Source organism: Aeromonas sp. FDAARGOS 1418 (assembly GCF_019048585.1).
Taxonomy (GTDB): domain Bacteria; phylum Pseudomonadota; class Gammaproteobacteria; order Enterobacterales; family Aeromonadaceae; genus Aeromonas; species Aeromonas caviae.
In genome coordinates, this window is the sequence record NZ_CP077387.1 from 2,651,925 (window position 1) to 2,709,595 (window position 57,671).

The 57,671-nt window shown below is 61.9% G+C and carries 52 protein-coding genes (1 of these 52 only partly in view); 30 read left to right on the forward strand and 22 right to left on the reverse strand.

Annotated elements, in window-relative coordinates; genetic code table 11:
- A protein-coding gene (locus tag I6L48_RS12420) for a hypothetical protein (RefSeq protein ID WP_216987290.1) crosses the window boundary here: on the reverse strand, positions 1-74 show its beginning. 172 nt of this gene lie to the left of the window's left edge; the window shows 74 of its 246 coding nt (coding positions 1-74); it begins with the start codon at positions 72-74; the stop codon falls past the left edge of the window.
- A 116-nt stretch (positions 75-190) separates the two neighbouring features.
- Between I6L48_RS12420 and I6L48_RS12425 the strand changes: the two genes are divergently transcribed.
- On the forward strand, positions 191-1,510 hold the full coding sequence (locus tag I6L48_RS12425) for an MFS transporter (RefSeq protein WP_216987291.1): 1,320 nt from the start codon (positions 191-193) through the stop codon (positions 1,508-1,510).
- Positions 1,511-1,578: 68 nt separating this feature from the next.
- On the opposite strand, the gene ahpF is transcribed toward I6L48_RS12425, so the two are convergent.
- The 3 genes from ahpF to I6L48_RS12440 all read right to left on the reverse strand — a co-directional run bounded on the left by ahpF (position 1,579) and on the right by I6L48_RS12440 (position 4,950).
- Complete coding sequence (gene ahpF / locus I6L48_RS12430) at positions 1,579-3,165, reverse strand: alkyl hydroperoxide reductase subunit F (protein WP_216987292.1); 1,587 nt, start codon at positions 3,163-3,165, stop codon at positions 1,579-1,581.
- Between the two features lie 142 nt (positions 3,166-3,307).
- Positions 3,308-3,874, reverse strand: coding sequence for an alkyl hydroperoxide reductase subunit C (gene ahpC, locus I6L48_RS12435; protein WP_010675074.1), 567 nt, complete (start codon positions 3,872-3,874; stop codon positions 3,308-3,310).
- A gap of 629 nt (positions 3,875-4,503) precedes the next feature.
- A complete protein-coding gene (locus I6L48_RS12440) occupies positions 4,504-4,950 on the reverse strand; it encodes a CBS domain-containing protein (RefSeq protein ID WP_010675073.1) in 447 nt (148 codons plus the stop codon).
- A 211-nt stretch (positions 4,951-5,161) separates the two neighbouring features.
- Here I6L48_RS12440 and queA point away from each other — a divergent pair, with 211 nt between their 5' ends.
- The 7 genes from queA (at position 5,162) to nlpI (ending at position 12,191) form a co-directional block, all read left to right on the forward strand.
- Positions 5,162-6,229: a tRNA preQ1(34) S-adenosylmethionine ribosyltransferase-isomerase QueA gene (gene queA, locus I6L48_RS12445; protein WP_216987293.1), complete on the forward strand. Its 1,068-nt coding sequence runs from the start codon at positions 5,162-5,164 to the stop codon at positions 6,227-6,229.
- Between the two features lie 118 nt (positions 6,230-6,347).
- The gene (gene tgt / locus I6L48_RS12450; protein ID WP_010675071.1) at positions 6,348-7,484 is read left to right on the forward strand and encodes a tRNA guanosine(34) transglycosylase Tgt; all 1,137 of its coding nucleotides are present in this window, start codon (positions 6,348-6,350) and stop codon (positions 7,482-7,484) included.
- Between the two features lie 50 nt (positions 7,485-7,534).
- Positions 7,535-7,870, forward strand: a complete 336-nt coding sequence (gene yajC / locus I6L48_RS12455; RefSeq protein ID WP_010675070.1) for a preprotein translocase subunit YajC — start codon at positions 7,535-7,537, stop codon at positions 7,868-7,870.
- An 18-nt stretch (positions 7,871-7,888) separates the two neighbouring features.
- The gene (gene secD, locus I6L48_RS12460; RefSeq protein ID WP_041213022.1) at positions 7,889-9,742 is read left to right on the forward strand and encodes a protein translocase subunit SecD; all 1,854 of its coding nucleotides are present in this window, start codon (positions 7,889-7,891) and stop codon (positions 9,740-9,742) included.
- A gap of 9 nt (positions 9,743-9,751) precedes the next feature.
- Entirely contained in the window at positions 9,752-10,699 is a 948-nt protein-coding gene (secF, locus tag I6L48_RS12465; RefSeq protein WP_010675068.1) for a protein translocase subunit SecF, read from the forward strand.
- 100 nt (positions 10,700-10,799) lie between these two features.
- A complete protein-coding gene (locus I6L48_RS12470) occupies positions 10,800-11,168 on the forward strand; it encodes a rhodanese-like domain-containing protein (protein WP_039038735.1) in 369 nt (122 codons plus the stop codon).
- A 90-nt stretch (positions 11,169-11,258) separates the two neighbouring features.
- On the forward strand, positions 11,259-12,191 hold the full coding sequence (nlpI, locus tag I6L48_RS12475) for a lipoprotein NlpI (RefSeq protein WP_280520777.1): 933 nt from the start codon (positions 11,259-11,261) through the stop codon (positions 12,189-12,191).
- A gap of 75 nt (positions 12,192-12,266) precedes the next feature.
- Here nlpI and I6L48_RS12480 read toward each other — a convergent pair whose 3' ends face one another.
- Positions 12,267-13,139 carry a U32 family peptidase gene (locus tag I6L48_RS12480; RefSeq protein WP_113070122.1) on the reverse strand — a complete coding sequence of 291 codons (873 nt, stop codon included), beginning with the start codon at positions 13,137-13,139 and terminating at the stop codon, positions 12,267-12,269.
- Positions 13,140-13,151: 12 nt separating this feature from the next.
- Positions 13,152-14,147: a peptidase U32 family protein gene (locus I6L48_RS12485; RefSeq protein WP_113070123.1), complete on the reverse strand. Its 996-nt coding sequence runs from the start codon at positions 14,145-14,147 to the stop codon at positions 13,152-13,154.
- A 189-nt stretch (positions 14,148-14,336) separates the two neighbouring features.
- Between I6L48_RS12485 and I6L48_RS12490 the strand changes: the two genes are divergently transcribed.
- From I6L48_RS12490 to I6L48_RS12590, 21 genes are all read left to right on the forward strand, one after another.
- Positions 14,337-14,849: an SCP2 domain-containing protein gene (locus I6L48_RS12490; protein WP_042016672.1), complete on the forward strand. Its 513-nt coding sequence runs from the start codon at positions 14,337-14,339 to the stop codon at positions 14,847-14,849.
- 178 nt (positions 14,850-15,027) lie between these two features.
- Positions 15,028-15,753 (forward strand): tRNA (cytosine(32)/uridine(32)-2'-O)-methyltransferase TrmJ, encoded by a 726-nt coding sequence (gene trmJ / locus I6L48_RS12495; RefSeq protein ID WP_042880722.1) that lies wholly within the window; start codon positions 15,028-15,030, stop codon positions 15,751-15,753.
- Between the two features lie 94 nt (positions 15,754-15,847).
- On the forward strand, positions 15,848-16,351 hold the full coding sequence (iscR, locus tag I6L48_RS12500; protein WP_025327241.1) for a Fe-S cluster assembly transcriptional regulator IscR: 504 nt from the start codon (positions 15,848-15,850) through the stop codon (positions 16,349-16,351).
- A gap of 52 nt (positions 16,352-16,403) precedes the next feature.
- Entirely contained in the window at positions 16,404-17,618 is a 1,215-nt protein-coding gene (locus I6L48_RS12505; RefSeq protein ID WP_069785161.1) for an IscS subfamily cysteine desulfurase, read from the forward strand.
- 54 nt (positions 17,619-17,672) lie between these two features.
- The gene (gene iscU, locus I6L48_RS12510; protein ID WP_010675059.1) at positions 17,673-18,056 is read left to right on the forward strand and encodes a Fe-S cluster assembly scaffold IscU; all 384 of its coding nucleotides are present in this window, start codon (positions 17,673-17,675) and stop codon (positions 18,054-18,056) included.
- Between the two features lie 15 nt (positions 18,057-18,071).
- On the forward strand, positions 18,072-18,395 hold the full coding sequence (gene iscA, locus I6L48_RS12515; RefSeq protein WP_010675058.1) for an iron-sulfur cluster assembly protein IscA: 324 nt from the start codon (positions 18,072-18,074) through the stop codon (positions 18,393-18,395).
- Between the two features lie 190 nt (positions 18,396-18,585).
- Positions 18,586-19,104, forward strand: a complete 519-nt coding sequence (gene hscB, locus I6L48_RS12520; protein WP_010675057.1) for a co-chaperone HscB — start codon at positions 18,586-18,588, stop codon at positions 19,102-19,104.
- Positions 19,105-19,132: 28 nt separating this feature from the next.
- Positions 19,133-20,980 (forward strand): Fe-S protein assembly chaperone HscA, encoded by a 1,848-nt coding sequence (gene hscA, locus I6L48_RS12525; RefSeq protein ID WP_113070124.1) that lies wholly within the window; start codon positions 19,133-19,135, stop codon positions 20,978-20,980.
- 1 nt (position 20,981) lies between these two features.
- Positions 20,982-21,320, forward strand: coding sequence for an ISC system 2Fe-2S type ferredoxin (gene fdx / locus I6L48_RS12530; protein ID WP_005299781.1), 339 nt, complete (start codon positions 20,982-20,984; stop codon positions 21,318-21,320).
- Between the two features lie 157 nt (positions 21,321-21,477).
- Positions 21,478-22,779, forward strand: a complete 1,302-nt coding sequence (gene pepB, locus I6L48_RS12535) for an aminopeptidase PepB (protein WP_113070125.1) — start codon at positions 21,478-21,480, stop codon at positions 22,777-22,779.
- Positions 22,776-24,059: an aminopeptidase PepB gene (gene pepB / locus I6L48_RS12540; RefSeq protein WP_041213015.1), complete on the forward strand. Its 1,284-nt coding sequence runs from the start codon at positions 22,776-22,778 to the stop codon at positions 24,057-24,059. Before pepB (I6L48_RS12535) ends, pepB (I6L48_RS12540) begins: the two co-directional genes overlap by 4 nt.
- A gap of 277 nt (positions 24,060-24,336) precedes the next feature.
- Positions 24,337-24,765 (forward strand): nucleoside-diphosphate kinase, encoded by a 429-nt coding sequence (gene ndk, locus I6L48_RS12545; protein ID WP_039038725.1) that lies wholly within the window; start codon positions 24,337-24,339, stop codon positions 24,763-24,765.
- A 167-nt stretch (positions 24,766-24,932) separates the two neighbouring features.
- Entirely contained in the window at positions 24,933-26,036 is a 1,104-nt protein-coding gene (locus I6L48_RS12550; protein ID WP_010675052.1) for a bifunctional tRNA (adenosine(37)-C2)-methyltransferase TrmG/ribosomal RNA large subunit methyltransferase RlmN, read from the forward strand.
- Positions 26,037-26,047: 11 nt separating this feature from the next.
- Positions 26,048-26,839 carry a PilW family type IVa pilus biogenesis/stability lipoprotein TapF gene (gene tapF, locus I6L48_RS12555; protein ID WP_080768047.1) on the forward strand — a complete coding sequence of 264 codons (792 nt, stop codon included), beginning with the start codon at positions 26,048-26,050 and terminating at the stop codon, positions 26,837-26,839.
- Positions 26,829-27,749 (forward strand): RodZ domain-containing protein, encoded by a 921-nt coding sequence (locus tag I6L48_RS12560; RefSeq protein WP_113070126.1) that lies wholly within the window; start codon positions 26,829-26,831, stop codon positions 27,747-27,749. The genes tapF and I6L48_RS12560 overlap by 11 nt, the downstream gene beginning before the upstream one ends.
- Positions 27,750-27,759: 10 nt before the next feature.
- Positions 27,760-28,890: a flavodoxin-dependent (E)-4-hydroxy-3-methylbut-2-enyl-diphosphate synthase gene (gene ispG / locus I6L48_RS12565; RefSeq protein WP_010675049.1), complete on the forward strand. Its 1,131-nt coding sequence runs from the start codon at positions 27,760-27,762 to the stop codon at positions 28,888-28,890.
- 138 nt (positions 28,891-29,028) lie between these two features.
- Positions 29,029-30,306, forward strand: coding sequence for a histidine--tRNA ligase (gene hisS, locus I6L48_RS12570; RefSeq protein WP_039038721.1), 1,278 nt, complete (start codon positions 29,029-29,031; stop codon positions 30,304-30,306).
- A gap of 3 nt (positions 30,307-30,309) precedes the next feature.
- Complete coding sequence (locus tag I6L48_RS12575; RefSeq protein WP_010675047.1) at positions 30,310-30,960, forward strand: tetratricopeptide repeat protein; 651 nt, start codon at positions 30,310-30,312, stop codon at positions 30,958-30,960.
- A complete protein-coding gene (gene bamB / locus I6L48_RS12580) occupies positions 30,953-32,137 on the forward strand; it encodes an outer membrane protein assembly factor BamB (RefSeq protein WP_039038719.1) in 1,185 nt (394 codons plus the stop codon). Before I6L48_RS12575 ends, bamB begins: the two co-directional genes overlap by 8 nt.
- Positions 32,138-32,211: 74 nt before the next feature.
- A complete protein-coding gene (gene der, locus I6L48_RS12585; protein ID WP_103242995.1) occupies positions 32,212-33,708 on the forward strand; it encodes a ribosome biogenesis GTPase Der in 1,497 nt (498 codons plus the stop codon).
- A 123-nt stretch (positions 33,709-33,831) separates the two neighbouring features.
- Positions 33,832-34,062, forward strand: coding sequence for a zinc ribbon domain-containing protein (locus I6L48_RS12590; RefSeq protein ID WP_039038718.1), 231 nt, complete (start codon positions 33,832-33,834; stop codon positions 34,060-34,062).
- Positions 34,063-34,384: 322 nt separating this feature from the next.
- Here the strand turns inward: I6L48_RS12590 and mltF are convergent, their stop codons facing one another.
- Complete coding sequence (gene mltF, locus I6L48_RS12595; RefSeq protein WP_113070127.1) at positions 34,385-35,878, reverse strand: membrane-bound lytic murein transglycosylase MltF; 1,494 nt, start codon at positions 35,876-35,878, stop codon at positions 34,385-34,387.
- Positions 35,879-36,027: 149 nt separating this feature from the next.
- Here mltF and purL point away from each other — a divergent pair, with 149 nt between their 5' ends.
- Positions 36,028-39,921: a phosphoribosylformylglycinamidine synthase gene (gene purL / locus I6L48_RS12600; RefSeq protein ID WP_113070128.1), complete on the forward strand. Its 3,894-nt coding sequence runs from the start codon at positions 36,028-36,030 to the stop codon at positions 39,919-39,921.
- 268 nt (positions 39,922-40,189) lie between these two features.
- On the opposite strand, the gene nuoN is transcribed toward purL, so the two are convergent.
- From nuoN to I6L48_RS12675, 15 genes are all read right to left on the reverse strand, one after another.
- Positions 40,190-41,653 (reverse strand): NADH-quinone oxidoreductase subunit NuoN, encoded by a 1,464-nt coding sequence (gene nuoN, locus I6L48_RS12605; RefSeq protein ID WP_180898926.1) that lies wholly within the window; start codon positions 41,651-41,653, stop codon positions 40,190-40,192.
- 43 nt (positions 41,654-41,696) lie between these two features.
- Positions 41,697-43,214 carry an NADH-quinone oxidoreductase subunit M gene (gene nuoM, locus I6L48_RS12610; protein WP_010675038.1) on the reverse strand — a complete coding sequence of 506 codons (1,518 nt, stop codon included), beginning with the start codon at positions 43,212-43,214 and terminating at the stop codon, positions 41,697-41,699.
- Positions 43,215-43,283: 69 nt separating this feature from the next.
- On the reverse strand, positions 43,284-45,131 hold the full coding sequence (gene nuoL, locus I6L48_RS12615; RefSeq protein WP_113070130.1) for an NADH-quinone oxidoreductase subunit L: 1,848 nt from the start codon (positions 45,129-45,131) through the stop codon (positions 43,284-43,286).
- Positions 45,128-45,436: an NADH-quinone oxidoreductase subunit NuoK gene (nuoK, locus tag I6L48_RS12620; RefSeq protein ID WP_010675036.1), complete on the reverse strand. Its 309-nt coding sequence runs from the start codon at positions 45,434-45,436 to the stop codon at positions 45,128-45,130. The genes nuoL and nuoK overlap by 4 nt, the downstream gene beginning before the upstream one ends.
- Before the next feature lie 79 nt (positions 45,437-45,515).
- On the reverse strand, positions 45,516-46,055 hold the full coding sequence (gene nuoJ, locus I6L48_RS12625) for an NADH-quinone oxidoreductase subunit J (RefSeq protein ID WP_010675035.1): 540 nt from the start codon (positions 46,053-46,055) through the stop codon (positions 45,516-45,518).
- 9 nt (positions 46,056-46,064) lie between these two features.
- Entirely contained in the window at positions 46,065-46,607 is a 543-nt protein-coding gene (nuoI, locus tag I6L48_RS12630; protein ID WP_010675034.1) for an NADH-quinone oxidoreductase subunit NuoI, read from the reverse strand.
- A 90-nt stretch (positions 46,608-46,697) separates the two neighbouring features.
- Complete coding sequence (gene nuoH / locus I6L48_RS12635; RefSeq protein ID WP_113070131.1) at positions 46,698-47,663, reverse strand: NADH-quinone oxidoreductase subunit NuoH; 966 nt, start codon at positions 47,661-47,663, stop codon at positions 46,698-46,700.
- The gene (nuoG, locus tag I6L48_RS12640; RefSeq protein ID WP_216987294.1) at positions 47,660-50,389 is read right to left on the reverse strand and encodes an NADH-quinone oxidoreductase subunit NuoG; all 2,730 of its coding nucleotides are present in this window, start codon (positions 50,387-50,389) and stop codon (positions 47,660-47,662) included. Before nuoG ends, nuoH begins: the two co-directional genes overlap by 4 nt.
- 57 nt (positions 50,390-50,446) lie before the next feature.
- Positions 50,447-51,832: an NADH-quinone oxidoreductase subunit NuoF gene (nuoF, locus tag I6L48_RS12645; RefSeq protein ID WP_113977587.1), complete on the reverse strand. Its 1,386-nt coding sequence runs from the start codon at positions 51,830-51,832 to the stop codon at positions 50,447-50,449.
- Entirely contained in the window at positions 51,829-52,368 is a 540-nt protein-coding gene (gene nuoE / locus I6L48_RS12650) for an NADH-quinone oxidoreductase subunit NuoE (RefSeq protein WP_010675030.1), read from the reverse strand. Before nuoE ends, nuoF begins: the two co-directional genes overlap by 4 nt.
- A 72-nt stretch (positions 52,369-52,440) precedes the next feature.
- Entirely contained in the window at positions 52,441-54,210 is a 1,770-nt protein-coding gene (gene nuoC, locus I6L48_RS12655) for an NADH-quinone oxidoreductase subunit C/D (RefSeq protein WP_197713285.1), read from the reverse strand.
- A 38-nt stretch (positions 54,211-54,248) separates the two neighbouring features.
- Positions 54,249-54,923 (reverse strand): NADH-quinone oxidoreductase subunit B family protein, encoded by a 675-nt coding sequence (locus I6L48_RS12660; protein ID WP_010675028.1) that lies wholly within the window; start codon positions 54,921-54,923, stop codon positions 54,249-54,251.
- 29 nt (positions 54,924-54,952) lie between these two features.
- A complete protein-coding gene (locus I6L48_RS12665; RefSeq protein WP_109113057.1) occupies positions 54,953-55,357 on the reverse strand; it encodes an NADH-quinone oxidoreductase subunit A in 405 nt (134 codons plus the stop codon).
- Positions 55,358-55,613: 256 nt separating this feature from the next.
- Positions 55,614-56,489 (reverse strand): flagellar motor protein MotB, encoded by an 876-nt coding sequence (locus tag I6L48_RS12670; RefSeq protein ID WP_010675026.1) that lies wholly within the window; start codon positions 56,487-56,489, stop codon positions 55,614-55,616.
- Complete coding sequence (locus I6L48_RS12675) at positions 56,467-57,225, reverse strand: flagellar motor protein (RefSeq protein WP_039038709.1); 759 nt, start codon at positions 57,223-57,225, stop codon at positions 56,467-56,469. Before I6L48_RS12675 ends, I6L48_RS12670 begins: the two co-directional genes overlap by 23 nt.
- Between the last annotated feature and the right edge of the window lie 446 nt (positions 57,226-57,671).

Genomic DNA, 57,671 nt, shown 5'->3' on the forward strand with positions numbered 1-57,671 from the left:
ATGTCCATGGGGCAGTGGAAGGCGAGGGCGCTGCCGCAAAAGAGCAGGGCGGCCAACAACAGTATGAGTCTCATCTTTCGGATCTCCATGTGGGGTTCCCGTCAAGCATACCCCCGCAGGGGGAGGGCATTCGGGTTGAAGGGGGCGGGAGGCAGGGGCTACCATGACCCTTTTGTTGCGAGGAGGCTCCATGGCACTGACAAGGTTGCTGTCCCCCCTGACCAGTCTGGTGATCTTCATTCTGGGTCACGGTCTGTTCAATACCCTGCTGACGGTGCGTCTCTCCGCCGAGCAGGTGTCCGCCCAGGCCATCGGTCTGGTGTCGGCTGCCTATTTCGGCGGCCTGGTGCTGGGGACTTTCATCAATGCCCGACTCATCATCCGGGTGGGTCATATCCGGGCCTATGCGGCTTACGCCTCCCTGCTCTGTTTTCTGTTTCTGCTGCACGGCATGGTGGTGGAGCCTGTCACCTGGGCGGCGCTGCGGCTGATCGGGGGGTTTGCCACCGGCGGCCTGTTCGTGGTGCTGGAGTCCTGGATGCTGGTCTCAAGCACCCCGGCGAACCGGGGGCGGTTGATGTCCCTCTACATGATCCTGCTGTACGGCTCACTCGCCCTGGGCCAGCTGCTGCTCAAGCAGGTGGACCCCATGGTGCTGACGCCGTTCGCCCTGTGCGCCATGGCGGCGACCCTCTCCGTGGTGCCTCTGGCTCTCTCCCGGGTGGCGACGCCGGCCATGGTGGCACCCCAGCCGGTGGGAGTGCTGGAGCTGGTGCGCCTCACTCCGGCGGGGATGGGTAGCAGCTTTACCTCCGGCCTCATCCTCGGGGCCATCTATGGGCTGTTGCCGCTCTATTTCACCGACAGCGGCGCCTCCCTCTCCCAGGTGGCGGACATGATGGCGCTGGTGATCCTGGGGGGGATGTGTCTGCAATATCCCATCGGGCGTGCATCTGATCGTTACGACAGACGGTTGGTGATCCTGCTGCTCTGCGCCCTGCTGACCCTGATCGCGTTGTTGATGGTGCTGCTGCCGGAGCCCTGGCGCGAGCCAGTCGAGGGGACTCTTGTCTTCCTGCTGGGGGGCATGGCGTTCTCCATCTATCCCTTGAGTCTCAGCCATGCCTGCGATGAACTGCGCCCGGATCAGGTGCTGGGGGCAAACCAGGGGCTGCTGCTTGCCTACAGCCTGGGAGCCATGACGGGTCCGCTGCTGGCCCCCTTTACCATGGCGACGTTCGGACCACAGGGGCTGTTCGTCTACTTTGCCCTGTGCGGTCTGCTGCTGTCGGCCTATCTCGGCTGGCGCAGGCGTAAGCGAGCCCCCATTCCGCTGACGGAGCATCAGGTCTTCATGCCGGTGCCCCCCAACACCCCCATGACGGCGGAGCTGGAGCCAAGAACGGATCTGGAAGGGGAGGCAGTGCCGGCGAGCTATGCCGTGCCTGATGCAGAAGAGAGCGCGGTGAGTGAAGAGGGGCAGGAGAGGGACGCGCCGCAGGGGCGCTGAAGGCTGCCGACCCAACGACAGGGATAAAAAAACCGACTCCAGGGAGTCGGTTTTTTGTTGGGCGGTTATCAGGCGGTCACGGCATCGGCCTGGGTAGCTTGTGCTTCCGGCGCCGGGTTGCGAATGAGGTAATCAAACGCACCCAGAGCGGCGGTGGCACCTGCCCCCATGGAGATGATGATCTGCTTGAACGGCACCGTGGTGGCATCCCCTGCGGCATAGACGCCGGGCAGGGAGGTGGCACCCTTGGTGTCGATCTCGATTTCGCCAAAGCGGGTCAGGGCAATCTCGCTTCCTTTGAGGAACTCGGTGTTCGGCACCAGGCCTATCTGGACGAAGATGCCGGCCACCGCCAGATGCTTGATCTCGCCGGTAGTGCGATCTTCGTAGTCCATGCCCACCACCTTGCTGCCGTCGCCGATGACTTCGGTGGTGCGGGCGCTCATGATGATGTCGATATTGCCCATGGAACGGGCCTTCTTCTGCAGCACGTCGTCGGCGCGCAGGGTATCGGCGAATTCCACCACGGTGACGTGTTCGACGATGCCGGCCAGATCGATGGCCGCCTCGATGCCGGAGTTGCCGCCACCGATCACCGCCACGCGCTTGCCCTTGAAGAAGGGGCCGTCACAGTGGGGGCAGTAGGCCACACCCTTGGTACGGTACTCCAGCTCGCCCGGCACGTTCAGGTCGCGCCAGCGGGCACCGGTTGCCAGGATCACGGCGCGGCTCTTCAAGGTGGCACCGGAGGCGAGATCCACGTTGACGTAACCATCCTTGCTGATGGCGGCGGCGCGCTGCTCGGTGATCACTTCCACGCCGTACTGCTTGACGTGCTGCTCCAGGCTGGCGGCCAGCTTGGGGCCCTCGGTGTAGGGCACGGAGATGAAGTTCTCGATGCCGACGGTGTCCATCACCTGACCACCGAAACGTTCGGCGACAATGGCGGTGCGAATGCCTTTGCGGGCGGCATAGATGGCCGCGGCGGCACCGGCCGGGCCACCGCCCACCACCAGCACGTCATAAGGCGCTTTTTCGCTCAGCTCTTGCGCCTTGCGCTCGGCAGCGCCGGTGTCGAGTTTGGCAACGATCTCTTCCAGCGAGATGCGGCCCTGGCTGAACGGCTGACCGTTCAGGTAGACGTTCGGGACCGCCATGATTTGACGCTCGTTCACCTCGTCCTGGAACAGGGCACCGTCGATCATGGTGTGGCTGATGCCGGGGTTCAGGGTGGCCATCAGGTTGAGGGCCTGCACCACGTCCGGGCAGTTGTGGCAGGAGAGGGAGATATAGGTCTCGAAGTGGAACTCGCCCTTGAGGTTCCTGACTTGCTCCAGCACGGTCGGATCGGCCTTGGAGGGGTGACCGCCGCTTTGCAGCAGGGCGAGCACCAGGGAGGTGAATTCATGACCCATGGGGATGCCGGCAAAGTGCACGCGCGGGGCTTGGCCTTGGGGCGCGATGCTCATGGAAGGCTTGCGGGCATTGCTGCCATCGGTCAGGGAAATCTTGGGGGACATCTCGCTAATCTCTTGGCCCAAGGCCAGGAGTTCGGCGGATTTGTCGCTGTCATTGCCGGACACGCTGATCTCGATGGGATTGACGATGTACTGCAAGTAACCGTTGAGCTGCTGTTTGAGGTTGGTATCTAACATGGTCGAATTCCTTCTTGCTGAATGCGGGTCGGCACGATGACCGGATACAGAAAACAGAGGTCCACACAGCAGACCGGCGCATTTTCTGAGGGCCGTAAACAAGACCGGCCCTTGAACGGGCCGGTCTTCAGAGCGGGGAGGCTTAGATTTTGCCTACCAGATCCAGGGACGGGGCCAGGGTGGCATCGCCTTCTTTCCACTTGGCCGGGCACACTTCACCCGGGTGGGAAGCAACGTACTGGGCAGCCTTGACCTTGCGCAGCAGTTCCAGTGCGTCACGGCCGATGCCGCCAGCGTTGATTTCAACGATCTGGATGACGCCTTGCGGGTCGATGACGAAGGTTCCGCGGTCAGCCAGGCCAGCTTCTTCGATCATCACGCCGAAGTTGCGGGTGATGGTGCCGGTGGGGTCGCCGATCATCGGGTACTGGATCTTCTGGATGGTGTCAGAAGTGTCGTGCCAGGCCTTGTGGGTGAAGTGGGTGTCGGTGGAGACGGCGTAGATCTCGACGCCCAGCTTCTGGAATTCGGCGTAGTTGTCGGCCAGGTCGCCCAGCTCGGTCGGGCAGACGAAGGTGAAATCAGCCGGGTAGAAGAACACCACGGACCACTTGCCTTTCAGGTCAGCGTCAGACACCTGAACGAATTTGCCATTGTGGTAGGCGGTGGCGTTGAACGGCTTGATTTCAGTGTTGATGTAGGTAGACATGTATTTGCTCCTTGGTGATGTACATATGCCTGTCTGGTGTTGAAGAGTCGTGCCAGACGAGGCGCTTAACTTTCGATGGAGTCATCATAGTGACTTTTTCTAATCGGTCAAAGCCACAATTTTGAATCACATAAATCTATTTATTAGATAGACTATCACAACTGTACCTAACATGAATATCTCAGGCCTTCGGAGATAACTCATTGTCGAAGTTCAATTTCTGTCCTGCATGTCACATTTTCAAGGGCTGGGCCGGATTTGTTTTCATTGCGTGAGCAGAGAAGGGGGCAGACGAGGCGGCGCAGTAGAAAAAAGAGGGATAAAAAAATCCCGGCGCCGTCGCACAGACAGGGCCGGGTCATCAAACAAGGAATGGCGATAAATATGCTTTACAGCAAAGACTAACTACGGGGTGTGCAAACTTGCAGACATATGAAGAGAAGATGGCGGGTGCACAATCCTCATCTCCTCTTCGGCAACCATTGCATGGTGGGCATCATAGTGTGATGAATGTCACAACGCAAGTTTTGTGGTGTAATTTTACAGTCAAATTGAAAGTGTTTCACTTAAATAGCCGTTAAATTAGGCTGAAAACGCTTTTATTGTAATTTTATTACAGAATTTTAAGATCAAAAGTCGGTTGGGGGCTCCTGTTCCTCCATCAGCTCCAGCAGATTGATGGCCACGGCGATGAAGTCCGACTCGGTGACGATGCCAACCAGCTTGCGCCCCTTGAGTACCGGCAGACAGCCATATTTGTGGCGCTGCAGATACAGGGCCGCCTCCTTGATGCCGGCGTGGGGATCCACGCTTGCCACCTGACGGGTCATGATCTCGTCGAGCTGGACGCTGTCGGTGAACTCTGCCTCCCGCTCCGGATTGATCAGCAGCAGCTTGGATTCACGGGTGGCCAGGATGTCCGAGAGGGTGACCAGACCAAGCAGATGCTGGTGTTCATCGACGATGGGAACGTGACGGATCCGCTCCTGTTGCATCAGCTCCATCGCCTGCTTGACGCTGTTTTCCGGACCCAGGGTAAAGGGGTGTTCAGTCATGATCTCGGAGAGGGTCATCATGGTGGGCCTCCTTGTGTGTCTGCTTCCACCCTAGCCCAGCCCCCGTCGCCAGAACATGATCGGGGTCAATACAAAACCTTAAAGGTTTTTTAACGGGCCCAGCCTCACAAAATGGCCCGCTATCCCTTGTCTTCCTTGGGTTTTTAGTCTTTTGGGTTGCCTTGGAAGAGGGGGATAACTAGACTAGCCGCCGATTCCCCCGAGGTGAAAGATGCAAGTATCCGATTTTCATTTTGATCTGCCAGACGAGCTGATTGCCCGCTATCCCATGGCGGAGCGTACCGCCAGCCGCCTGCTGCAGCTCGATGGTCAAACCGGCGCCCTGCGCCACGGTCATTTTGTCGATGTGCTTGACCAGCTCAACCCCGGCGATCTGCTGGTGTTCAACAATACCCGTGTCATTCCGGCGCGCATGTTTGGCCAGAAGGCCAGCGGCGGCAAGCTGGAGGTGCTGGTGGAGCGCATTCTGGACGAGCACAGCGTGCTGGCGCACGTCCGCTCGTCCAAGTCCCCCAAGCCAGGTACCCGTCTCCTTCTGGATGGCGGTGCCGACGGCGTGCCCGTCGAAGCCGAGATGCGTGCCCGCCACGACGCTCTGTTCGAGATCCACTTCCTCGACCCGCGCCCTGTGCTGACCATTCTGGATGCCATCGGCCACATGCCGCTGCCCCCTTACATCGACCGTCCCGACGAGGATGCCGACAAGGAGCGCTACCAGACCGTCTACAACCAGAAGCCGGGTGCCGTGGCGGCGCCGACCGCCGGTCTGCACTTCGACGAGCCGCTGCTCGAGCAGATCCGTGCCAAGGGCGTGGAGATGGCCTTCGTGACCCTGCACGTGGGGGCGGGCACCTTCCAGCCGGTGCGCGTCGACAAGATTGAAGATCACCACATGCACTCGGAATACGCCGAAGTGCCCCAGGAGGTGGTGGATGCCATCGCGGCGACTCGCGCCCGCGGCGGTCGGGTGGTTGCGGTGGGGACCACGTCGGTACGATCCCTCGAGAGCGCAGCCAAGGCGACCCAGGCCCAGGGCAAGCCGCTGGCGCCCTTCTTCGATGACACCGACATCTTCATCTTCCCCGGTTACGAGTTCCAGGTGGTCGATGCCATGATCACCAACTTCCACCTGCCCGAATCCACCCTGATCATGCTGGTCAGCGCCTTTGCCGGCTATGACAACGTGATGGCCGCCTATCAGGCCGCCGTGGCGGGACAGTACCGTTTCTTCAGCTACGGGGACGCCATGTTCGTCACCCGTCGCCGGGTGCAGGGTTAAGCCTTGCCCTTCAGAAGTCGTTCAGGCTCTGCTTGTCAGTATGCCGGCCGGCTTCATATTACCGGGCCCCTCGGGCCCTTTGTTGTCAGACTGTTTCTCTGACTGAATAGAGGTAGCAATGAAATTTGAATTGAAAACCACCGATGGGCGTGCCCGTCGCGGTCAACTGGTGTTCGAGCGTGGCGTGGTCCAGACCCCGGCCTTCATGCCGGTCGGCACCTACGGCACCGTCAAGGGGATGACACCGGAAGAGGTGCGTGAGACCGGTGCCCAGATCCTGCTTGGCAACACCTTCCACCTCTGGCTGCGCCCGGGTCAGGAAGTGATGCGCGCCCACGGCGATCTGCACGACTTCATGAACTGGCAGGGGCCGATCCTGACCGACTCCGGTGGTTTCCAGGTGTTCAGTCTGGGACACATCCGCAAGATCACCGAGGAGGGGGTGCACTTCCGTCATCCCATCAACGGCGAGAAGATCTTCCTCGACCCCGAGAAGTCCATGGAGATCCAGTACGATCTGGGTTCCGACATCGTGATGATCTTCGACGAGTGCACCCCGTACCCGGCCACCTACGAGGAAGCGCGCAAGTCCATGGAGATGTCCCTGCGCTGGGCCAAGCGCTCCCGTGACAAGTTCGATGCGCTCGGCAACAAGAACGCCCTGTTCGGCATCATCCAGGGTTCTGTCTACGAACCGCTGCGGGATGTGTCGCTGGACGGCCTCCTTGAGATCGGCTTCGACGGTTACGCGGTCGGCGGTCTCGCCGTGGGTGAGCCCAAAGAGGACATGCATCGCATCCTTGACCATGTCTGCCCGAAAATTCCGGCCGACAAGCCGCGCTACCTGATGGGGGTGGGCAAGCCGGAAGATCTGGTGGAAGGGGTGCGCCGCGGTATCGACATGTTCGACTGCGTGATGCCGACCCGCAACGCCCGCAACGGTCATCTCTTTACCACCGATGGCGTGGTCAAGATCCGCAACGCCAAGTACCGGGAAGACACCAGCACCCTGGATGCGGACTGCGATTGCTACACCTGCAAGAACTACACCCGCAGCTATCTGTACCATCTGGACAAGTGCAACGAGATCCTCGGTGCCCGTCTGAATACCATCCACAACCTGCGTTATTACCAGCGCGTGATGCAGGGTTTGCGGGACGCGATCGAGCAGGGTAAATTAGACGACTTTGTAACTGAGTTTTACCGTCGGCAAGGGAAGCCTGTGCCTCCACTGGCTGAAAATGACGTGAAATAACAACGACATATAAGTTAGTATTCAAATCTACATCAATAAGAGGTTGTTAAATGAGCATTATCTCCAAGGCGTATGCAGAAGGCGCGGCTCCGGCAGCACAGGGTGGTGGCATGGAAATGATCATCATGCTGGCCGTGTTCGGTCTCATCTTCTACTTCATGATCTACCGTCCCCAGGCCAAGCGTGCCAAGGAGCATCGCAATCTGATGAGCTCCCTCTCCAAGGGCGACGAAGTGCTCACTTCCGGTGGCCTGGTCGGCAAGATCGCCAAGGTTTCCGCCGACAGCGACTACATTGTGCTGGCCCTGAACGATCAGACCCAGGTCACCATCAAGCGTGACTTCGTCTCTGCCGTTCTGCCCAAGGGTTCTATCCAGTCCCTCTAATCTCCCGAGGAGCACAGCGTGTTAAATCGCTATCCGCTGTGGAAATACCTGATGGTGATCGTCGTGATCGCCATCGGTTTTCTATATGCAGCCCCCAATCTTTACGGCGAAGACCCGGCCTTGCAGGTCTCTGCCAGCCGTGGTGCCGAAGTCAAACTAGAAACCCTCGACCAGGTGAAGGAAACCCTCGACGAGGCGAAGATCCCGGTCAAGCATGCGGCGTTCGAGCACGGCTTCATCCTGATCCGTTTCAACAACACCGAAGACCAGCTCAAGGCGCGCGACATCGTGGCCAACAAGCTGGGCGACAATTTCATTACCGCCCTCAACCTGGCACCCTCCACCCCCGCCTGGCTTGAGGCCATCGGCGCGGCGCCCCTGAAGCTCGGTCTTGACCTGCGGGGCGGTGTGCACTTCCTGATGGAAGTGGACATGGCCGAAGCGCTGGCCAAGCAGCAGGAACAGATGGTGCAGGATTTCCGCGCCGAGCTGCGCACCCAGAAGATCCGCTACTCCGGCGTACGCCGGGTCGGGGATCAGGTGCAGGTGGTCTTCCGTGACGAGGCCGATCAGGCCAAGGCACTCTCCTTCCTGCGTCGCCAGAATGCGGATCTTGTCTTCACCACCGACCAGAAAGGGGATGACTTCATCCTGCTGGCCAGTCTGAGCGAAGCCAAGGTCAAAGAGGTGAAGAAGTATGCCCTCGAGCAGAACATCACCATCATCCGCAACCGGGTGAACGAACTGGGTGTGGCCGAGCCGCTGGTCCAGCAGCAGGGCGGTGAGCGTATCATCGTCGAGCTGCCGGGGATCCAGGACACCGCCCGTGCCAAGGAGATCCTGGGGGCCACCGCGACCCTGGAGTTCCACATGGTCGATGAGGCTGCCGATATCCAGGCCGCTGCCGCAGGCCGCGTGCCGCCGAGCTCCAAGGTCTACAACGATCGCAACGGTCGTCCCGTGGTACTGCAAAAGCGCGTGATCCTGACTGGTGACCACATCGTGGGTGCCCAGTCCGGTTTCGATGAATACAGCCGTCCTCAGGTCAACATCAAGCTCGATGGTCAGGGTGGCAACAAGATGGCCAACTTTACCAAGGACAACGTCGGCAAGGGCATGGCGACCGTCTTCATCGAGTACAAGCCGGTGGGTCAGCCTGGTCCGGACGGCAAGCGCAAGTTCCGCAAGCAGGAGGAGGTGATCAACGTCGCCACCATCCAGTCTCGCCTGGGTAGCCAGTTCCGCATCACCGGGATCGACAACGCCAACGAAGCCCACAACCTGGCGCTGCTGCTGCGTGCCGGTGCCCTGATTGCCCCCATCCAGATCGTCGAAGAGCGCACCATAGGCCCGAGCCTGGGTCAGCAGAACATCGACAGCGGGATGGAAGCCATCGGCTGGGCCATGCTGGTGATCGTGCTCTTCATGGGGATCTACTACCGTGCCTTCGGCTGGGTGGCCAATCTGGCGCTGACCATGAACCTGGTGCTCATCGTAGGTATCATGTCGATGATCCCGGGGGCCACCATGACCCTGCCGGGCATCGCCGGTATCGTGTTGACGCTGGGCATGGCGGTGGATGCGAACGTACTGATCTACGAGCGTATTCGTGAAGAGATCCGCAATGGTCGCGGGGTGCAGCAAGCCATTCACATGGGCTTTGATCGCGCCTTCTCCACCATCGCTGACTCCAACATCACCTCGCTCATCACCTGCGTGATCCTGTTCGGTATCGGTACCGGTGCCATCAAGGGCTTCGCCCTGACCCTCGGGATCGGCCTGACGGCGTCCATGTTCACTGCCATCACGGTATCCCGCGCCATCATCAACCTGGCCTGGGGTGGACGGCGCATCGACAAGCTGCCGATCTAAGGAAGAGACATGTTTCAAATTCTACATTTTGAAAAGCCCATCCCCTTCATGCGTTTCGCCAAGCTGGGTATGGTCCTCTCTGCTCTTGTAACGGTGCTCGCCCTCTACGTTCTGTACGATCGTGGCCTGAACTGGGGGCTGGACTTCACCGGCGGTACCACTATCGAGGTGGGGTTCCAGCAGTCGGTGAGCCTGGACAAGATGCACGAGGCGCTGGATCAGCAGAAGATTGACGGGGCGACCCTGCAGTTCTTCGGCTCCAGCCGTGATGTGCTGGTGCGCATGGCCCCCCAAGAGGGCGTCAAGGTCGAGCAGCAGGGCAACGAGGTCCTGGCGGCCGCCAAGCTGGTCGACGAGAGCGCCGTGCTCAAGCGTGTCGAGTTCGTCGGTCCCTCCGTGGGTGACGAGCTGGCCACCGACGGTGCCCTGGCCATGCTGGCCTCCATCATCTGTATCCTGATCTACGTGGCGGTGCGCTTCGAGTGGCGTCTGGCCACGGGGGGCATCCTCTCCCTGGCTCACGACGTGATCATCACCCTCGGCATCTTTGCCTACTTCCAGTACGAGTTCGACCTGACCGTGCTGGCGGCGCTGATGACGCTGGTGGGGTACTCCCTGAACGACACCATCGTCGTGTTCGACCGGGTGCGGGAGAATTTCCGCAAGGTGCGCCGTGGGGACACCGCGGAGATCATGGATCTCTCCATGACTGAGACCCTGAGCCGGACCATCATCACCTCGGGGTTGACCTTCGTGGTGGTGGTGGCGCTGCTGCTCAAAGGCGGGCCTCTGATCCACGGTTTCTCCATCGCCATGGTGATCGGGGTGGCCTTCGGGACCTACTCCTCCATCTATGTGGCGAGCGCCTCAGCCATGTTCCTCGGGATCAAGCGGGAGCACATGCTGCCGACCCAGGTGGAAAAAGAGGGCGCGGATCAGCAAGAGATCCTGCCGTAACAGACAAGGGCGCCGCAAGGCGCCCTTTCTCTTGTGGCCGGGGTGAGTCATGATGCTCCCCACAACCCAGCATCCATTACCCAAAGCAAGGAGCAAGCCCATGCAACACAATCCCCGTTTTCTGGCCCTGGTAGAGGCCATCCGCCCGCAGGTGCAGGAAACCGATGTGCATCAGATCAAGCGCTGGCAGGATGAGGGCCGAGCATTTCATCTGATCGACGTGCGCGAAGAGAGCGAGTGGGCCAGGGGCCATCTGCCGGGGGCCACCTATCTCGGGCGCGGGGTGATAGAGCGTGACATCGAGACCCGGTATCCGGATCCCGACACCGAACTCTACCTCTATTGTGGTGGGGGATTTCGCTCCATCCTAGTGGCGGATAACCTGCAGAAGATGGGTTATTCCCGGGTCGTCAGCGTCGATGGAGGCTTTCGCGGCTGGAGCGATGCCGGATACCCTGTCGAATCCTGATTTATTTGAGGGAGAGGGGCTGCGCCACATGACAAACGGCCCCGTGATCTTTACCATATGCGGGGTCAAGCGTAAGCGTCGGAGTGTTCATTGAACGTCAGGATAGGGATTGGATACCTCACGGGTATCCTGTTGTTGCTCCCCTTGTGGGGTTGCAGCAGTAGCAGTCAGGTAAAAGCGCCTCAAGTTCCCAAGCCGCAACCCGCTTCACTGGTATTGGCGACCCCCTTGCAGGTCTCCTACCAGAGCGAGTTGGCGTTGGCGCGACTCGGGCAGATGCTCAGTGAAATGGAATTGACGACCGAACAGCGGGCAGAACTCTTCTATGAGCGTGCCGTGGTGTTTGACCGGGTGGGCTTGCGTTCCCTGGCGCGACTCGACTTCAACCGCGCCCTGCGGGAGAAGCCGGATTTTGCCGAGGCCTACAACTTCATCGGTGTCTATCTGGTTCAACAGCAGAACTACGACGAGGCCTATGAGGCGTTCGACTCCGCCCTGGAGCTCGCCCCGGATTACGACTACGCCTATCTCAACCGGGGAATCGCGCTCTATTACGGCAATCGTCCCGAGCTTGCCGCGGCGGATATGAAGCGCTTCTACGAGGCGCAACCAGAAGACCCTTATCGGGTGATCTGGCTCTATCTGGCCGAGCAGAAGCTCAACGGACCGGCGGCCATGAGCCGGATGCGCGAGCGGCTCAACAAGTATGACGACGACGCCTGGAACTGGGATCTGGTGCGCCTCTATACGGGCGACATCAATGCCACCCAGTTGATGAGCAACGTGGTGAAAGGGGTCAAGGACAACAGGGAGCTCGCCGAGCGCCTGTGCGAGACCTACTTCTACCTCGGCAAGTTCGAGCTGGCCAAGGGTAACCGCAAGGAAGCCATCAGCTACTTCAAGCTGGCGCTGGCCAACAACGTCTATGACTTCATCGAGCATCGCTATGCCTTGCTGGAGCTGGAACTGATGGCGCGCAAGCCCCAGCCACCCGGAGCCCAGGGCAAGAGCGGCAAAGCGTGACTAAACGGGTTTGAACCCCATGAAAGAGGCCTCTTGACGAGGCCTTTTTGCTGTCTGGTGACACGGGGTGTGCCGCTACTCCACCAGGCTCATGCCGGGGATCTGGCGCCAGTAACCGTTGCAGTCCCGCTCCTGCTGCAGGGGCAGGGGGGCCATCCCCTGTTCGTTGGCCTTGAAGCGCTCCAGCATCGTCAGGGTCTCCATGCCTTCGGGCGAGAGGCGCACCACATCCACCAGGCCCTCCATCCCCTTGAGCTCGTTGCCCAGGTTGTAGCAGTAACCGGACTGGGTCTGGATGCCGTTGAGGTTGAACACCTTCTGCCCCTCGCGACTGCTGGCAAGTCGCCCGGTGGGGTAGTCGATGCAGGCCAGTTCGCAGTTGTCCTTGGGCCGGTCGAGGGATCGGGCGGTGAAGCAGCGTGCCGAGTAGGCGAGCGGCAGATGACCATAGGCGAACACCTCCACCTCGAACTGCTGGCGCTCCCTGCCCAGATCCTGATTGAGCTGCATCAGCCAGTCGCGGGAGAGCTCCACCGGCATCACCCAGCGCTGCATCCCCTGTTTAAGCAGCATGCGCAGCACGTCGGCGTTGTAGGCGTTGATGGCGGGGCCGCAGACGAACGGCAGCCCGGCTGCACTGGCGAGCTGGACCGCCCCCAGATCGTTGGCCTCGATCATCAGCTCGCCGTTGTCGATCAGTCGCTTGACCTCCTTGAGCTCGGAGGGAGCTGAGATCAGCGCCAGCGTGGAGAGTACCGCCTGCCTGCCGGAGCCCGCCACCTGACGGGCGAGGGCAATCCAGTCATCCACTTTCAGTTCGCGCCGCTTGCTGCAGACGGTTTCCCCCAGATAGATGATGTCGGCCTGGCTGGCGGCGGCCGCCTGATAGAAGGCCTGGGTGTCGGCCTTGGGCCAGTAGAAGAGCAGGGGGCCGAGAGAGAATTTCATGAGCAGTGCTCCTTATTGCCACTGGCGATGATAGGCACCGAGGGTGGTCTGGCTCCCCTCGGAGACGCGGGCGAGCTGGGCATCCCACTCGGCCTTGACCTGATAGGCCTCGGGGTTGGCCTGATAGGCGTCGATGGCGGCGCGCCAGACCCGGGTCACCTGCTCCACATAGGCGGGGCTGCGCTGGCGTCCCTCGATCTTGACCGACTGGATGCCGGTCTGGAACAGCTCGGGCAGAAGGCCGAGGGTGTTGAGGCTGGTGGGCTCCTCCAGCGCGTGATAGGTCTGGCCATCCACCTCGAAGCGCCCCTTGCACAGGGTCGGGTAGCCGGCATTTTCCCCCGGGCCGTAACGATCGATCAGCACCTCGTTGAGGCGGGATTCTAGGCCGCTCGGGGTCTCTTCCCAGCGCACGAACTTGGCCGGTGAACAGGCGCCGACGGTGTTGGGGCTCTCGCCGGTCATGTAGGAGGAGAGGTAGCAGCGCCCCTCCGCCATGATGCAGAGGCTGCCGAAGGCGAACACCTCGAGGCCGACGTCAGTCTCGCGGGTCAGCTGCCTGACCTGATGCATGGAGAGCACCCTCGGCAGCACCACCCGGCCGACGTTGAAGTGCTGCTGGTAGAAGCGGATGGCAGCGGCGTTGGTGGCGCTGGCCTGGACCGAGACATGCAGCTCTATGTCGGGATGGCGGCGGCTGGCATAATCGAGCACGGCGAGATCGGCGATGATCAGGGCATCGGCACCGAGCGCCACCCCTTTGTCCACGGCCTGCTTCCAACGGGCATCGGAGCCCGGGTGGGCAAAGGTATTGATGGCGATGTGCAGCTTGCGGCCATGCTGGTGGACATAGTCAACCGCTCTTTCCAGCTTGCTGTCGGTGAAGTTGAGCCCGGCGAAGTGGCGGGCATTGGTGTCATCCTTGAAGCCGATGTAGACCGCATCGGCCCCGTTATCCACGGCTGTCTTCAGTGCCGGCAGGCTGCCTGCCGGGCAGAGTAATTCCATCGGGTACGCTCCGAGAGGGCAAAAATGCAAAAGTGGCCCGATTGTATTCATGCTTGCCCTCCCGCTTTTTGACCTGAGGCAGCTTTAGGTGGCTTTATCCTTCTTGAGGTAAGTGGGCACAAGTTTGATTTTCAACAGGATCTTGCCGAAGGGGCTGTGCTTGAATGCGCAAAAAACTGGGAGTTTATCGTGTTTCAACATCTGCAACGTCGCCTGGTCGAACAGGCACCCCGTCTCTTGCGCCACCCCCTCAAGCTGGTGCCCTTCCCGCTGCAACAAAACCTGATGGAGGCCCTGCTGGGCAGGGTATTCCGGGAGGCCATCGAAGAGGGGGAATTTGCGTTTCTTGCGGGCAAGTGGCTGAAAGTGGAAGTCAGCGATCTGGGGCTATGCTGGTTTATCAGCGAGCAGGAGGGCAAATTGGTAGTGGCGAGGAAGTGTGAGCACGCCGATGTCTGTTTCAGCGGCAATAGCCAGGATCTTGTTCTGATCGCCGGGCGCCGTGAAGACCCGGATTCCCTCTTCTTCCAGCGCCGGCTGAAGATAGAGGGGGATACAGAGTTGGGCCTGGAGGTGAAAAATCTGATGGACAGCCTGGATCTGGACGGGCTGGGATTGATGAAATACCCCCTGATGGATCTGGCGACCTTTATCGAGCGTGCCCGCGAGACGCACGTGCCCACTGCCGCGACAATGAGCTGAGCCCGAGTGCTGCGAACAGGCGAACTTTAGCCGCAGTACCCCACTGTCAGCGTGACCACGCAGGGTGGGGAGGCGTCATCTGCCTGTTTGTGCAGAAATGCCTGGTTGGAAGCGGTGCCAAAATAGCGATTGGTTATGTTACAATTGCGCGCCATTTTTGACTGAAGATTGACTGGGCATGTTGGATCAGATTCGTATCGTGTTGGTAAACACCTCTCACACCGGCAACATGGGATCCGCGGCGCGGGCCATGAAGACCATGGGACTGACTCAACTGGTGCTGGTCGATCCCCAGGCCCAGCCGGATGAGGAGGCCGTCGCCCTGGCGGCGGGGGCCAGCGATATCCTGGCTCGCGCCCGAATCGTGCCGACCCTGGACGAGGCCATTGCCGACTGTGGTCTGGTCATCGGCACCAGTGCCCGTTCCCGCACCTTGAGCTGGCCCATGCTGGATCCCCGTGAAGCGGGCGAGAAGCTGGTTGCCGAGGGCATGGAGCACCCGGTCGCGCTGGTGTTTGGCCGTGAACGCACCGGCCTCACCAATGACGAACTGCAAAAATGCCACTTCCATGTGGCCATTCCCGCCAATCCAGAATACAGCTCCCTCAATCTGGCCATGGCAGTGCAGACCCTTTGTTACGAGGTGCGGATGCGCTGGCTGGAAGTACAGAACCAGGAGCCGGAGGATGAGCGGGTCGAGTACCCCAGCGCCCAGCAACTGGAAGGGTTTTATCAGCATCTGGAGCAGACGTTGCAAAAGACGGGATTCATTGCCGATGACCATCCAGGCCATGTGATGAGCAAACTGCGTCGTCTGTTCAATCGGGCCAGACCCGAAGCGGTGGAGTTGAACATCCTGCGGGGCATTCTCACCTCTGTCCAGAAGTCCAGGGCACAGGATTAATCCCGACTGATTTACTCAAGCATATACTTGACTGATTTAGTCGGGTATGTGACCATATGCCACATATTGATTGGTTCGCAAGACGGTAAGGCATATGAGACTGACCTCAAAAGGACGTTACGCGGTGACAGCCATGCTCGACGTGGCGTTGCATGCAGAGCAGGGGCCCGTGCCCCTGGCTGATATTTCAGAGCGCCAGGGCATCTCCTTGTCCTATCTGGAACAACTGTTTGCTCGTCTGCGCAAACATGGTCTGGTGAGCAGCGTACGTGGCCCCGGTGGCGGCTATCGCCTCGGTCTGGCCCCTGGCGAGATCTCGGTCGGTCAGGTGATCACCGCGGTCGATGAATCGGTCGATGCGACCAAGTGCCTCGGCAAAGGGGGCTGCCACGGTGGTACCCAGTGCCTGACCCACTCCTTGTGGCGGGATCTGAGCGAACGCATCTCCAGTTTCCTGGGGGATATCACCCTGGCCGAGCTGGTTGGTCAGGCCGATGTGCGCCGTATCGCCGGCAAGCAAGATGAACAAATGAAGACCGTGTTGTCCCTGGTTGATCGGGCCGAACGCGGTGATGTGAGCTTGAAAGTCCAACTATAAACGTGCTTTCCACGACGAGTCGCTGTGTGACCCCGTCGTAACGGAGAAAAAGATGAAACTGCCTATTTACCTTGATTATTCGGCAACCTGTCCGGTGGACCCGCGTGTCGCAGAAAAAATGATGCAGTGCCTCACCATGGACGGCCTGTTCGGCAACCCAGCCTCCCGTTCCCACCGTTTCGGCTGGCAGGCCGAAGAGGCGGTGGATCTGGCCCGTAATCAAGTGGCAGAGCTGATCGGCGCGGATCCGCGCGAGATCGTCTTTACCTCCGGTGCGACCGAGTCCAACAACCTGGCCATCAAGGGCATCGCCCATTTCTACGCCGGCAAGGGCAAGCACATCGTCACCTCCAAGACCGAGCACAAAGCCGTGCTGGATACTTGCCGCCAACTGGAGCGGGAAGGCTATGAGGTGACCTACCTCGAGCCTATGCCCAATGGCCTGTTCACCCTTGAGCAGATCGAAGGCGCCCTGCGTGATGACACCATCCTGGTCAGCATCATGCACGCCAACAACGAGATCGGGGTGGTGCAAGACATCGCTGCCATCGGCGAGCTGTGCCGTTCCCGCAAGATCCTGCTGCACGTGGACGCCGTCCAGAGCGTGGGCAAGATCCCGGTCGACGTGGAAACGCTCAAGGTTGATCTGCTCTCCATGTCCGCCCACAAGGTATACGGCCCGAAAGGCATTGGCGCCCTGTATGTGCGCCGCAAGCCCCGTGTTCGTCTGGAAGCCCAGATGCACGGCGGTGGTCACGAGCGCGGCATGCGCTCTGGTACCCTGGCAACCCACCAGATCGTCGGCATGGGGGAAGCCTTCCGCATCGCCAAGGAAGAGATGGCGAGCGAGAGCCAGCACATCATGGCCCTGCGCCAGCGTCTGTGGGATGGCATCAAGAACATCGAAGAAGTCTATATCAACGGGGATCTGGACCAGCGTGTACCGGGCAACCTGAACGTCAGCTTCGCCTATGTGGAAGGGGAATCCCTCATCATGGCACTGAAGGATCTGGCGGTCTCTTCCGGTTCTGCCTGTACTTCGGCCAGCCTGGAACCTTCCTACGTGCTGCGCGCCCTGGGTCTGAACGACGAGCTGGCACACAGCTCCATCCGTTTCAGCATCGGTCGCTTCACCACCGAAGAAGAGATCGACTACGCAATCAAGCTCATCTGCGACTCCATCGGTCGTCTGCGCGAGATGTCCCCCCTGTGGGAGATGTTCAAGGATGGCGTCGATCTGAACACGGTCGAATGGGCACATCACTGATCCTTGCCAGCATGGCAAGGATCTGGTGAACAACGGAATTAGCAGGAGTTAGATATGGCTTACAGTGAAAAAGTAATCGACCACTACGAGAATCCTCGCAACGTCGGTGGTTTTGACAAGAACGATCCCAGTGTCGCCACCGGCATGGTCGGTGCACCGGCCTGTGGTGACGTCATGAAGCTGCAACTGAAAATCAGCGACGATGGCATCATTGAAGATGCCAAGTTCAAGACCTACGGTTGTGGTTCCGCCATCGCCTCCAGCTCCCTGGTGACCGAGTGGGTCAAGGGCAAGACCCTGGACGAAGCGGCCGGTATCAAGAACACCGACATCGCCGAAGAGCTGGCGCTGCCGCCGGTGAAGATCCACTGCTCCATTCTGGCGGAGGACGCCATCAAGGCCGCCATCGCCGATTACAAGCAGAAGAAAGGTCTTTAAGGTCCGGAGAGCAGTATGGCCATAACCATGACAGATGCCGCAGCGGCGCGGGTTTCCTCCTTCATGATCAACCGGGGCAAGGGCATCGGCCTGCGCCTCGGCGTCAAGACGACCGGCTGTTCTGGCCTTGCCTATGTGCTCGAGTTCGTGGATGAGCTGGCTGCCGAGGATCAGGTGTTCGAGCAGAAAGGCGTCAAGATCATCGTGGATGCCAAGAGCCTGATCCACCTGGATGGCACCGAGCTGGACTTCGTGAAGGAAGGCCTCAACGAGGGCTTCCAGTTCAACAACCCGAATGCCAAGGGCGAATGTGGTTGTGGCGAAAGCTTCAGTGTGTAAGTGGTTCGATTGACCGATCGCCCATGTTTGCAACGCCTCGCAGCCCCAAGGGTGAGCCCTGTTGCGGCGAGTCTCTTGTGATCAACACCCTGCTCATCAACACAGTGGTGTGGACGCCAGTCCATGCCACTGCTTTCAAGTTCAAGACGAGTGTGGTTGCACTCCCAGCACTATTGTCTGAGGACGAAGGATGAATCATTTCGAGCTGTTCGGGCTGGCTGAGGGCTTCGAGCTCGATACTCGCCAACTGGCTGACACCTATCGTCAGCTGCAGACCCAGTTCCATCCCGATCGTTTTGCGACAGCCCCCGAGCGGGAGCAGCTTGCTGCCGTGCAGCGTGCTGCCCAGATCAACGATGCGTTTACCACCCTCAAGGCCCCCTTGCGCCGAGCCGAGTACCTGCTCTCCTTGCGGGGCACCGATATTCGCGGCGAGCAGCAGACACTGCAAGATCCTGCCTTTCTGATGCAACAGCTGGAGTGGCGAGAGCGGCTGGCTGATCTCAAGGGCGACGCCGACCCTGAGGGGGCCATCAAGGATTTTCGCCAGGAGATCAGGCATGATCACCAGGCGTTGATGCAACGGCTGACCGACTCTCTCACCAGGGGTGAGGATCTGCAGGCGGCGGATTGCGTTCGCAAGCTCAAATTTGTCGACAAGCTCCTCGAGGAGCTGGAACGATTCGAAGACTCGCTGTTCGAGTCTTGACCCTCTAACGCAGGAATTGTGATTACCCATGGCATTACTGCAAATTGCCGAGCCAGGCCAGAGCGCCGCGCCTCACCAGCATAAACGTGCCGTCGGCATCGATCTTGGCACCACCAACTCCCTGGTCGCCGCCGTGCGCAGCGGCCAGGCCGACACCCTCTGTGACGAGCAGGGGCGTGATCTGCTGCCTTCCGTGGTCCATTACCAGGCCGATACCATCCGGGTTGGCTTCGATGCCAAGCGTGAGGCGGCCCTCGATCCCCACAACACCATCGTCTCGGTCAAGCGGATGATGGGCAAGGCGCTGGCCGACATCGATACCTGCCAGCAGCCTTACGAGTTCGTAGCTACCGAGACGGGCATGCCTCAGTTGCGGACCCGCCAGGGGCTGGTCAATCCGGTGCAGGTCTCGGCCGAGATCCTGAAAAAACTGGCCGAGCGCGGTGCCGCGTCCCTCGGGGGAGACCTCGACGGCGTGGTCATCACGGTGCCCGCCTATTTTGACGATGCCCAGCGTCAGGGCACCAAGGACGCGGCCAGACTGGCCGGTCTGCATGTGCTGCGGTTGCTCAACGAACCCACGGCGGCCGCCATCGCCTATGGCCTCGACTCCGGCCAGGAAGGGGTGATCGCCGTCTATGACCTGGGTGGCGGAACCTTCGATATCTCCATCCTGCGCCTGCATCGCGGGGTGTTTGAGGTGATGGCCACCGGTGGCGACTCGGCACTCGGTGGTGACGATTTTGACCATCTGCTGGCGGACTGGCTCAAAGAGCAAGCCGGGTTGTCCGGTCAGCTCGATGCCCGTACCCAGCGCGAGTTGCTGGATGCGGCGGCCAGCATCAAGCACGGCCTCACCGATGCCGATGCCGTTACCTGCACCTTTGCCGGCTGGCAGGGTACCGTCACCCGCAGCCAGTTTGACGAGCTGATCCAGCCCCTGGTCAAGCGCACCCTGCAGGCCTGTCGGCGCGCCCTGCGCGATGCGGGTCTCGAGCAGGAAGAGGTTCTGGAAGTGGTGATGGTCGGTGGCTCGACCCGGGTGCCGCTGGTGCGCGAGCGGGTGGGTGAATTCTTCGGCCGCACGCCATTGACCAGCATCGACCCCGACAAGGTGGTGGCCATCGGTGCAGCCATCCAGGCCGACATCCTGGTGGGCAACAAGCCCGATGCCGAGATGCTGCTGCTGGACGTCATCCCGCTTTCCCTCGGTCTTGAGACCATGGGCGGCCTCGCCGAGAAGGTGATCCCGCGCAACACCACCATTCCGGTGGCCCGCGCCCAGGAGTTCACCACCTTCAAGGATGGCCAGACCGCGATGGCGATCCACGTGGTGCAGGGGGAGCGCGAGCTGGTGGCGGATTGCCGCTCCCTGGCCCGCTTCACCCTGACCGGCATTCCGCCCATGGCGGCTGGCGCCGCCCACATTCGCGTCACCTTCCAGGTGGACGCGGACGGTCTGCTGTCGGTCAGCGCCATGGAGAAATCCTCCGGCGTGCAGGCCGAGATCCAGGTCAAGCCATCTTACGGACTGGGTGAGGATGACATCCTCAACATGCTGAGCGCCTCTATCGCCAATGCCCAGCAGGACATGGACGCCCGCATGCTGGCTGAGCAGCAGGTCGAGGCCGACCGGGTGGTCGAGAGCCTCAACGCCGCCCTGGCCGCCGATGGCGAGGCTTTATTGAGCCCCGCCGAGCGGGCCGAGCTGGATGCCGCCATCGCCCATCTGCTGACCATGCGCAGCACGGGCACCACCAACCAGATCAAAGAGGCCATCGAGGCGGCGGACGCTGCCAGTGGCGAATTTGCAGCCCGCCGGATGGATGCCTCCATCCGCAAGGTGCTGACCGGACAAAACGTCAACAAGGTGTGATATGCCAAAACTGATTATTCTGCCCCATCCCGAGCTCTGTCCGGACGGCGCGGCCCTCGAAGGTGCGACCGGTGAAACCATTCTGGACATCGCGCTGCGCAATGGCATCGAGATCGAGCACGCCTGCGAGAAGTCCTGTGCTTGTACTACCTGCCACTGCGTGGTGCGGGAAGGGTTCGACTCCCTCGAGCCGAGCGACGAGCTGGAAGACGACATGCTGGACAAGGCGTGGGGGCTGGAGCCGGAATCCCGTCTCAGCTGCCAGGCCAGACTGGCGGACGAGGATCTGGTGGTGGAACTGCCCAAGTACACCCTGAATCTGGCGTCCGAGCGCCACTGATGACCCCTTAATTACACATGAGTGAATTGCGCGTGCAGCATCTCATGGTGCAGTAATGATATGGTGAAGGCCGTGACCCTTGAGGGAGCGGCCTTTTTTGTGCCCGTGATTTCCCTATTCGTTGATGAAAGTGCCAATAAAAAGGAAGCAAGAGAACATGGCTGACATGATGAACGTAAGGTTGTCGTCCCAGGCTGCCGCCGCCCAGTGGGGCGAGGGTGCCCTGCTCAGTTTCAACGGGGACGAGGCCCATCTCCATCTGGCCGCTGGCCAGGAGAAGGAGGCGCTGCGCGCCATCCAGCGCGCTGCCAGACGCCTCGAGTCGAGCGGCATCAAGCGCATCAAGCTGGTGGGCGAGGGGTGGAATGGGGAGCGTCGTTACGCCTTTGCCCAGGGCTTCTATGCCGCCAAGGGGGTTCGCGAGCTCGACTTCGGCGAGCAGAGCGACCAGGAGGCTACCGAGCTGGCGGCTTTGCTGAAAGCGACCCACTGGGTGCGCGAGGTGACCAACGGCTGCCCGGAAGCCATCTACCCCATGAGCCTGGCGGAGTCCGCTTTGCTGCTCATTCGCAGCCTCGGCGGTGACAAGGTGACCGCCCGCATCACCGCTGGCGAAGCCTTGCGTGAATCGGGTCATATCGGGATCTGGTCGGTGGGCCGTGGCAGCGAGCGCGAGCCGGTGCTGCTCGAGCTCGACTACAACCCGACCGGGGATGCCAACGCCCCCGTGGTCGCGGCGCTGGTGGGCAAGGGGATCACTTTCGATTCCGGCGGCTACTCCATGAAGTCCTCCGACAACATGCTGCCGATGAAGTCCGACATGGGCGGCGCCGCCATGGTAACCGGCGCCCTGGCGCTGGCCATCAGCCGTGGCCTGAACAAGCGGGTCAAGCTCATCCTCTGTTGCGCCGAGAACCTGGTCTCCGGCCACGCCTTCAAGCTCGGCGACATCCTCACTTATCGCAACGGCATCTCGGTCGAGATCCAGAATACCGACGCGGAAGGTCGCCTGGTGCTGGCAGACGGCCTGCTGGCTGCGAGCGAAAGCGGGGCTGCCTATATCCTCGACGCTGCCACCCTGACCGGCGCCGCCAAGACCGCGCTGGGCCGCGACTACAATGCCGTGTTTGCCCTCGATGAGGCGGAGCAAGTGCGCGCGCTGGCTGCCGCCAACGCCGAAAACGAGAAGGCCTGGCCGCTGCCGCTCGAACCTTGGCACGCAGGCCAGCTCACCTCGGCCTTTGCCGAGCTGGGCAATGTGGCGTCCGCAGAAGGTACTGCCGGCGCCACCACGGCAGCGGCTTTCCTGTCGCGCTTCGTCCGTGACGAAGGCAAGGGCTGGGTGCACCTGGACCTGGCCGCTTCCTATCAGAAGTCGGGCAATGAGCTCTGGGCGACCGGGGCCAAGGGCCATGGTCTTCGCACGATTGCCCGCTGGCTGCAGGAGGTGTGCGCATGAACGTCTGGTTGAGCCGAGAGTTTGCACCGGCCGAGTGGGGGGAGGGGGCACTGCTCTCCCACCGTGCCGACGGCATGGTGATCCATCTGGTGAGCGCCACTCCCTTGCTGGATATCCAGCAGGCGGCGCGACGCCTGTGCAGCCAGGGGATCCAGCAGGTGGTCCTGGCTGGCCACTGGGAGCGGGAGCAGCAGTGGGCCTTTGCCCAAGGGCTGCAGACGCCCAAGGCGGAAGTGGGGTTGCAGTGGGCCACTTCGTCCGAGGAGGACAGGGAGGAGCTGGAGGCGCGTTGGCTGTGCGGGCGCTGGGTGCGGGAGATGACCAACGCCACCCCGGAGCAGCTGGGGCCGCTGGAGCTGGCGGTCGAAGCCGCCGCCTTCCTCACCGAGCTGGCACCGGACCGGATCAGCCATCGCATCCTCAAGGGAGAGGCGCTGCAACAGGCGGGCTGGGTCGGTCTCTATCAAGTGGGTCGTGGCAGTGACCGCGAGCCCGTGATGCTGGAGCTGGATTTCAATCCGGGCAAGGATCCCAAGGCGCCGGTAGCGGCCGCCCTGGTGGGCAAGGGGATCACCTTCGATTCCGGCGGCTACTCCATGAAGACCTCCCAGGGCATGCTGACCATGAAACACGACATGGGCGGCGCCGCCATCGTCACCGGTGCGCTGGCGCTGGCTATTCTGCGTGGCCTCGACAAGCGGGTGAAGCTCATCCTCTGCTGCGCCGAGAACCTGGTATCCGGCCATGCCTACAAGCTGGGTGACATCCTCACCTACAAGAACGGCACCACGGTGGAGGTGGTCAACACCGACGCCGAAGGGCGTCTGATCCTGGCCGACGGCTTGCAACTGGCCGGCGAGTCTGGTGCGCCGCTCATCATCGACGCCGCCACCCTCACCGGGGCGGCCGTGATGGCGCTGGGGGGGCGTTACAACGCCCTGTTTGGCCTCGACAAGGGGCTGGTGAGCCGCGCCATGGCCTATTCGGATGCGGAGCAGGAGCCAGCATGGCCGCTGCCGCTGGAGCCCTGGCATCGCCAGCAGTGCCCGTCCCACTATGCCGACACCGCCAACAGCCGCCCCGTGCCGGGCGGCGGACCGGGGGGGGCCTCCAATGCGGCCGGCTTCCTCTCCCGCTTTGTCCCTGATGAGGGAAGAGGCTGGCTGCATGTCGATCTCGCCGCCTGCTTCAGCGAAAATGGCGACAGTCTGTGGGCGCCCGGGGCCAATACCCTGGGGATGCGCACCATCGCCCATACCCTGCTGGCGGAGACGCGCTGAGTCAGTGAGCGGCATCACAAGGGCACCTCAGGGTGCCCTTTCCAGTGCTGCTTTGCTGAGCAATTGATACGGTTTTGAGGCATTAGCATGCCGATCGTGCGCAAGCGCACATTTTTTCTCTCTGCCCTGGCACAAGATGAGTCACCATGTTGTTTCAAGGATTCTTTTGTTTAACAAAAAGTTGATTTTTTGTGTGTTATTTCGTTTTTTGTTTACGTATAATCGCCGCCGAACATGGATTCCTACAATAAAACTCTGTAGTTAAGGAAAGAACTCAATGGCTATCGAACGTACCTTCTCCATCGTCAAGCCGGATGCGGTCAGCAAAAACCTGATTGGTGCCATTTACAGCCGCTTCGAAAGCGCCGGTCTGAAAGTGGTTGCCGCCAAGATGCTGCACCTGACCAGCGAACAGGCCGCCGGTTTCTACGCCGAGCACCAGGGCAAGCCGTTTTATGATGCTCTGGTCGGTTTCATGACCTCTGGCCCCGTCATGGTACAGGTGCTGGAAGGTGAAGACGCCATCCGCCGTCACCGTGAAATCATGGGCGCCACCAACCCGAAAGAGGCTCTGGCAGGCACCCTGCGCGCCTGCTACGCCGAGAGCATCGATCGCAACGCCGTCCATGGCTCCGATGCCCCGGCCTCTGCCGCCCGTGAAATCGCCTACTTCTTTTCCGACGACGAGATCTGCCCGCGCGGCTGATGTTGTCTGCTGGTGACCAAGGGAGCTTCGGCTCCCTTTTGTTTTTTGGTCATCCTGCCAATATCCACTTATTCTCCAGGTGGAAAGCCAGACCCATTATTTGTACAATGCCGCCCCCTGACGTAGGTCAGCCGATAATTTATGAAGTGTGTGAGCTGAGGCCCCTGATGAGCGAAACAAAAACCAACCTGCTGGATCTCGACCGGGATGCCATGCGTGCCTTCTTCGTCGAGTTGGGCGAGAAGCCGTTCCGGGCAGACCAGATAATGAAGTGGATTTATCACTTCGGTTGTGATGATTTCGATCAGATGAGCAACGTCAACAAGGCGCTGCGCGAGCGGCTCAAGGCGATTGCCGAGATCCGAGCCCCCGAGATCAGCCGTGAACAGCGCTCCGCCGATGGCACCATCAAATGGGCGCTGCAGGTGGGCGATCAGGAGGTGGAGACTGTCTACATTCCGGAAGCGGACCGCGCGACCCTGTGCGTCTCCTCCCAGGTGGGCTGCGCCCTGGCGTGCACCTTCTGCTCCACCGCCCAGCAAGGATTCAACCGCAACCTGAAAGTCTCCGAGATCATCGGCCAGGTGTGGCGTGCCGCCAAAGTGGTGGGTGGCAAGCGCCCCATCACCAACGTGGTGATGATGGGCATGGGTGAGCCGCTGCTCAACCTCGCCAACGTGGTACCGGCCATGAAGCTGATGATGGATGACTTCGGCTTCAGCATCTCCAAGCGCCGGGTCACTCTCTCCACCTCCGGTGTGGTGCCGGCGCTGGACATGCTGGGGGACCAGATCGACGTGGCCCTGGCCATCTCCCTGCATGCGCCGAACGATGCGCTTCGCTCCGAGATCATGCCGATCAACGACAAGTACAACATCGAAGCCTTCCTTGCCGGGGTACGTCGCTATCTGGCCAAGTCCAACGCCAACGGCGGCCGGGTGACCGTGGAGTATGTGCTGCTCGATCACATCAACGACGACATGCAGCATGCCCATGAGCTGGCCAAGGTCCTCAAGGAAACCCCTTGCAAGATCAACCTGATCCCGTTCAACCCCTTCCCGGGCAACCCGTTTGGCAAGCCGAGCAACAGCCGTATCGACCGTTTCTCCAAGGTGCTGATGGAATACGGCCTGACCGTCATCGTCCGCAAGACCCGCGGTGACGACATCGACGCCGCCTGTGGGCAGCTGGTGGGGGAGGTGATCGACCGCACCAAGCGCACCATGAAAAATCGGATGCAACAGGATGGGATTTCCGTCAAAATGGTTTAACTCCTAAGCCATTGTATAGACAGGAAATGGATATCCGTACATTGATCGTAGTGGCAGCGCTCTGTGCGCTGCCAGGCTGTGTCACAGAGACCACTTACGCTGGCCAGAATTCGACCCAGCGTGAAGTGGGTCCCGACCTCAAGGCCGCCGCCCAGACTCGTCTCGATCTGGGTATCCAGTATCTGCGCCAGGGCAATGCCGAGCAGGCCAAATTCAACCTCGACCGCGCCCTTCAGTACGATCCCAACAATCCTCAGGTCTACATCGGTTTTGCCTATTTCTACCAGCAGGTGTCGGATTTCAAGGCCGCCGAGGCGAGCTACAAGAAAGCGCTGGCCATGGATCCGTCCAATGCTGACGCGATGAACAACTATGGCGCCTTCCTCTGCAACCGTGGCCGCTTCGACGAAGCGGAAAAGGCGTTCTTGCAAGCCGTCAGCCAGCCCGATTACGTGAAGATCGCCGATACCTACGAGAATGCGGCGCTCTGCTCGATGCAAAATCACAGAAATGACAAGGCCGGCGAGTATTATCGTCTGGCCTTGGGGTATAATCCCCGCAATCCTAGGTTATTGCTGGACATGGCCGAGCTTTCCATGAAAGATGGCAAGCTTCCTGATGTCCAGTCTTACCTCGCGCGCTTTGCCGATGTGGCAGAGGAGAACGAGGAGAGCCTCTGGCTCCGGCTGCGGCTGGCCCAGGCCATGGACAAACCGGCATTACTTCACCAATTCGGGACTGAGCTGGTAAGGCAATATCCCACTTCGCAACAAGCCAAGCGTTACTTAGCCAATGACTACTGAACAGCCACACGATTTCCAAGACGACTCCCAGGCAGTTGGCCCAGGCCAGCTGCTGCGCAATGCCCGTGAACAGCTCGGCTGGACCCGGGAACAGGTTGCGTCCCGCATTCACCTTCGTCTGACCCTGATCGCCGCCATCGAAGCGGATACCTATGACAAGAACACGTCCCATACCTTCATTCGTGGCTATCTGCGGGCCTATGCCAAGCTCGTGGGCATCCCCGAGGAGACCATCCTCGCCGCCTACGAGAAGCTGGGACTGACTCCCCCCGACAACATCGACATGCAGAGCTTCTCCCGTCGCTCCCGCCAGCAGGCCAATGACAGCCGGCTCAAGGTGGTGACCTGGCTTGTGATCCTGGTGCTGATCGGGCTCTCCGTCGCCTGGTGGTGGCAGAGCACGGCGCGCCGCTCCGCCGGTGACGACGCCCTGGCGGCGACCGAGATGGGCGCGACCGTCAATACGCCGGAAGCGAATGTTGCCCCCGCCGTGGAGGTCGCCGAGCCCGTGCTGCCCGCAGCGTCCGATGCCGTGTCCACTCAGGTTGTGGTGAGCGGTGCCACCGCGACCCTGCCTGTGGTCGCTACGGATGCCAGCGCAGCCGTCCCGACGGACGTTTCCGGTGCGGTCTCGACTGCCGAGAGCACGACCACCGAGCCCGCCAAGGCGCCCCAGCTCAAGATGAGCTTCACCGCCGATTGCTGGCTGGACGTCAAGGATGCCAACGGCAAGACCCTGTTCAGCGGTCTGAAGAAGGCGAACGACGAACTGGTACTGGAAGGACCCGAGCCACTTAGATTCATCATTGGCGCGCCCATGGCGGTCAATCTCGAATATCAGGGCAAGTCCTTCGACATGAGCCGTTACAACAACGGCCGGACTGCCCGCTTCTCACTGCCGCAGGAGTAATCAGTCCGCCATGTCTGTTCACGAAAAGCCCGCACACGAATCACCCATCGTTCGTCGCAAATCCAGACAGATCATGGTCGGCAACGTGCCGGTTGGGGGCGATGCCCCCATCACGGTACAGACCATGACCAACACCAAGACCACGGACGTGGCCGCTACCGTCGAGCAGATCCAGCGGATCGAGCGGGTCGGCGCCGACATCGTCCGGGTCTCCGTCCCCACCATGGAGGCGGCGGAAGCGTTCAAGCTCATCAAGCAGCAGACCCGCATCCCCATCGTGGCCGACATTCACTTCGACTACCGCATCGCCCTCAAAGTGGCCGAGTACGGGGCCGACTGCCTGCGCATCAACCCGGGCAACATCGGCAACGAAGAGCGGGTGCGTGCGGTGGTGGATTGCGCCCGTCACTACAACATCCCCATCCGCATCGGCGTCAACGGCGGTTCCCTTGAGCGTGATCTCCAGGAGAAATATGGCGAACCGACCCCGGAGGCGCTGCTGGAGTCCGCCATGCGCCACGTGGATTACCTGGATCGCCTCGACTTCCAGAACTTCAAGGTGAGCGTGAAGGCGTCTGATGTCTTCCTGGCAGTCGGTGCCTATCGCCTGCTGGCCAAGCAGATCGATCAACCCCTGCATCTGGGCATCACGGAAGCGGGCGGTTTTCGCGCCGGCGCGGTCAAGTCCGCCATCGGCCTTGGCATGTTGCTGAGCGAAGGGATTGGCGACACCCTGCGCATCTCCCTGGCCGCCGATCCGGTGGAAGAGGTGAAGGTGGGCTTCGACATCCTCAAATCCCTGCGCATCCGTTCCCGCGGCATCAACTTCATCGCCTGTCCCTCCTGCTCCCGTCAGGAGTTCGACGTCATCGGCACGGTCAACGCCCTGGAAGAGCGGCTCGAAGACATCATCACCCCGATGGATGTCTCCATCATCGGCTGTGTGGTGAACGGTCCGGGGGAGGCGCTGGTTTCCGATCTCGGCCTTGCGGGGGCCGCCAACAAGAGTGCCTTCTACGAGGGGGGCCAGCGGGTCGACCGGCTCGACAACAAGGATTTGATCCCGACCCTGGAGCGTCGCATCCGTGCCCGGGCCGCCATGCTGGATCCGGCCAACCAGATCCAGGTGGACAAAGGTTGAACGATGACGGGGCCACCTGGGGTGGCCCCGGCTTTAGGTTGTTGATTTTACATCCCGCATCCGGGCACCCGATTTTACCTCGGGGTCGAAAATCCCTATAATGCGGCCAAATTTTACCTCTTTTTCTCGAGTATCAACGTGGCAAAACAGATCCAAGCTATTCGCGGTATGAATGATTGCCTGCCGGAGCAGAGCCCGGTATGGCAGAAAGTAGAACAGATCCTGCGCCAGGTCGTTGCCAGCTATGGCTACAGCGAAGTGCGCATGCCCATCGTCGAGCAGACCCATCTGTTCAAGCGTGCCATCGGTGAAGTGACCGACGTGGTCGAAAAAGAGATGTACACCTTTGAAGACCGCAACGGCGACAGCCTGAGCCTGCGTCCGGAAGGGACCGCCAGTTGCGTGCGTGCCGGCATCGAGCACGGTCTGCTTTACAACCAGGAACGCCGGATGTGGTACATGGGCCCCATGTTCCGTCACGAGCGTCCCCAGAAAGGTCGCTATCGCCAGTTCCACCAGTTCGGGGTCGAGCTGTTCGGCATCAACGGGCCGGACATCGATGCCGAACTCATCATGCTGACTCACCGCCTGTGGCGCCTGTTCGGCATCAGCGATCACGTGACTCTGCAGCTCAATACCCTCGGCCAGAGCAGCGAACGTGCCGCCTATCGCGATGCCCTGGTCGCCTATCTGGAACAGTACAAGAGCGAGCTGGACGAAGAGAGCCAGCGCCGCATGTACAGCAACCCCCTGCGGGTGCTCGACTCCAAAGACGAGAAAGTACAGGCCATCCTGGCAGGTGCCCCCCGTTTGTTCGACCACCTGGGCGAAGAGAGCCTGGCTCACTTCGAAGGGCTCAAGCGCCTGCTCACGGCGGCCGGCATCCAGTTCGAGGTGAACGAGCGTCTGGTGCGCGGCCTCGACTACTACAACCTGACCGTGTTTGAGTGGGTGACCAACAGCCTGGGGGCCCAGGGCACCGTCTGTGCCGGTGGTCGCTACGACGGCCTGGTGGAGCAGCTCGGTGGCCAGCCGACCCCGGCGGTGGGTTTCGCCATGGGCATGGAGCGTCTGGTGCTGATGCTTGAAACCCTCGAGCTCAATGCTGACATCCGCCCGGCGGTGGATGTCTATCTCTGCATGGTGGGTGAGGGGACCGAGCAGGCTGGCTTTGCCCTGGCAGAGCGCCTGCGCGATGCCTTGCCGGACTTGCGCCTCATGAGCCACTGCGGCGGCGGCAACTTCAAGAAACAACTCAAGCGTGCCGACAAGAGCGGCGCGGCCATTGCCCTGATCCTTGGGGAGACCGAGGTGCAAAGCGGGGAGATCACCATCAAATATCTGCGTGGCCAGGCCGAGCAACAGACCGTCTCGGTCGATGCCGCCATCGCCCTGCTGGCAGCGAAAGGAGAGTAAGCTGTGGAAGTGTATACCACTGAAGAACAACAGGTTGAGGTCATCAAGAACTGGTGGAAAGAGAACGGCACCTCGGTGATCGCCGGGACCGTGATCGGTCTGGTCGGCCTCTTTGGCTGGCGCTACTACAACGAGATGCAGCAGAACAACCAGGAAGCCGCCTCCCAGGCTTACAACGAGATGACCGCCCAGCTCGCCAAGGGGGACGACGCCGCCCTGGAGCAGGCAAAGAGCTTCATTACCGCTCACAAGGGTGACGCCTATGCCGAGCTGGCCGCTCTGCAACTGGCTGCGGCCGCCGTCAAGGCGGGCAAGCTGGATCTGGCTGCCGAACAGCTGACCCAGGTGGCCGCCAGTGGCGACGACAGCATCAAGCCCATCGCCGCCCTGCGTCTGGCCCGGGTCCTGAGCGATCAGGGCAAGGCAGACGAGGCCCTGGCCCAGCTTGGCAAGATCAACAACGACGCCTTCAAGGCCCAGGTGGCGGAAGTGCGCGGCGATATCCTGCAAAAGCAGGGCAAGGCCGAAGAAGCGCGCGATGCCTATCAGGCGGCGGCGGATGCCGGCGGCCTGCAGAGCAGCGCCGAACTCAAGCTGAAAATGGATGATCTGGCGCTGCCAGCCGTCACTGCGGGCGAGGCTCCGGATGCGTAATCTGTACAAGCGAATGGCGCTGGGGGTGGCTGTCTCCTTCGCCTTGCAGGGGTGCTCCCTGTTCAGTTCGGAAGAAGATCTCAACCCCATGGCACCCCTGCCCAAGGTCGAGTCCGCGTTCACTGCCGATACCGCCTGGTCCTCCTCGGTCGGGGATGGCATCGGCAACTTCTACTCCCAGCTCAAGCCGGTGGTGGAAGAGGACCGCATCTATGCAGCGGCCCGTGATGGCGATGTGACCGCCTTCGAGCGCGAGAGCGGCAAGGAGCTGTGGAGCGTGGATCTGGCAGATCTGCCCATCAACGCCGACAAGCGCAGCGCCCGTCTCTCCGGCGGCCTGGTTTCCCGCTACGGCAAGCTGTTCCTCGGGTCCGAAAACGGGGTGGTCTATGCCCTGAACGAGGCCAACGGCGAAGTGCTGTGGCAGACCACGGTGCCGGGGGAAGTGGTGGCGAGCCCCGCCGTCGAGGATGGCCGCGTGGTGGTGCTGACCACCTCCGGTCGCCTGGTGGCGCTCGATACCGACGAGGGCAAGCTGCAGTGGACCCTGTCCGAAGAGCAGCCGCCCCTGACCCTGCGCAGTGCCGGCGCCCCCATCATCACCAACGGTGCCGTCATCTATGGCCGCGCCGATGGCAAGGTGGGCATCGCCCTGCTGAGCAACGGCCAGCCGGTGCGTCAATCCAAGGTGGCCGACCCGCGCGGCGCCACCGAACTGGATCGGATGGTGGACGTCGATGCCAGCCCGCTGATTGCCGGTGATGAGCTCTACGCCATCGCCTACAACGGCCAGTTGATGGCGCGCAAGCTGATGAGCGGCGACGAAGTGTGGAAGCGCAAGTATTCCGGTTATCGCGATATGGCGGTGACCGGCAATGCCATCGTGCTGACCGACAGCCGCAGCCATCTGTTTGCGGTCGATCGTCGCAACGGTCTCGAGCTGTGGTCCAACACCCAGCTGGAAAACCGCACCGTGACCGCCCCCGTCATCCTGGGTGACTATGTGGTGGTCGGCGATGTGGAAGGTTACCTGTATTGGCTGGACCGTACCGACGGGACCATCAAGGCCATGCAGCAGCTCGACAGCAGTGGTCTCTATGCCGCTCCGCTGGTGGAGGGTGACACCCTGTATGTGCAGAGCCGTGACGGCAAGTTGTACGCCCTCAAGCGTCCTTGATCGTCCGATAATGTGAATATCCGGCTCCTGGTCTTCGGACCCGGAGCCTTTGTCGTCTTGAGAATGAGGCTTTTATGACTCCTGTAGTTGCCCTGGTGGGCCGCCCCAACGTGGGGAAATCCACCCTGTTTAACCGCCTGACCCGTACCCGGGATGCCCTGGTTGCCGACTTCCCCGGCCTGACCCGGGACCGCAAATATGGCCAGGCGAAGCTGGGCGAGCTGGAATTTATCGTGGTCGATACCGGCGGTATCGATGGCACCGAGGAGGGGATCGAGCTGAAGATGGCCGAGCAGTCCCTGCTGGCCATCGAAGAGGCCGATGTGGTGCTCTTCATGGTGGATGCCCGTGCCGGTCTCACCGCGGCGGATCAGGCCATCGCCGAGCACCTGCGCAAGACCCACAAGAAGGTGTTTCTGGTGGCCAACAAGACCGACGGCATCGACGGTGACTCCGCGGTGTCCGAGTTCTACGGTCTGGCCCTGGGCGAGGTCTACCAGATGGCGGCCGCCCACGGCCGTGGCGTACTGAGCCTGCTGGAGCTGGCCCTGGCCCCTCACCTCGAGACCCTGGTCGGCTCTGCCACCCAGGCACAAGAGGAAGAGGAGCTGGAGGAGTTCGACGAAGAGGCCCTGCTGCGCATGGTGGCTGCCGGTGAGCTCGACACCCGGGAAGACACCAAGGAGACGCCGTTCGCCGACCTGCCCATCAAGTTCGCCATCGTCGGTCGTCCCAACGTCGGCAAGTCGACCCTGACCAACCGCATGCTGGGTGAAGATCGGGTCATCGTCTACGACATGCCGGGTACTACCCGCGACTCCGTCTACATCCCCATGGAGCGCGACGATCAGAAATACGTGGTCATCGACACCGCCGGCGTGCGTCGCCGTGGCAAGGTGCACGAGACGGTGGAGAAGTTCTCCGTCATCAAGACGCTCAAGGCGATTGAAGATGCCAACGTCTGCCTGCTGGTCATTGACGCCCGGGAGACCATCACGGATCAGGACTTGAGTATCCTCGGCTTCGTGCTCAACAGCGGCCGCTCCGTGGTACTGGTGGTCAACAAGTGGGACGGCCTGGATCAGAAGGTGAAAGAGGACGTCAAGAACGAGCTGGACAGACGTCTGGGCTTCATCGACTTCGCCCGGGTGCACTTCATCTCCGCCCTGCACGGCAGTGGCGTCGGTCACCTGTTCGAATCCATCAACGAGGCTTACGAGTCCGCGACTCGCCGCACCAGCACCGCCATGCTGACCCGCATCATGCAGATGGCCCAGGAAGATCACCAGCCGCCCATGGTGAACGGTCGCCGGGTCAAGCTGAAGTATGCCCACGCCGGTGGCTACAACCCGCCGCGCATCGTGATCCACGGCAACCAGCTGAACGATCTGCCGGACTCCTACAAGCGCTACCTCATCAACTACTTCCGCAAGTCGTTGAAGATCATGGGGACGCCGATCCGGGTGGAGTTCCAGGAGTCGGTCAACCCGTTCGAGGGCAAGAAGAACACCCTGACCCTGAGCCAGGAGCGCCAGCGCAAGCGCCTGCTCAAGGCCAAAGCGAAGAAATAAAGCCCTGCGGCTGCCCTTACCGGCAGCCGTTTTTCTTGGTAGCCCTCCTCAGGGCAGACAAATCGGGGGAGGGGTTGCGGGTCACGTCGGTGCACAGTGACCTAAAGAGGAGTCGAGAAGAGAATGAACACGCTGACCTGCCCTGCCTGTCAGGGCGAACTGGACAGCCGCAGCCGGGAGACGACGTGTGGCCAGTGTCAGGCCCGTTATCGCATCCGGGCCCTGTGTCCTGCCTGCGGGCAGGAGCTGGAGCGGCTTAGGGCTTGCGGCGCGGTGGATTATTTTTGCAACCACTGCAACACCCTGGTCTCCAAGCGCACCGTTCTGTTTGAAGCGCAGCCTGACAAGGCATAAAAAAACCCGGCTGATGCCGGGTTTATACTGTGTGCTCCGCTATCAGCAGCGTGAAGGAGCGGTTTCTGTGCCAGATCTTGCGTTTCATGTCGGCCAGCTTGAGCTTGCGTCTCGGGCTCCAGGCACATTTGGTTTTTCGGGCCAACATGGCTCTTCTGCGTGCTCGCATCCTGTTCTCCTCCCTGGTCTTGCGTGGGGCCGAAAGGGTCCTTGGCAGGAACTGCAACGCAATGAATACATTGCAATAAGTTCGCTCCAGCGCCCCTCGTATACCCAAGGATGGTAACAGAGAACAGGGCAGGAAAACACACCCCCGACGAGGCTAGGGGGTGATGATCTGTTTGACCACTTCGGCGATGATGGCCGGACGCTGCGCCGGCACGTCCGGCTCGCTGCTGTCGTCCTCGTCCAGCTCCTCCCGACGATGGGCCTTCTGCTGTTCGTTGTCGAGCCAGAGCAGGCTCTGGTAGTACTGACGCACGTTGTTGACATAGTTGCGCGCCTCGCCGCCACGGGCATAGCCATAGCGTACCTTGCGATGCCAGCGTGACTGCTGCAGCAGCGGCAACACCTCTTTCACGTCGCTCCAGGCGTCCGGGTTCTTGCCCAGCTCCTTGGTCAGGCGGCGGGCATCCATCATGTGGCCGTAGCCGATGTTGTAGGCGGTGAGGGCAAACCACACTTTCTCGTCCGCCGGGACCGAGTCGGGCACCTTCGCCATCATCTCCTGCAGGTAGCGGGCGCCCCCCTTGATGCTCTCTTCCGGGTGGGTGCGATCGTTTACCCCCATCGCCTTGGCGGTCGGACCGGTGAGCATCATCATGCCACGCACCCCGGTGTAGGAGCGAGCCTGGGGATCCCAGTGGGATTCCTGATAGCTGATGGCGGCCAGCAGCCGCCAGTCGATATCCTTGGCGTGGGTCTGGAACAGCGCCTGGTACTTGGGCAGCAGGCTCTTGGCCCGTTGCAGGAAGGTACGGGTGTCGACGAAGTCGAAGTTCTGCACGTGGCCGAAGTACTTCTCGTCGAGCTTGGCGATGGCGCCATCCATGAAGCGCTGACCGAAGAAGTCGATGATGCTGGCGTAGAGACTGTCGTCGGGCAACTTGGTCATGGCCCAGGCCACGGTCTGCTTGCTGGCGAGGGTCAAGCCTTCGGTGAGTTCGGGGTAGTAGCGCTGGGTACGGGCCAGTATGGTGTCCTGCACCACGGTGTAGTCCACCTTGCCGTCGGCGACCTGCTTGAGCAGTTCCTCCACGTCCGCATCCCGATTGGTGCTCCATTTCAGGTTGGGGTACTGCTTGGCCAGCTCCTTCATCAGGTCCTCGCCGGTGGAGCCCGCCGGCACCACTATGCTGCCCTTGATGTCACCAAGGTTCTTGGGCCTGGAGGAGCCGTTGCGATAGACCAGCTTGGGGGAGACCTGGTAGAAGCCAGGGCCGAAGCGGAACAGCTTGCGCCGCTCCGGGGTCACGACGATGGCGGCGGCGGCGAGATCCAGCTTGCCCTTTTGCAGTTGCTCGACCAGCTCGGCGGTGCTGTAGGCCGGTACTATGGTCAGCTTGACCCCCAGCCAGTCGGCGTAAAGCTGCGCCAGCTCGTAGTCGAACCCCAGTGCGGTGTCGTCACGCTGGTAATAGGAAGTGGGGCCGTAGAGGGTGCCAACCCGGATCTCGCCTCGCTGGCGGATCTGCTCCAGTTGGCTGGAGGGGTGGTAGAAGTCGCAACCGGCCAGGGCCAGCGTCAACATCATCCCGATGAACAGTCGAAAAATGCAGCGCAAGTAGGTGAGTACCCTTGTTGAAAAAATCGGCATTTGTCAAAAAAGAGGCACCTTTATACCAGAGAGTATGAAGGGAGTCACACCGCGCGAGATGAGAAAAACGTTTGTTCAGGATGGGCCTGATCCCTATAATACGCGCGTCTCAAATCCCCCCACACTCTAAAACTTGGTGAGAAAGGTATATGGAAATCTTGCGTGGTGCCCCAGCACTGTCTGAGTTTCGTGTCCACAAGCTGCTGCAGAGCTGCGCACAGAGAGGAGTAGAGATAGCAAGCGTCTATGCGGAATACGTGCATTTTGCCGAGCTGACGAGCCCGCTGTCGCCCCCCGAGCGAGCGACCTTGGGCCAGCTTCTGCGCTACGGCCCGACCATCCCGGAACACACCCCCAGCGGTCAGCTGTTCCTCGTTACCCCCCGCCCCGGCACTATCTCCCCCTGGTCTTCCAAAGCAACCGACATCGCCCACAACTGCGGCCTGAAACAGGTCAAGCGGCTGGAGCGCGGCATTGCCTATTACGTGCAGGCCAAGGGTGAGCTGAGCGTGGCCCAGCGCAGCGAGATCGCGGCCCTGCTGCACGATCGCATGATGGAAGTGGTCTTTGCCGAGATGAACGAGGCCGCCGCCCTGTTTGCTCACCACGAGCCGCGCCCCTTTACCCAGGTAGATGTGCTGGGTGGTGGTCGCGCCGCCCTGGCAGAGGCCAACGTGACCCTGGGTCTGGCCCTGGCCGATGACGAAATAGATTACCTGGTGACCAACTTCACCCGGCTGGGTCGCAATCCCAACGACATCGAGCTCTACATGTTTGCCCAGGCGAACTCCGAGCACTGCCGCCACAAGATCTTCAACGCCGACTGGACCATAGACGGCGAACAGCAGCCCAAGTCGCTGTTCAAGATGATCAAGAACACCTTCGAGCAGACGCCGGATCATGTCCTGTCTGCCTACAAAGACAACGCCGCGGTGATGGAAGGCAGCCAGGGTGGCCGCTTCTTCCCGAGCCCCGCCAACGGTGAGTACCAGTATCACCAGGAGCGTGTCGACATCCTGATGAAGGTGGAGACCCACAACCACCCGACCGCCATCTCTCCCTTCCCGGGGGCCGCCACCGGCTCCGGCGGCGAAATCCGCGACGAGGGTGCGACAGGCCGTGGCGCCAAGCCCAAGGCGGGCCTGGTGGGCTTCTCCGTCTCCAACCTGCGCATCCCCGGTTTCGAGCAGCCCTGGGAGCAGGACTTCGGCAAGCCGAGCCGCATCGTCAGCGCCTTTGACATCATGCAGGAAGGGCCCCTTGGCGGCGCCGCCTTCAACAACGAATTCGGTCGCCCTGCCATCCTGGGTTACTTCCGTACCTTCGAAGAGCAGGTGCCGAGCCACAACGGCGTCGAGGTGCGCGGCTACCACAAGCCCATCATGCTGGCGGGCGGTATCGGCAACATCCGCAGCGAGCACGTCCAGAAAGGGGAGATCCCGGTGGGGGCGGCCCTCATCGTGCTGGGTGGTCCGGCCATGAACATCGGCCTGGGTGGCGGCGCAGCCTCCTCCATGGCGTCCGGTCAGTCTGCCGAAGATCTCGACTTCGCCTCCGTGCAGCGTGACAACCCCGAGATGGAGCGTCGTTGCCAGGAAGTGATCGACCGCTGCTGGCAACTGGGGGACGACAACCCCATCGTCTTCATCCACGACGTGGGCGCCGGTGGTCTCTCCAACGCCATGCCGGAGCTGGTGAGCGACGGGGATCGCGGTGGTCGCTTCGACCTGCGTGCCATCCCGAACGACGAGCCGGGCATGAGCCCGCTGGAAGTCTGGTGCAACGAATCCCAGGAGCGCTATGTGCTGGCCGTGGCCCAAGACAAGCTGCCTCTGTTCAAGGCCTTGTGCGAGCGCGAACGCGCCCCCTATGCCGTCATCGGCACCGCCACCGAAGAGAAGCATCTCACTCTCTCTGATGATCACTTTGACAACCAGCCCATCGATCTGCCGCTGGACGTGCTGCTTGGCAAGGCGCCCAAGATGCACCGCGACGTGCAGAGCCTGCCCGCCCAGGGCAAGGCGCTGCAACTGGACGGCATCACCCTCAGCGACGCCGCCGAGCGCGTGCTGCGCCTGCCGACCGTGGCGGAGAAGTCCTTCCTCATCACCATCGGCGATCGCACCGTAACGGGCCTCGTCAACCGCGACCAGATGGTCGGCCCCTGGCAGATCCCGGTGGCTGACTGCGCCGTCACCGCCGCGACCTACGACAGCTACCACGGTGAAGCCATGTCCATGGGCGAGCGCACCCCGGTGGCGCTGCTCTCTCATGCCGCCTCCGCTCGCATGGCGGTGGCCGAGGCCCTGACCAACCTGGCTCCGGCCAATATCGGCTCCCTCAAGCGGGTCAAGCTCTCCGCCAACTGGATGTCTGCCGCCGGTCACCCGGGTGAAGATGCGGGCCTCTACGAGGCGGTGAAGGCGGTGGGCGAGGAGCTCTGCCCGGCCCTTGGCATCACCATCCCGGTGGGCAAGGACTCCATGTCCATGAAGACCCGCTGGCAGCAGGACGGGGAAGAGCGCAGCGTCACCTCGCCGCTCTCCCTGCTCATCTCCGCCTTTGCCCGGGTCGAGGACGTGCGCAATACCGTGACCCCGCAACTGCGCACCGATCTCGGTGAGACCGACCTTATCCTGATCGACCTTGGCAACGGCAAGCAGCGCCTCGGCGCCTCGGCCCTGGCCCAGGTCTATCGCCAGCTTGGGCAAAGCGCCCCGGATCTGGACAACCCGGTTCAGCTCAAGGGCTTCTTCAACGCCATCCAGGCGCTGGTGGCGGATCGCAAGCTGATTGCCTACCACGACCGCTCCGACGGCGGCCTCTTCGTCACCCTGACCGAGATGGCGTTTGCCGGTCACTGCGGCCTCGACATCCAGCTCGATCGCGTGGGTGGCGACCTGCTGCCGGCCCTGTTCAACGAGGAGCTGGGTGCCGTCATCCAGGTTCGTCGCGAAGACAAGGAAGCGGTGCTGACCCTGCTGGCCGGTCACGGTCTGGCAGCCTGCTCCCACGTGCTGGGCACGGTGCGCGAAGACGACCTCATCCTGTTCCAGCGTGCCGGCAGCGAGGTTTATCGCGCCAGCCGCACCGCCCTTCGCACCATCTGGGGCGAGACCAGCTGGCAGATGCAGCGCCTGCGGGACAACCCGGAGTGCGCCGATCAGGAGCATGCCACCCGCCAGGACGCCACCGATCCGGGTCTGCAGGCCAGGCTCACCTACAACCCGTCCGACGACGTGGCCGCGCCCTATATCGCTCGCGGGGTTTCTCCCCGTCTGGCGGTGCTGCGCGAGCAGGGGGTCAACTCCCACGTGGAGATGGCGGCCGCCTTTGACCGCGCCGGCTTCACCGCTGTCGACGTGCACATGAGCGACATCCTCGAGGGGCGCATCAAGCTGGAAGATTTCCAGACCCTGGTGGCCTGTGGCGGCTTCTCCTACGGCGACGTGCTGGGGGCGGGGGAAGGCTGGGCCAAGTCCATCCTGTTCAACGACAACGCCCGTGAGCAGTTCCAGCGCTTCTTCGAGCGCGGCGATACCCTCTCCCTGGGGGTGTGCAACGGCTGCCAGATGATGTCCAACCTGCGCGACCTCATCCCGGGGGCCGATCTCTGGCCGCGCTTCGTGCGCAACCGCTCCGAGCGCTTCGAGGCGCGCTTCAGCCTGGTGGAAGTGCAGGACTCCCCGTCCGCCTTCTTCGCCGGGATGGCGGGCTCCGTGATGCCGATTGCCGTCTCCCACGGGGAAGGGCGCGTTGAAGTGCGCGATGCCGCTCACCTGGCTGCGCTGCAACAGAGCGGTCTGGTGGGGCTGCGTTTCGTGGACAACCGCGGCAACGTCACCGTGCAATACCCGGCCAACCCCAACGGCTCCCCTGACGGTATCACCGCGGTGACCAGTGCGGACGGCCGCGCCACCATCATGATGCCGCACCCGGAGCGGGTGTTCCGCACCGTGGCCAACTCCTGGCACCCGGACAACTGGGGTGAGGATGGCGCCTGGATGCGCATGTTCAGAAACGCGAGAGTCCGTCTGGGCTAAGCGTCAGCAAGAAACCAAAAACCGGCCCTTGTGGCCGGTTTTTTTATGGGCATGGGTCTGAGAATGGGGAGGGCAGGAGGAGACGAGCACGATGGGGGCAAGGCCGTCTTCAGCTCGCTGCTCCGCCAGCCGCTTGCTGGAGGATATGGCATGGATTGAGGGGACCGATCTGGTATCGCCAGCCAGACGGGCAAGCCGGAGCGGGCCTTGGCGGACATAAAAAAACCGGCCACGGAGGCCGGTTTTGCTGTGTGAACTGAACCTGAGGCTAGCGCAGCACCACGTGCTGGAAGCCCTGCACCAGACTGATGACGGGTTGGGGGTAGATGCCGAGCAATACCACCAGAATGGCGGAGAGCAGCACCACCAGGCCCCCGGAGGAGAAGGCCCAGTCTGCCCTGGCATCGCGCAGTTGCATGCCGGGTTCACGCAGGTAGAGGGTGACCATGACCCGCAGGTAGTAGTAGAGCCCCAGGGCACTGCCGAGCACGATGGCGCCACTGAGCCACCACAGCTTGGCATCGACGGTGACGCCGATGAGGTAGAACTTGCCGATGAAGCCCAGCGTCATGGGGATACCCGCGAGGGAGAGCATCATCACCGTCATCACCGCCGTCAGATAGGGGCGCTTCCAGAACAGACCGCGATAACTGTGCAGGGAGTCCGCATCCTTGCCGCGATAGGGGCTGGACATCATGCTGATGACGCCGAAGGCCCCCAGGCTGGTGAACAGATACATCAGCAGGTAGACACCCGCCGCTTCCACCGGCATCTCGCCGAGGCGGCTTGCCACCACCACTGCCAGCAGATAGCCGAAGTGGGAGATGGAGGAGTAACCCATCATCCGCTTGATGTTGGTCTGGATCAGCGCCAGGAGGTTGCCGACCACGATGGAGAGGACCGCCATGGCCGCCAGCAGCCAGTGGATCATGGGATCCGAGGTGGCGGGTACCGCCAGGTAGAAGCGCAGCAGCACGCAGAACACGGCTATCTTGCTCACGGTGGCGAGGAAGGTGGCCACCGGTGCCGGCGCCCCTTCATAGACGTCCGGGGTCCAGAGGTGGAAGGGGGCGAGGGACAGCTTGAACGCAAAGCCGACCAGCATCAGGCCAAAGCCCCCCATCAGCAGCGGATGGTGAGCCGGGCTCTGGGCCAGGGTCACACCGAGATCGCTGAAGCTCAGGCTTCCGGCCTGGGCGTAGAGCAGTGCCATGCCGAACAGCAGGAAGGCGGTGGCACTGGCGGAGAGCACCATGTACTTGATGCTGGCTTCCAGCGAGTGCCGCTCGCGATAGGCATACCCCACCAGACCGAACATGGGCAGGGTCAGCATCTCGATCCCGATGAAGAGCGAGGCGAGGTGACGGGAGGCCGCCAGCACCAGACCACCGGCGGTGGCGATGAGCAGCAGCAGGTAGAACTCTTCCCGGTTGTCCGGATAGCCCTTGAGCCAGGTGCGACCGAAGGTGCAGGTGGCCAGGGCCCCGATGAGCACCAGCCCCATGTAGAAGACCGCGTAAGCGTCCACTTGCAGCAGGGGAGTGACCCCCTGATCCCCCTGGGCCATCACGATGGGCAGGGAGAAGAGCGCGAAGTTGAGGCCGATGATGGTGACCACGAAGGCGGTGTCGTCACAGCGCTTCCAGGCGATGGCCAGCATCAGGGCCACCATGGCCCCCGTGGTCAGCAACAGGGGCAGCAGGGCCAGCAGTTGAGAAACAGTAAACGTCATGACAGTGCTCCCGACATGGACAAGGAAGGCGAAAGAGAAAGCATCATTGCAGCGCCCCCGTGCCCGGCAGCGCGTACCAGTGCAGCACGCTCAGGAGGCTGCTGCTGGCGGTGTCGAGTACCGGCTGGGGATAAAGACCGAGCAGCACCAAGAGGCCGGCGATGGTCAGCATCATGGTCAGCTCCCGGGTATCCAGCCCCTTGAGCATGCTCTCCTCCCGGGGCGTCCCGAAGCAGGCCCGCTGCAGCATGATGAGGGAGTAGACCGAGGCCAGCACCAGCCCGAAGGTGGCGATGACGGTGATGACGGGAGCCACCTGGAAGCTGCCGATGAGGATCAGGAACTCGCCGACGAAGTTGCCGGTCCCCGGCATCCCGAGGGATGCAACGGAGAAGAACAGCATCACGCCGGGCAGGTAGCGCAGCCGTCCCCAGAGACCGCCCATCTGGCGCAGATCCCGGGTGTGCAGACGCTCGTAGAGCTGACCGCACAGGATGAAGAGGCCGGCGGCTGAGAGCCCGTGGGCAATCATCTGTACCACTGCCCCTTGCAGGGCGAGCTCGCTGCCGGAGTAAATGGCGATCATCACGAAGCCCATGTGGGAGATGCTGGTGTAGGCAACCAGCCGCTTGATGTCGGTCTGGGCAAAGGCCAGCAGGGCGCCATAGACGATGCCGATGAGGCCGAGCACCATGGCGTAGGGGGCAAACTCGGCGGACGCCTCGGGGAAGAGCGGCAGAGTGAAGCGCAGCAGGCCGTAGGCCGCGGTTTTCAGCAAGATGCCCGCGAGATCCACGGAGCCTGCGGTGGGCGCCTGGCTGTGGGCGTCAGGGAGCCAGCCATGGAGCGGCACCAGGGGCATCTTGACCGCGAAGGCGATGAAGAAGCCCAGCATCAGCAGCCACTGTACCGTGCTGCTCATGGGGGTGTTGAGCAGTTCCTGATAGTTGAAGGTGAAGACACCGGTGGCGGCGTGGTGGGTCAGTACCAGGCCCAGGATGGCCACCAGCATGATGAGGCCGCTCGCCTGGGTGTAGATGAAGAACTTGGTGGCGGCGTTGATGCGCGACTTGCCATCGGTGACCGAGTGGCCCCAGAGCGCGATCAGGAAGTACATCGGCACCAGCATCATCTCCCAGAAGAAGAAGAAGAGGAACAGATCCACCGCCATGAAGACGCCGAGCACGCCCCCCAGGATCCACAGCAGGTTGAGGTGGAAGAAGCCGATGCGCTGGACGATCTCCTTCCAGGAACAGAGGATGGCCAGCACGCCGATGAAGCTGGTGAGGATCACCATCAGGAGCGACAGCCCGTCCACGGCGAGGTGCAGGGAGATGCCGAAGCGGGGGATCCAGGGTTGTTGCCACTCGGCTGCCCAGACGGGGAGGCCGGGGTTGGCGAGGGTGAAGTCACCACCGAGCCAGATGGCGCTGGAGAGCACCAGACAGGCGCTCATGGAGGCGAGGGCCACCCAGCGGACAAACTGTCCGCCGAGCCGCTCCATCTGCCAGCAGAGCAAGCCGCCGATGAAGGGAATTAGCAAGATCCAGAGTAAGGTCACGATATCAGCTCTCATCTAGGTTCTAGTCGGGCAGGCGCTGAGCCTGCCACACAATATTGGGCTCATGGATCAGCCGAGCAGCAGCAGGGCCAGGATCAGGGCGGCGCCCATCCCCATGGAGGCTGCGTACCAGCGCAACTTGCCGGAGACGGTCCAGGCCAGCAGCTGATGCCCCCCCTGGGCCAGCACGGCGGGCAGGTTCATCATCCTGTCCAGCGGATCCTTGCCGAGCAGGCGAGTCGCCAGCAGGTAGGGCTTGACCCAAATCAGGTCATAAAGCCAGTCAAAGCCCCAGGCATTGAACCAGAGGGTGGACAGAGCCCGCCCCGGTGCACTCTGTGCTATCCCCTTCGCCAGGCGACGTTCGCCGAGGAAGAGGAAGGCGGCCAGCGCTATGCCTGCCACGGCGATGACGCCGGAGAGGATCTCGAGGCCATGGCGTCCCTCTTCGATGTGATCCCCGGGGCCTGCCGGCAGTACTCCGGCGAGCGGCGGCACTATCAATGCACCCACCCCGGTGGAGAGCACCAGCAGCACCAGCAGTGGCAGATGGTGGGCAAGGCCCTGTCCGGCGTGAGCCTGGGTCTGCTCCTTGCCGTGGAAGGCGATGAAGATGAGGCGGAAGGTGTAGAGGGAGGTGAGGAAGGCACCACCCAGACCGGCCCACAGCAGGGCGCTCTGGCCGCTGGCCTGCACCTGCCAGAGGATGGCGTCTTTACTGTAGAAACCGGCGGTCACCAGTGGCAGTGCGGCGAGCGCCGAGCCCCCCACCAGGAAGCAGGCGTAGACCAGCGGCAGCGATTTGCGCAGCCCCCCCATCTTGAAGATGTTCTGCTCGTGGTGGGTCGCAACGATGACGGCCCCGGCGGAGAGGAACAAGAGCGCCTTGAAGAAGGCGTGGGTCATCAGGTGGAAGATGGCCCCTTCCCAGGCACCAACGCCGAGGGCCAGGAACATGTAGCCTATCTGGCTCATGGTGGAGTAAGCCAGGATCCGCTTGATGTCGGTCTGCACCAGGGCGGCGAAGCCTGCCAGCACCAGGGTAATGACACCGACCAGGGCCACCAGATGGAGGATCTCGGGAGCCAGCAGGAAGAGGCCGTGGGTGCGGGCGATGAGGTAGACGCCGGCAGTCACCATGGTGGCCGCGTGGATCAGCGCCGAAACCGGGGTCGGACCCGCCATGGCGTCCGCCAGCCAGGTCTGCAGCGGCAGCTGGGCTGACTTGCCGACCGCGCCGCCGAGCAGCATCAGGCAGGCAAACGACAGAGCAGGGGAGCCGTCGGCAAACATCGCAGGGGCTCGCACCAGCAGCTCGTGAATGTTGAGGGTGCCGAGCTCGCGGTAGAGCACGAAGAGCCCGATGGCGAGGAAGACGTCGCCGACCCGGGTCACCACGAACGCCTTGAGGGCGGCGGCGCCGTTGTTGCGATCCTTGTAGTAGAAGCCGATCAGCAGGTAGCTGCACAGCCCCACTCCTTCCCAGCCCAGATAGACGAACAGCAGGTCATCGGCCAGCACCAGGAACAGCATGCTGGCGATGAAGAGGTTGGTGTAGGTGAAGAAGCGTGAATACCCCTCTTCCCCACGCATGTACCAGGAGGCGAACAGGTGGATGAAGAAGCCCACCCCGGTCACGACCCCCAGCATGGTCAGTGACAGCCCGTCCAGGGAGAGACGGAAGGCGGGCTGGAACTCGCCCACCGTCATCCACTGCCACAGGGTCTGGGTATAGACGCCGCCTTCCGGCATGGTATTGAGGAAATCGATGCCGACCCACAGGGTAGTGAGGGCCGAGAGACCGATGCTGCCGACACCGATGAGCGCCGAGGTGCGCTCGCCGAGGCGGCCGAGGGAGAAGGCCAGCAGCAGCCATCCCAGCAGCGGGAACAGGAAAGTCAGATATAGGAGGCTCATCCGCGCATCTCGCTCACAGTGTCCACGTTCAGGGTGTGGTAACGACGATAGAGCAGCAGTAACAGGGCGAGGCCGATACTGGCCTCCGCTGCCGCCAGAGAAATCACCAGTATGTACATGATCTGGCCGTCGGCCTGGGCCCAGCGGCTACCCGCCACCACGAACGCCAGGGCGGACGCGTTCATCATGATTTCGATACTCATGAGGATAAACAACAGGTTGCGGCGTATCAGCAGGCCGCACAGGCCGATGGCAAACAAAATGGCCGCCAGCAGGAGGCCGTGCTCCATGGGAATTCCACTCATCGCCATGCTCCTTGTGCTTGCTGGATGGAAAGGGGGCGGGCTGCCGGCAGCAGGCCATGCCTCACCACGGGGATGTCGCTCATTGCTGACCTCCTTCCTGTGTGGTGCGAGGCACGGAGAGCACTTCCCCGCTCTTGTCCTCGCGGCCCAGGTGATAGGCGGTGACCAGACCCGCCAGCAGCAGGATGGAGGCGAGCTCCACCGCCAGCACATAGGGGCCGAACAGGGCGATACCGACTTCCTTGGCGCTGACCTCGGTCAGACCCAGTTCACCGCCGGTCACGCCGAGAATGCCGTGGGCCAGAAAGCCCAGCAAAATGAGGGAGAGCAGGGCCGGGCCACCCCAGGTCATGGGGGTGAGCCACTTCTTCTCCTGATCCTGGGCGCTCCCCAGGTTCAGCATCATCACCACGAACACGAACAGCACCATGATGGCGCCGGCGTAGACGATCACCTGCAGGGCCCCCGCAAAGGCGGCGCCCAGGCAGAAGAAGATCATGGCCACGGCGATGAGGGAGATGATGAGATTGAGCAGCGCATGCATGGGGTTGCTGGTGCTGATCACCCGCAGCGTGCTGTAAACGGCGACTAGGGCCGCGGCATAGAATGCCAGTTCCATGATTGACTCCTAGGGCAGCAGGCTCTTGACATCGATGGGCTTGGCTTCGTTCTCGGCATCCCCTTTGGGTTTGCCGTCGATGGCCATCCCGCTCATGCGGTAGAAGTTGTAGTCCGGGTATTTGCCGGGGCCGCTTATCAGCAGATCTTCCTTCTCGTACACCAGATCCTGGCGACGATACTCCCCCATCTCGAAATCCGGCGTCAGCTGGATGGCGGTGGTGGGGCAGGCCTCCTCGCACAGGCCGCAGAAGATGCAGCGGGAGAAGTTGATGCGAAAGAACTCCGGGTACCAGCGGCCATCTTCCCGCTCCGACTTCTGCAAGGAGATGCAACCGACCGGGCAGGCGACCGCACACAGGTTGCACGCCACGCAGCGTTCGTCCCCATCGGGATCTCGGGTCAGTACGATGCGACCGCGAAAACGGGGGGCTGCGTAGACCGGCTGCTCCGGGTAGCTCAGGGTTTCACGGGGGCGCCAGGCATGGGAGAAGACCATCCCAAGACTGCGCAACTGGGTGCCAACACCCTTGATAATGCTCGTAATTTTCATAGGTGCCTCACTGCACATTTATCAGCACTGGCGTCTGGGCGCTTCCTTGCCGCAGACGGCCGAATCATCGTCATGTCCATCTCGTTTTGCTCACGCATTCATCAGCACCACGGCAGCGGTGACCAGCATGTTGAGCAGGGTCAGGGGCAGGCACACTTTCCAGCCAAAGGACATCACCTGGTCGAAGCGCGGGCGGGGCAGGGAGGCCCGCAGCAGGATGAAGAACACCATGAAACAGGCGGTCTTCAGGGCGAACCAGATGAAGGGCGGCAGCCAGGGGCCGTGCCAGCCACCGAAGAAGAGGGTCACGATGAGGGAAGAGATCAGCACGATGCCGATGTACTCCCCCACGAAGAAGAGACCCCACTTCATGCCCGCGTACTCGATGTGATAGCCGTCGGCGAGCTCCTGCTCGGCCTCCGGCTGGTCAAACGGGTGACGGTGGGTGACGGCGACCCCGGCAAACAGGAAGGTAACGAAGCCCAGGATCTGGGGGATCACGTTCCACATGCCGGCCTGGGCCTCGACGATGTCACGCAGGTTGAAACTGCCGGTCTGGATGACGATGCCCATGAGCGAGAGGCCAAGGAACACCTCGTAGGAGAGGGTCTGGGCCGAGGCGCGCAGGCTGCCGAGCAGGGAGTACTTGTTGTTGCTCGACCAGCCGGCGAACAGCACGGCATAGACCGCCAGCCCGGCGATCGCCAGGATATAGAGCAGCCCCACGTTGAGATCCGCCACGCCCCAGGTGGGGGTGATGGGCACCACCGCAAACGCCAGGATGAAGGAGGTAAAGGCGATGATGGGGGCCAGCACGAAGATCCGGCGATCCGCAAAGGGCGGGATCCAGTCCTCCTTGAAGAACATCTTGACCATGTCAGCCGCCAGTTGCAGCAGGCCGAAGGGGCCAACCCGGTTGGGGCCGTAACGGTCCTGCCACAGTGCCAGCAGGCGGCGCTCGATGAAGCTCATGAAGGCGCCGGCCCCCACGATCCCCACGAGCACGACCAGGGCCTTGCCGACCTCGATCAGCAGATCCATCAGAGAGTCGCTCATGCGATGACCTCCTGCAGGTTATCGATCAGGGCACGGTGCAGGGCGGTCGGCAGGCCGTTCACCCCGAGTGGCAACCCTGCCAGGCCCGGAGCCAGCGCATCGCTCAGGCGCAGACGCAGGCGCCAGTGGTTGCCACCCCAGGAGAAGGTCACCAGTGCGTCAGGGGACAGTGCCAGGCGCTCGGCATCCGTCGGGTTCAGTACCAGGGTGGGTTCCCCCATGCGAGCCTGGATGACCGGGCTTCTGGCGGAGAGCTCCTCGCCACCGAACAGCTGGTCATAGCTCACCACCTGCAGGGATGCGGCGGGCTGGAAGGGAGCCGGGATGGCACCAAACCAGCCCAGGTTGCCTTCGTCCGGCTCCAGCAGGCGGCGACCGGGATCCCCGGCACGCAGGTTGCCACCCACCTCGTCCTGGAACTTGTTCCAGGCGGAGGGGGAGTTCCAGCCCGGCGCCCAGGCAAACGGTACCTGGGAGAGGGGCTGGCGGGCACCGGCGTAGCCTTCCATGGAGAAGGCGAACGGTGAATCGGGATCCTGGGCGACTCTGGGCTCGCTCACGTTTTGGTTCGCCAGCATGGAGGTGCGACCACTGTAGCGGTGCGGCTCCCGGGCGAGCTTCATGCCGCGAATGCGCAGGCCGGCGTTGGGTGCAGCTTCCCCCATGGTGGTGAGCAGCGGGGCGCTGGCGGCGCAATCGCGACTCACATCGTCGAAGGTGTTCCAGCGAACCGAACGCGGTTGCTGGCTCCCTTGCAGGGCATCCAGCCAGCGCCAGCTTTCGCGCACCTGGATATCGGCGTTGTAGAAGGCGGGAGCATAGACCTGGAAGAAGCGCTGGGCGCGGCCTTCCATGTTGACCAGGGTGCCATCGCCTTCGGCAAAACTGGCGGCAGGCAGCACCAGATCCGCCTTCTTCGCGGTGGCCGTCTCCTGATGGTCGATGACCAGCAGGTGTTGCAGGCGATCCAGGGCGGCGTCCACCCGGCTGCGGGGGGCTCGGCGGTAGAGGTCGTTCTCAAGAACGACCAGGGCAAGTCTCTCTTCCCCTTCCATGCGCTCGAGGGCTGCCTCCAGCGGGGCGGCATGCCGGGCCAGCATGGCCAGTCCCAGGCTGTTGGCTTCCTGAGCCACCAGGGCAAGCTCCGCGGCCTGGCCACGGCCCTTGAGGGCGCGGGCGATGTTGCTGGCCGCTTCGATCAGCGCCTCGTTGCGGGCACCATTGCCTGCGATGATGAGGGGCTTTTTGGCGTTGCCAAGCAGATCGGCCCATTGGGCGGCGAGGGCCTGCTGTTCGGGGGAGAGATCCGTTGGTGCCGGTGCACTGGCATCCAGCAGGTGGGCGATGGCAAACCCGAGGCGCGCCTGATCCGCGTGGGGGGCGTGCAGGGTGCTGCTCGCCACGTCATCCAGGCGGGTGGCATCCAGACTGGTGATGAGCAAGGGGTAGCGCTGGTTCTGGGCCAGGGTCTGCACGGCGGCGACCTGCCAGAGATCCACCTTCAGCTTGCGGGCAATTTCGCGCCCCTTGCCTTTCACCGCCTGGCGCAGGGCCAGGGCGATGCGTGCGGCGGTCTGGGTGACATCTTCCCCGAGCACCAGCACGGTGTCGGCCTCTTCCATGTCGCGCAGGCTGGGAGTACGCACGCCGCCGTGCTCCAGAATGTCCAGCATCTTCTGCAGGCATTTCCATTCGCTCTGCTCGACCCCGGAGTAGAAGTTGGCGGCCCCCACCAGTTCGCGCAGGGCGAAGTTGCTCTCCAAGGAGGCGCGGGGTGAGCCGATGCCGATGACGCCGCTGGCGGTGCGCAGCGCATCCGCGGCCCGGTTCAGGGCGCCATCCACCGTGATGGCCAGCTTGTCACTGCCATCCTGCAGCAGGGGCTGGCGCGGGCGGTCGGTCAGATTGACGTGACCGTAGCCGAAGCGGCCGCGATCGCAGAGGAAATAGTGGTTCAGGGCGCCGTGGAAACGGTTCTCGATGCGGCGCAGCTCGCCGTAGCGCTCACCCGGGCTGATGTTGCAGCCGACCGAGCACCCCTGGCAGATGCTGGGGGCGAACTGCATGTCCCACTTGCGGTTGTAACGCTCGGAGTGGGTCTTGTCGGTGAAGACGCCGGTGGGACAGACCTCCACCAGGTTGCCGGAGAATTCGCTCTCCAGAGTGCCATCTTCGACCCGGCCGAAGTAGACGTTGTCGTGGGCGCCATAGACCCCGAGATCCTCGCCACCGGCGTAATCCTTGTAATAGCGCACGCAGCGGTAGCAGGCGATGCAGCGGTTCATCTCGTGGTTGATGAAGGGGCCCAGATCCTGATTCTGGTGGGTGCGCTTGGTGAAACGGTAGCGGCGGCTGTTGTGGCCCGTCATTACCGTCATGTCCTGCAGGTGGCAGGCGCCCCCCTCTTCGCATACCGGGCAGTCGTGGGGATGGTTGGTCATCTGCCACTCCACCACCGTCTTGCGAAACTCCTTCGCCTCTTCATCCTCGATGGAGATATAGGTGCCATCGGTGGAGGGGGTCATGCAGGACATGACCAGGCGGCCGCGCTTGTCGTCGGCATTCTGATACTGTTTGACCGCGCACTGGCGGCAGGCACCGACGCTACCGAGCGCCGGGTGCCAGCAAAAATAGGGGACGTCCAGACCCAGCGACAGACAGGCTTGCAGCAGGTTGTCTGCCCCGTCTACCTCGTACTCTTTACCGTCTACATGAATGGTTGCCATACAACTTCCCTGAAACCTGTTTTATGAAATCGGCTATTGCCCGATGCGTCCTGGCGCTTACCAGCGCTCGCCCAGCAGGTTGGGCTGGATACCCTTGAACAGCTTGTGATTGTCATGGGGGGCCTTGACCCCGGCCTCGAACTCGGACCGGAAATACTTCATCGCACTGCCAAGGGGCTCGACGGCGCCGGGGGCATGGGCACAGAAGGTCTTGCCCGGGCCCAGGAAACTGACCAGCTGTTCCAGGGTCGCGAGATCCTCGGGTTGGCCCTCGCCCCGCTCCAGCGCCCGCAGGATCTTGACGCTCCAGGGCAGGCCGTCGCGGCAGGGGGTGCACCAGCCGCAGGATTCGCGGGCAAAGAACTCCTCCATGTTGCGCAGCAGGGAGACCATGTTGATGCTGTCATCCACCGCCATGGCAAGGCCCGTACCCATGCGGGTGCCCACCTTGCCGATGCCGCCTGCATACATCTGGGCATCCAGGTGCTCGGGCAGCAGGAAGCCGGTGCCGGCGCCGCCCGGTTGCCAGGTTTTCAGGCGATAGCCGGGCTTCATGCCGCCTGCGTACTCCTCGAACAGCTCGCGGGCGGTGATGCCAAAGGGCAGCTCCCACAGGCCGGGATTGTTGACCTTGCCGGAAAAGCCCATCAGCTTGGTGCCGTGATCTTCCGAACCCGGCAGTGCCAGCCCCTGATACCAGGCCACACCGTTGCCGATGATGGCGGGGACGTTGCACAGGGTTTCGACGTTGTTGACGCAGGTGGGCTTGCCCCAGACGCCGGAGACGGCGGGGAAGGGGGGTTTGGCCCGCGGGTTGGCGCGCCGTCCTTCCAGGGAGTTGATGAGGGCCGTCTCTTCGCCGCAGATGTAGCGACCTGCGCCGGTGTGGACGAACAGCTCGAAGTCAAAGCCCGAGCCCAGGATGTTCTTGCCAAGGAACCCCGCGGCCTTGGCCTCTTCCACGGCGCGGCGCAGGTGGATGGCGGCATCCACGTACTCGCCGCGCAGGAAGATGTAGCCGCGATAGGCCTTGAGAGCCCGGGCACTGATGATCATCCCCTCGATCAGCAGGTGAGGCAGCTGCTCCATCAGCATGCGGTCTTTGTAGGTATTGGGTTCCATCTCGTCGGCGTTGCAGAGCAGGTAACGGATGTTCATGCTCTCGTCTTTGGGCATCAGGCCCCACTTCACGCCGGTGGAGAAACCGGCGCCGCCGCGTCCCTTGAGGCCGGCATCCTTGACGGTGCTGACGATGTCATCCGGGCTCATCTGGCCAAGGGCCTTGCGGGCGGCCTCATAGCCCTGTTTTGCCTGATACTCCTCGAGCCACACCGGCTGGCCGTCGTCCCGCAGGCGCCAGGTGAGAGGGTGAGTCTCGGCGGTGCGGGGGATGCGGTTGGCGGTGCCGAGGGAGGCAAGCGTCTTGCCTGGCTGAATGCTCATGGGTAAGCCTCCAGGGTTTTCAGCAGGCTGACGGCATCGAGTCCGCCATAGGTATCGTCATCGATCATGATGGCCGGCCCCTTGTCGCAGTTGCCGAGGCAGCAGACGGGCAACAGGGTGAAGCGGCCATCCGGGGAGGTCTGACCGGGGGCCAGATTGACGACCTCTTTCAGACCGGCAAGCAACTGCTCGTGGCCGTTGATGTAGCAGACCATGCTGTCGCAGACGCGGATGATGTGACGACCCACCGGCTGGCGGAAGATCTGGCTGTAGAAGGTGGCGACCCCTTCCACGTCGCTGGCGGGGATGCCGAGCTCGGCGCCGATGGCGTGAATGGCGCCGTCAGGCACCCAGCCACGGGCCTGTTGCACTATCTTGAGCGCTTCGATGCTGGCTGCACGGGGATCTTCGTAGTGGTGTTTCTCGTGTTCGATGGCATCGCGCTCAGCCTGGCTCAGGACGAAATCTCCCTGCTGGCTGCTGCATGCCCCTTGCCCTTGTGGGGTCTGGTTATTGTGACACTGACATTGGCTCATGACTTGACCTTTTGTGGCTTGTCCCTTTACTGCGCGTCTTGCCCTTCGCCCCGGCTGCCGGGGCGAGAGGACTCAACGATCCACATCTGACATAACGAAATCGATACTGCCCAGGTAGACGATAAGATCCGACACCATCTGGCCGCGGATCACCGAGGGGATCTGCTGCAGGTGAGCAAAGCTCGGGGTGCGGATCCGGGTCCGGTAGCTCATGGTGGAGCCGTCGCTGGTCAGGTAATAGCTGTTGACCCCCTTGGTCGCCTCTATCATCTGGAAGGACTCGGCGGCCGGCATGACAGGCCCCCAGGAGACTTGCAGGAAGTGGGTGATCAGGGTTTCGATGTCCTGCAGGGTGCGCTCTTTGGGCGGTGGCGTGGTGAGCGGGTGATCCGCCTTGAAGGGGCCCTCAGGCATGTTTTTCATGCACTGCTCGATAATCGACAGGCTCTGGCGGATCTCCTCGATGCGCACGGTGGCGCGGTCGTAGGCGTCCCCGTTGCTGCCCACCGGCACCTCGAACTCGAACTGATCGTAACCGGAATAGGGGCGCCATTTGCGCACGTCAAAGTTGAGCCCCGTGGCCCGCAGACCGCCCCCCGTGGTGCCCCAGGCAAGGGCCTGGGCCGTGTTGTAGGCGGCGACGCCGATGGTGCGGCCCCGCAGTATGCTGTTGCGCATGGCCGCCTTTTCATACTCCATCAACCGCTTGGGCAGCCAGCTCAACAGGTTGTCCTGGATGAGGCGGGTCCAGCCGGCAGGCAGATCGTGGGCCACGCCGCCGATACGGAACCAGGCCGGGTGCATGCGGGCTCCGGTGATGGCCTCGATGATGGTGTAGATCTTCTGGCGGTCCGTGAAGGTGAAGAAGACCGGGGTCATGGCCCCCACGTCCTGAATGTAGGTGCCAAGGAACAGCAGGTGGCTCTGGATGCGGAACAGCTCCGCCATCATCACCCGGATCATGTCGACCCGCGCCGGCACCTTGATGCCGGCCAGCTTCTCGACCGCCAGTACATAGGGCAGGTTGTTCATCACGCCGCCCAGGTATTCGACCCGGTCGGTGTAGGGGATGTAGCTGTGCCAGGACTGGCGCTCGCCCATCTTCTCGGCGCCGCGGTGGTGATAGCCGATGTCGGGCACGCAGTCGCGGATCTCTTCCCCGTCGAGTTGCAGCACCAGGCGGAAGGCGCCGTGGGCGGAGGGGTGGTTCGGCCCGAGGTTCAGGAACATGTAGTCCTCGTTCTCGTTGCCGCGGGCCATGCCCCACTCTTCCGGCTTGAACAGCAGGTTGTCCTGCTCCTGATCCTGCTTGACCGCATCGAGCATGAAGGGATCAAACTCGGTGGCGCGCGCCGGGTAGTCCTTGCGCAAGGGGTGCCCTTGCCAGCTCTTGGGCATCATGATGCGGGTCAGATGGGGGTGGCCATCGAAGGTGATCCCCATCAGATCCCACACTTCCCGCTCGTACCAGTTGGCGTTGGGGAAGTGGCGGCTGACGGTGGGCAGATGGAGATCGCTCTCCTTGAGCGCCACTTTCAGCATCACGTCGGCGTTACGGTCGATGGAGATGAGGTGATAGAAGACGGTAAAGTCGCTCTCCGGCAGGCCGTGGCGATGGCTGCGCATCCGTTCGTCGGTGGCGCTGAGATCGAACAGCATCACGAAGGGGGAGGGCAGCTTTTGCAAGAAGCCCATCACGTCCAGCAGCAGATCCCGGGAGAGCCAGATGACCGGCACGCCGGTACGGGTGCTCTGCACGGTGAAGCGCTCGGCACCGAAGTGGGCGAACAGCTCGCCGACCACCTGGGCATCGGCGTGATCGGCGGTTTGCCACTGTGCCATGGTGTAATTGCTTGGGAATTCTCGAGTCAGTTTCATGATCAGATCTCATCCGGCGTGCGCAGGTTGGTCACGTTGATCCGCTCGCCGCGCTTGCGTTCCTTCTCGGATTGCATCTGGGGACGGTAGATCCCCTGATCCCCCACCACCCAGGAGAGGGGGCGGCGTTCCTTGCCGATGGACTCCTGCAGCAGCATCAGGGCTTGCAGGAAGGCCTCGGGGCGGGGCGGGCAGCCCGGAATGTAGACATCGACCGGCAGGAACTTGTCCACCCCCTGTACCACGGAGTAGATGTCATACATGCCGCCGGAGTTGGCGCAGGCCCCCATGGAGATGACCCACTTGGGCTCGAGCAACTGCTCATAGAGCCGCTGGATGACAGGGGCCATCTTGATGAAGGGGGTGCCGGCAATCACCATGAAGTCGGCCTGACGGGGGGAGGCTCGTATGACCTCAGCACCGAAGCGAGCCACGTCGTGGGGAGAGGTGAAGGCGGTACACATCTCCACGTAGCAGCAGGAGATGCCGAAGTTGTAGGGCCAGAGGGAGTTCTTGCGGCCCCAGTTGACGGTGTCTTGCAGCACCTCTTCGAGGCGCCCGATCATGATGCCGCGGGTCGCTTGCTGCGCCAGTGGATCATCGACGGTCTGGCGCTGTTCCTGGGGGTAGCGCTCAACGGGCGCATCCGGGTCAATCCGGGTCAGGGTGTACTTCATGGTGCAACCTCAAAGAGATAATCGGTAGTTCAGTCTGGTTTCTTGTCAGTCAGGACACGCTTTTTCGGGGCCCAGTCGAGGGCACCAATGCGCCACAGGTAGAGGAGGCCTACCAGCAGCAGGGTGATGAAGATGGTGGCTTCGATGAAGCCGACCCAGCCGCTCTCCCGAACGGAGACGGACCAGGCAAAGAGATAGAGGGCTTCGACATCGAAGATGACGAAGAACATGGCGACCAGGTAGAACTTGGCGGAGAAGCGCAGGCGGGCGTTACCGACGGAATCCACCCCGGATTCGAAGGGTTTGTTCTTGGCACGGCCATAGGCGCGTCCCCCCAGCAAGGCCGCCAGGCCTATCATGGTCAAGCAGATACAGATGGCGCCAATGACATAGACAGTAAAAGCCCAGTGCTGGACGGCAATATCAGCAAACATATAGGTTTTTCCCTAACCAAATTAATCATGTGACTTAACAATGATGTTACGTAGTATGCCACTTTCGTACTGATTTACATGTCATTTCAAAGGATTAATTATTAATCAACGGGATGAAAATTGTGTTTTGCTAGCGGGGTCAACTTTCTCGTTTGAGAATTGTTTTCAATCGTTTTTATGTAGCAGAAAAAAACCGGATAGTTTGAAAATCCGGGTGATGGCAGGAAACAAAAGACCCCGCATGGCGGGGTCTGTTTCAGGGTTGGAGAACGGGGAGGCTCTGCTCTGCCGCCTTGCCCTGGGAGAGCACGATCTCCACCCGGCGGTTGGCCTGGCGGTGAGCCGGGGTATCGTTTGGATAACGGGGTTGGGTATCCGCCACCCCCTGGGCGATCAGCCGTCGTGAATCCAGCTTGGGGTTGGTCAGCAGGGTGTGGGTGATGGTGGCCGCCCGCAGCACCGACAGCTCCCAGTTGTTGCGATAGAGCTCCACCGGCGCCTGGGAGTTGTCGGTGTGACCGGTGACCACCACCATGCCGGGGATGTCCGCCAGCACGTCCGAGACCTTGTTGACCAGGGGAATGAACTGGGGCTGCAAGAAGGCGGAGTCGGCCGGGAACAAGGTCTTTTCGCCGATGCGGATGACCAGTTGGCTGCCAAGCTGCTCCACCTCGATCTCTTTGGACTCGATTTGGCTTTTGAGCTGCTGATCCAGCTTCTGCTTGGTGACCGTGACCCAATCCTGCTCCTTGGTCTTGTGGGGCCAGGACTCCGTGGCCGTAGGTTTCTCCGAGGAGCCGATGGTCTCGTTGAAAGGGTCGGCCGCCGCTGCGGGCGTCTGGGTATCCAGCACCTGCTCTTTCTGGGAGGTATTGGGGGTGGTCTTGGACTCGGGTTCCAGTATGCCTGTGCCCCCTTGCATCACGGGGGAGCCGGCGGGAAGGGAGACCAGCCCTATCTTGCCAAGAGATTCGATAAAGCCCTGAATGAGCACGCGAGTCTCCGACTGCTTGGCCATGGCGAAGGAGTAGAGCACCACGAACAGGGCGAACAGCAGTGTCATGAAGTCGGCGTAGGAGACCAGCCAGCGTTCGTGGTTCTCCGGCGCCTCAGCCTTTTTCTTTTTCGCCACTGTGGCCTCCGAGGTAAGGCTCAAGGGTCACTTGCAGCCGTTGCTGTGATTCGCCGTCCACGATGCAGAGGATGCCGGTGAGGGTCATCTCCTTGTAGTGGCGGATCTGGTGGGCAAACGACTTGTAGCGGTTGCCGAAGGGCAGGAAGATGAGGTTGGCGGCCGACACCCCGTAGATGGTGGCGATAAAGGCCACCGCGATGGCGCCCCCCAGCTTGTCGGGGGCATCCAGCAGGCCCATGGCGTGAATGAGGCCAAATACGGCCCCGACGATCCCCATGGTCGGGCAGTAGCCCCCCATGGCCTCGTAGAATTTGACGGTCTGTTCGATATCTTCCTGCTCGAACTCGATCTCGTTTTCCAGTACCTCGTGGATCTTGGTCTTCTCGTAGCCATCGACCATCATCTGTACCCCTTTTTGCAGGAAGGGATCCTTGATGTCGTCGATCATGCCCTCCAGTGCCAGCATGCCACTGCGCCGTGCATTGCCCGCCAGGGTTTCAAGCAGCTGGGCCTGCTCCAGCATGTCGAGGCGCAGGGGAGTGATGAGCCACTTGAAGCGCTTGAGGGTTTTACCAACCACGGAGAAGGGAAACTGGGTCAGTGCGGCACCGACGGTACCGCCGATCACGATGAGAAAGGCGGGCAGATCGAGCAGGGCGCTGGGGTGCCCCCCTTCTATCATGTTGCCACCCAGAATGGCTGCCAGGGCCAGCAGCAAGCCAATAAGACTCATTTGTCCATATCCCTATGCGATGTGTGAGGCTAGTGTAGCCATTTAACTATCAGTTTTTCAAAACGATATCCAATCGGTGAGCAATATCCGAGAGGTTGCGCAGACCCGGTATTATCCGGTGGCATCGGCCTGTGCCGTCTGATCTGCAGAGCAGGTTGACGGTGCCTGCATGGCAGGACGAGGCAGGTATCCTGGTGATAACGCAACATATTGCGCTGTTTTTTGATGGCTTATTGGTCATCATTATCGTCAATTTATCTTTGCTTGGCGTAATGCGCTATCAACGAGAGAGGGCTGGCTGCCCTCGGGACATATCCCCTGTCGACAGAGAGCAGCGAGCAGAGAGGCGGAAGGGATGGGATTGGCTGGGCGGCACTTGGCCAGGTATCGCGGCAAGCCGTTTTTTCTGGCCCCGCCGATGACGGGTTTCTCTTGTCAGGGGGCTG

Bases quoted from the DNA above. Each gene is read 5' to 3' on its own strand.
- I6L48_RS12425 (WP_216987291.1), top strand. From the start codon at position 191: ATGGCACTGACAAGGTTGCTGTCCCCCCTGACCAGTCTGGTGATCTTC.
- ahpF (WP_216987292.1), bottom strand. From the start codon at position 3,165: ATGTTAGATACCAACCTCAAACAGCAGCTCAACGGTTACTTGCAGTAC.
- ahpC (WP_010675074.1), bottom strand. From the start codon at position 3,874: ATGTCTACCTACATCAACACTGAAATCAAGCCGTTCAACGCCACCGCC.
- I6L48_RS12440 (WP_010675073.1), bottom strand. From the start codon at position 4,950: ATGATGACCCTCTCCGAGATCATGACTGAACACCCCTTTACCCTGGGT.
- queA (WP_216987293.1), top strand. From the start codon at position 5,162: ATGCAAGTATCCGATTTTCATTTTGATCTGCCAGACGAGCTGATTGCC.
- tgt (WP_010675071.1), top strand. From the start codon at position 6,348: ATGAAATTTGAATTGAAAACCACCGATGGGCGTGCCCGTCGCGGTCAA.
- yajC (WP_010675070.1), top strand. From the start codon at position 7,535: ATGAGCATTATCTCCAAGGCGTATGCAGAAGGCGCGGCTCCGGCAGCA.
- secF (WP_010675068.1), top strand. From the start codon at position 9,752: ATGTTTCAAATTCTACATTTTGAAAAGCCCATCCCCTTCATGCGTTTC.
- I6L48_RS12470 (WP_039038735.1), top strand. From the start codon at position 10,800: ATGCAACACAATCCCCGTTTTCTGGCCCTGGTAGAGGCCATCCGCCCG.
- I6L48_RS12480 (WP_113070122.1), bottom strand. From the start codon at position 13,139: ATGAAATTCTCTCTCGGCCCCCTGCTCTTCTACTGGCCCAAGGCCGAC.
- I6L48_RS12485 (WP_113070123.1), bottom strand. From the start codon at position 14,147: ATGGAATTACTCTGCCCGGCAGGCAGCCTGCCGGCACTGAAGACAGCC.
- trmJ (WP_042880722.1), top strand. From the start codon at position 15,028: ATGTTGGATCAGATTCGTATCGTGTTGGTAAACACCTCTCACACCGGC.
- iscR (WP_025327241.1), top strand. From the start codon at position 15,848: ATGAGACTGACCTCAAAAGGACGTTACGCGGTGACAGCCATGCTCGAC.
- I6L48_RS12505 (WP_069785161.1), top strand. From the start codon at position 16,404: ATGAAACTGCCTATTTACCTTGATTATTCGGCAACCTGTCCGGTGGAC.
- iscU (WP_010675059.1), top strand. From the start codon at position 17,673: ATGGCTTACAGTGAAAAAGTAATCGACCACTACGAGAATCCTCGCAAC.
- iscA (WP_010675058.1), top strand. From the start codon at position 18,072: ATGGCCATAACCATGACAGATGCCGCAGCGGCGCGGGTTTCCTCCTTC.
- hscB (WP_010675057.1), top strand. From the start codon at position 18,586: ATGAATCATTTCGAGCTGTTCGGGCTGGCTGAGGGCTTCGAGCTCGAT.
- hscA (WP_113070124.1), top strand. From the start codon at position 19,133: ATGGCATTACTGCAAATTGCCGAGCCAGGCCAGAGCGCCGCGCCTCAC.
- fdx (WP_005299781.1), top strand. From the start codon at position 20,982: ATGCCAAAACTGATTATTCTGCCCCATCCCGAGCTCTGTCCGGACGGC.
- pepB (WP_113070125.1), top strand. From the start codon at position 21,478: ATGGCTGACATGATGAACGTAAGGTTGTCGTCCCAGGCTGCCGCCGCC.
- pepB (WP_041213015.1), top strand. From the start codon at position 22,776: ATGAACGTCTGGTTGAGCCGAGAGTTTGCACCGGCCGAGTGGGGGGAG.
- ndk (WP_039038725.1), top strand. From the start codon at position 24,337: ATGGCTATCGAACGTACCTTCTCCATCGTCAAGCCGGATGCGGTCAGC.
- I6L48_RS12550 (WP_010675052.1), top strand. From the start codon at position 24,933: ATGAGCGAAACAAAAACCAACCTGCTGGATCTCGACCGGGATGCCATG.
- I6L48_RS12560 (WP_113070126.1), top strand. From the start codon at position 26,829: ATGACTACTGAACAGCCACACGATTTCCAAGACGACTCCCAGGCAGTT.
- ispG (WP_010675049.1), top strand. From the start codon at position 27,760: ATGTCTGTTCACGAAAAGCCCGCACACGAATCACCCATCGTTCGTCGC.
- bamB (WP_039038719.1), top strand. From the start codon at position 30,953: ATGCGTAATCTGTACAAGCGAATGGCGCTGGGGGTGGCTGTCTCCTTC.
- der (WP_103242995.1), top strand. From the start codon at position 32,212: ATGACTCCTGTAGTTGCCCTGGTGGGCCGCCCCAACGTGGGGAAATCC.
- I6L48_RS12590 (WP_039038718.1), top strand. From the start codon at position 33,832: ATGAACACGCTGACCTGCCCTGCCTGTCAGGGCGAACTGGACAGCCGC.
- mltF (WP_113070127.1), bottom strand. From the start codon at position 35,878: ATGCCGATTTTTTCAACAAGGGTACTCACCTACTTGCGCTGCATTTTT.
- purL (WP_113070128.1), top strand. From the start codon at position 36,028: ATGGAAATCTTGCGTGGTGCCCCAGCACTGTCTGAGTTTCGTGTCCAC.
- nuoN (WP_180898926.1), bottom strand. From the start codon at position 41,653: ATGACGTTTACTGTTTCTCAACTGCTGGCCCTGCTGCCCCTGTTGCTG.
- nuoL (WP_113070130.1), bottom strand. From the start codon at position 45,131: ATGAGCCTCCTATATCTGACTTTCCTGTTCCCGCTGCTGGGATGGCTG.
- nuoK (WP_010675036.1), bottom strand. From the start codon at position 45,436: ATGAGTGGAATTCCCATGGAGCACGGCCTCCTGCTGGCGGCCATTTTG.
- nuoJ (WP_010675035.1), bottom strand. From the start codon at position 46,055: ATGGAACTGGCATTCTATGCCGCGGCCCTAGTCGCCGTTTACAGCACG.
- nuoI (WP_010675034.1), bottom strand. From the start codon at position 46,607: ATGAAAATTACGAGCATTATCAAGGGTGTTGGCACCCAGTTGCGCAGT.
- nuoH (WP_113070131.1), bottom strand. From the start codon at position 47,663: ATGAGCGACTCTCTGATGGATCTGCTGATCGAGGTCGGCAAGGCCCTG.
- nuoG (WP_216987294.1), bottom strand. From the start codon at position 50,389: ATGGCAACCATTCATGTAGACGGTAAAGAGTACGAGGTAGACGGGGCA.
- nuoF (WP_113977587.1), bottom strand. From the start codon at position 51,832: ATGAGCATTCAGCCAGGCAAGACGCTTGCCTCCCTCGGCACCGCCAAC.
- nuoE (WP_010675030.1), bottom strand. From the start codon at position 52,368: ATGAGCCAATGTCAGTGTCACAATAACCAGACCCCACAAGGGCAAGGG.
- nuoC (WP_197713285.1), bottom strand. From the start codon at position 54,210: ATGGCACAGTGGCAAACCGCCGATCACGCCGATGCCCAGGTGGTCGGC.
- I6L48_RS12660 (WP_010675028.1), bottom strand. From the start codon at position 54,923: ATGAAGTACACCCTGACCCGGATTGACCCGGATGCGCCCGTTGAGCGC.
- I6L48_RS12665 (WP_109113057.1), bottom strand. From the start codon at position 55,357: ATGTTTGCTGATATTGCCGTCCAGCACTGGGCTTTTACTGTCTATGTC.
- I6L48_RS12675 (WP_039038709.1), bottom strand. From the start codon at position 57,225: ATGAGTCTTATTGGCTTGCTGCTGGCCCTGGCAGCCATTCTGGGTGGC.